General features: G+C 46.8%; 59 protein-coding genes (1 of these 59 running past the window's edge). 35 read left to right on the plus strand and 24 right to left on the minus strand.

The window, feature by feature from the left end; translation table 11 throughout:
- From B5D50_RS09015 to B5D50_RS09070, 12 genes are all read left to right on the plus strand, one after another.
- The coding region (locus B5D50_RS09015) for a transposase family protein (RefSeq protein ID WP_143594312.1) at positions 1 to 271 on the plus strand (271 nt) is incomplete at its 5' end.
- Positions 272 to 425: 154 nt separating this feature from the next.
- On the plus strand, positions 426 to 2,606 hold the full coding sequence (locus B5D50_RS09020) for an LPS-assembly protein LptD (RefSeq protein WP_078922277.1): 2,181 nt from the start codon (positions 426 to 428) through the stop codon (positions 2,604 to 2,606).
- Positions 2,593 to 3,930 (plus strand): peptidylprolyl isomerase, encoded by a 1,338-nt coding sequence (locus B5D50_RS09025; protein ID WP_078922278.1) that lies wholly within the window; start codon positions 2,593 to 2,595, stop codon positions 3,928 to 3,930. The genes B5D50_RS09020 and B5D50_RS09025 overlap by 14 nt, the downstream gene beginning before the upstream one ends.
- A 21-nt stretch (positions 3,931 to 3,951) precedes the next feature.
- Positions 3,952 to 4,962, plus strand: coding sequence for a 4-hydroxythreonine-4-phosphate dehydrogenase PdxA (gene pdxA / locus B5D50_RS09030; RefSeq protein WP_078922279.1), 1,011 nt, complete (start codon positions 3,952 to 3,954; stop codon positions 4,960 to 4,962).
- A gap of 242 nt (positions 4,963 to 5,204) precedes the next feature.
- The gene (gene rsxA, locus B5D50_RS09035) at positions 5,205 to 5,786 is read left to right on the plus strand and encodes an electron transport complex subunit RsxA (protein WP_078922280.1); all 582 of its coding nucleotides are present in this window, start codon (positions 5,205 to 5,207) and stop codon (positions 5,784 to 5,786) included.
- Complete coding sequence (rsxB, locus tag B5D50_RS09040) at positions 5,786 to 6,340, plus strand: electron transport complex subunit RsxB (RefSeq protein ID WP_078922281.1); 555 nt, start codon at positions 5,786 to 5,788, stop codon at positions 6,338 to 6,340. Before rsxA ends, rsxB begins: the two co-directional genes overlap by 1 nt.
- Positions 6,340 to 7,944: an electron transport complex subunit RsxC gene (gene rsxC, locus B5D50_RS09045; protein WP_078922282.1), complete on the plus strand. Its 1,605-nt coding sequence runs from the start codon at positions 6,340 to 6,342 to the stop codon at positions 7,942 to 7,944. Before rsxB ends, rsxC begins: the two co-directional genes overlap by 1 nt.
- Entirely contained in the window at positions 7,941 to 8,975 is a 1,035-nt protein-coding gene (rsxD, locus tag B5D50_RS09050; RefSeq protein ID WP_078922283.1) for an electron transport complex subunit RsxD, read from the plus strand. The genes rsxC and rsxD overlap by 4 nt, the downstream gene beginning before the upstream one ends.
- Entirely contained in the window at positions 8,972 to 9,625 is a 654-nt protein-coding gene (gene rsxG, locus B5D50_RS09055) for an electron transport complex subunit RsxG (RefSeq protein ID WP_234975840.1), read from the plus strand. The genes rsxD and rsxG overlap by 4 nt, the downstream gene beginning before the upstream one ends.
- 2 nt (positions 9,626 to 9,627) lie before the next feature.
- Positions 9,628 to 10,320: an electron transport complex subunit E gene (locus tag B5D50_RS09060; protein ID WP_078922284.1), complete on the plus strand. Its 693-nt coding sequence runs from the start codon at positions 9,628 to 9,630 to the stop codon at positions 10,318 to 10,320.
- Complete coding sequence (gene nth, locus B5D50_RS09065) at positions 10,317 to 10,952, plus strand: endonuclease III (protein WP_078922285.1); 636 nt, start codon at positions 10,317 to 10,319, stop codon at positions 10,950 to 10,952. The genes B5D50_RS09060 and nth overlap by 4 nt, the downstream gene beginning before the upstream one ends.
- Positions 10,949 to 11,371: a DUF1841 family protein gene (locus B5D50_RS09070; RefSeq protein WP_078922286.1), complete on the plus strand. Its 423-nt coding sequence runs from the start codon at positions 10,949 to 10,951 to the stop codon at positions 11,369 to 11,371. The genes nth and B5D50_RS09070 overlap by 4 nt, the downstream gene beginning before the upstream one ends.
- Here B5D50_RS09070 and B5D50_RS09075 read toward each other — a convergent pair.
- Both B5D50_RS09075 and zapE read right to left on the minus strand, forming a co-directional pair.
- Complete coding sequence (locus B5D50_RS09075; RefSeq protein WP_078922287.1) at positions 11,354 to 12,088, minus strand: UDP-2,3-diacylglucosamine diphosphatase; 735 nt, start codon at positions 12,086 to 12,088, stop codon at positions 11,354 to 11,356. The genes B5D50_RS09070 and B5D50_RS09075 overlap by 18 nt on opposite strands.
- Positions 12,089 to 12,109: 21 nt before the next feature.
- A complete protein-coding gene (gene zapE, locus B5D50_RS09080; protein ID WP_234975841.1) occupies positions 12,110 to 13,270 on the minus strand; it encodes a cell division protein ZapE in 1,161 nt (386 codons plus the stop codon).
- A gap of 170 nt (positions 13,271 to 13,440) precedes the next feature.
- Between zapE and def the strand changes: the two genes are divergently transcribed.
- A complete protein-coding gene (gene def, locus B5D50_RS09085) occupies positions 13,441 to 13,944 on the plus strand; it encodes a peptide deformylase (RefSeq protein ID WP_078922288.1) in 504 nt (167 codons plus the stop codon).
- Positions 13,945 to 14,078: 134 nt separating this feature from the next.
- Here the strand turns inward: def and B5D50_RS09090 are convergent, their stop codons facing one another.
- Both B5D50_RS09090 and B5D50_RS09095 read right to left on the minus strand, forming a co-directional pair.
- Complete coding sequence (locus tag B5D50_RS09090) at positions 14,079 to 14,273, minus strand: Alvin_2107 family globule sulfur oxidation protein (RefSeq protein ID WP_078922289.1); 195 nt, start codon at positions 14,271 to 14,273, stop codon at positions 14,079 to 14,081.
- Positions 14,274 to 14,350: 77 nt separating this feature from the next.
- A complete protein-coding gene (locus B5D50_RS09095; protein ID WP_143594313.1) occupies positions 14,351 to 15,451 on the minus strand; it encodes an anthranilate phosphoribosyltransferase in 1,101 nt (366 codons plus the stop codon).
- A 150-nt stretch (positions 15,452 to 15,601) separates the two neighbouring features.
- Here B5D50_RS09095 and B5D50_RS09100 point away from each other — a divergent pair, with 150 nt between their 5' ends.
- Positions 15,602 to 16,039, plus strand: a complete 438-nt coding sequence (locus tag B5D50_RS09100; RefSeq protein ID WP_078922291.1) for a tetratricopeptide repeat protein — start codon at positions 15,602 to 15,604, stop codon at positions 16,037 to 16,039.
- 357 nt (positions 16,040 to 16,396) lie between these two features.
- On the opposite strand, the gene rlmKL is transcribed toward B5D50_RS09100, so the two are convergent.
- On the minus strand, positions 16,397 to 18,541 hold the full coding sequence (gene rlmKL, locus B5D50_RS09105; RefSeq protein ID WP_078922292.1) for a bifunctional 23S rRNA (guanine(2069)-N(7))-methyltransferase RlmK/23S rRNA (guanine(2445)-N(2))-methyltransferase RlmL: 2,145 nt from the start codon (positions 18,539 to 18,541) through the stop codon (positions 16,397 to 16,399).
- A gap of 271 nt (positions 18,542 to 18,812) precedes the next feature.
- On the opposite strand from rlmKL, the gene sdhC reads away from it, so the two are divergent.
- From sdhC to B5D50_RS09150, 9 genes are all read left to right on the plus strand, one after another.
- Positions 18,813 to 19,190 (plus strand): succinate dehydrogenase, cytochrome b556 subunit, encoded by a 378-nt coding sequence (gene sdhC, locus B5D50_RS09110; protein ID WP_078922293.1) that lies wholly within the window; start codon positions 18,813 to 18,815, stop codon positions 19,188 to 19,190.
- An 18-nt stretch (positions 19,191 to 19,208) separates the two neighbouring features.
- On the plus strand, positions 19,209 to 19,589 hold the full coding sequence (gene sdhD / locus B5D50_RS09115; protein WP_078922294.1) for a succinate dehydrogenase, hydrophobic membrane anchor protein: 381 nt from the start codon (positions 19,209 to 19,211) through the stop codon (positions 19,587 to 19,589).
- A gap of 10 nt (positions 19,590 to 19,599) precedes the next feature.
- Positions 19,600 to 21,387, plus strand: a complete 1,788-nt coding sequence (gene sdhA / locus B5D50_RS09120) for a succinate dehydrogenase flavoprotein subunit (protein ID WP_078922295.1) — start codon at positions 19,600 to 19,602, stop codon at positions 21,385 to 21,387.
- A gap of 16 nt (positions 21,388 to 21,403) precedes the next feature.
- A complete protein-coding gene (locus B5D50_RS09125) occupies positions 21,404 to 22,186 on the plus strand; it encodes a succinate dehydrogenase iron-sulfur subunit (RefSeq protein WP_078922296.1) in 783 nt (260 codons plus the stop codon).
- A 76-nt stretch (positions 22,187 to 22,262) separates the two neighbouring features.
- Positions 22,263 to 22,496: an FAD assembly factor SdhE gene (locus B5D50_RS09130; RefSeq protein ID WP_078922297.1), complete on the plus strand. Its 234-nt coding sequence runs from the start codon at positions 22,263 to 22,265 to the stop codon at positions 22,494 to 22,496.
- Positions 22,496 to 22,765: an FAD assembly factor SdhE gene (locus B5D50_RS09135; RefSeq protein ID WP_078922298.1), complete on the plus strand. Its 270-nt coding sequence runs from the start codon at positions 22,496 to 22,498 to the stop codon at positions 22,763 to 22,765. Before B5D50_RS09130 ends, B5D50_RS09135 begins: the two co-directional genes overlap by 1 nt.
- A gap of 37 nt (positions 22,766 to 22,802) precedes the next feature.
- On the plus strand, positions 22,803 to 23,228 hold the full coding sequence (locus tag B5D50_RS09140) for a rhodanese-like domain-containing protein (protein ID WP_078922299.1): 426 nt from the start codon (positions 22,803 to 22,805) through the stop codon (positions 23,226 to 23,228).
- A gap of 163 nt (positions 23,229 to 23,391) precedes the next feature.
- Entirely contained in the window at positions 23,392 to 25,251 is a 1,860-nt protein-coding gene (locus tag B5D50_RS09145; RefSeq protein WP_078922300.1) for an OmpA family protein, read from the plus strand.
- 162 nt (positions 25,252 to 25,413) lie between these two features.
- On the plus strand, positions 25,414 to 26,148 hold the full coding sequence (locus B5D50_RS09150; protein WP_078922301.1) for a helix-hairpin-helix domain-containing protein: 735 nt from the start codon (positions 25,414 to 25,416) through the stop codon (positions 26,146 to 26,148).
- A gap of 60 nt (positions 26,149 to 26,208) precedes the next feature.
- Here B5D50_RS09150 and pgsA read toward each other — a convergent pair whose 3' ends face one another.
- A complete protein-coding gene (gene pgsA, locus B5D50_RS09155) occupies positions 26,209 to 26,763 on the minus strand; it encodes a CDP-diacylglycerol--glycerol-3-phosphate 3-phosphatidyltransferase (RefSeq protein WP_078922405.1) in 555 nt (184 codons plus the stop codon).
- Between the two features lie 9 nt (positions 26,764 to 26,772).
- On the minus strand, positions 26,773 to 28,599 hold the full coding sequence (gene uvrC, locus B5D50_RS09160; RefSeq protein WP_078922406.1) for an excinuclease ABC subunit UvrC: 1,827 nt from the start codon (positions 28,597 to 28,599) through the stop codon (positions 26,773 to 26,775).
- 122 nt (positions 28,600 to 28,721) lie between these two features.
- Here uvrC and B5D50_RS09165 point away from each other — a divergent pair, with 122 nt between their 5' ends.
- On the plus strand, positions 28,722 to 29,501 hold the full coding sequence (locus tag B5D50_RS09165; protein ID WP_078922302.1) for a PhzF family phenazine biosynthesis protein: 780 nt from the start codon (positions 28,722 to 28,724) through the stop codon (positions 29,499 to 29,501).
- Positions 29,502 to 29,511: 10 nt separating this feature from the next.
- On the opposite strand, the gene B5D50_RS09170 is transcribed toward B5D50_RS09165, so the two are convergent.
- A complete protein-coding gene (locus B5D50_RS09170) occupies positions 29,512 to 29,841 on the minus strand; it encodes a DMT family transporter (RefSeq protein WP_078922303.1) in 330 nt (109 codons plus the stop codon).
- Between the two features lie 10 nt (positions 29,842 to 29,851).
- Positions 29,852 to 31,054 carry an exo-beta-N-acetylmuramidase NamZ family protein gene (locus B5D50_RS09175; protein WP_078922304.1) on the minus strand — a complete coding sequence of 401 codons (1,203 nt, stop codon included), beginning with the start codon at positions 31,052 to 31,054 and terminating at the stop codon, positions 29,852 to 29,854.
- A 143-nt stretch (positions 31,055 to 31,197) separates the two neighbouring features.
- Here B5D50_RS09175 and yciA point away from each other — a divergent pair, with 143 nt between their 5' ends.
- Complete coding sequence (gene yciA / locus B5D50_RS09180) at positions 31,198 to 31,605, plus strand: acyl-CoA thioester hydrolase YciA (protein WP_078922305.1); 408 nt, start codon at positions 31,198 to 31,200, stop codon at positions 31,603 to 31,605.
- Positions 31,606 to 31,631: 26 nt separating this feature from the next.
- Here the strand turns inward: yciA and B5D50_RS09185 are convergent, their stop codons facing one another.
- Positions 31,632 to 32,570 carry a DMT family transporter gene (locus tag B5D50_RS09185; protein ID WP_078922306.1) on the minus strand — a complete coding sequence of 313 codons (939 nt, stop codon included), beginning with the start codon at positions 32,568 to 32,570 and terminating at the stop codon, positions 31,632 to 31,634.
- A 162-nt stretch (positions 32,571 to 32,732) separates the two neighbouring features.
- On the opposite strand from B5D50_RS09185, the gene recJ reads away from it, so the two are divergent.
- On the plus strand, positions 32,733 to 34,511 hold the full coding sequence (recJ, locus tag B5D50_RS09190) for a single-stranded-DNA-specific exonuclease RecJ (RefSeq protein WP_078922307.1): 1,779 nt from the start codon (positions 32,733 to 32,735) through the stop codon (positions 34,509 to 34,511).
- Here recJ and tsaB read toward each other — a convergent pair.
- The 4 genes from tsaB to mrcB are packed head-to-tail and all read right to left on the minus strand — an operon-like array spanning position 34,508 to position 40,489.
- Positions 34,508 to 35,206 (minus strand): tRNA (adenosine(37)-N6)-threonylcarbamoyltransferase complex dimerization subunit type 1 TsaB, encoded by a 699-nt coding sequence (tsaB, locus tag B5D50_RS09195; protein WP_078922308.1) that lies wholly within the window; start codon positions 35,204 to 35,206, stop codon positions 34,508 to 34,510. The genes recJ and tsaB overlap by 4 nt on opposite strands.
- The gene (locus B5D50_RS09200; RefSeq protein WP_234975842.1) at positions 35,187 to 37,178 is read right to left on the minus strand and encodes a DNA repair helicase YoaA; all 1,992 of its coding nucleotides are present in this window, start codon (positions 37,176 to 37,178) and stop codon (positions 35,187 to 35,189) included. The genes tsaB and B5D50_RS09200 overlap by 20 nt, the downstream gene beginning before the upstream one ends.
- Before the next feature lie 18 nt (positions 37,179 to 37,196).
- Positions 37,197 to 38,024, minus strand: coding sequence for a tetratricopeptide repeat protein (locus tag B5D50_RS09205; protein WP_078922309.1), 828 nt, complete (start codon positions 38,022 to 38,024; stop codon positions 37,197 to 37,199).
- Positions 38,024 to 40,489, minus strand: a complete 2,466-nt coding sequence (gene mrcB / locus B5D50_RS09210) for a penicillin-binding protein 1B (protein ID WP_078922310.1) — start codon at positions 40,487 to 40,489, stop codon at positions 38,024 to 38,026. The genes B5D50_RS09205 and mrcB overlap by 1 nt, the downstream gene beginning before the upstream one ends.
- Before the next feature lie 366 nt (positions 40,490 to 40,855).
- Here mrcB and B5D50_RS09215 point away from each other — a divergent pair, with 366 nt between their 5' ends.
- Entirely contained in the window at positions 40,856 to 41,458 is a 603-nt protein-coding gene (locus B5D50_RS09215; RefSeq protein ID WP_078922311.1) for a DedA family protein, read from the plus strand.
- 53 nt (positions 41,459 to 41,511) lie between these two features.
- Here the strand turns inward: B5D50_RS09215 and B5D50_RS09220 are convergent, their stop codons facing one another.
- Both B5D50_RS09220 and B5D50_RS09225 read right to left on the minus strand, forming a co-directional pair.
- Complete coding sequence (locus B5D50_RS09220) at positions 41,512 to 41,895, minus strand: metalloregulator ArsR/SmtB family transcription factor (RefSeq protein ID WP_078922312.1); 384 nt, start codon at positions 41,893 to 41,895, stop codon at positions 41,512 to 41,514.
- Entirely contained in the window at positions 41,892 to 42,509 is a 618-nt protein-coding gene (locus B5D50_RS09225; protein ID WP_078922313.1) for a LysE/ArgO family amino acid transporter, read from the minus strand. The genes B5D50_RS09220 and B5D50_RS09225 overlap by 4 nt, the downstream gene beginning before the upstream one ends.
- Positions 42,510 to 42,614: 105 nt before the next feature.
- Here B5D50_RS09225 and fsa point away from each other — a divergent pair, with 105 nt between their 5' ends.
- Positions 42,615 to 43,271 carry a fructose-6-phosphate aldolase gene (gene fsa / locus B5D50_RS09230; RefSeq protein ID WP_078922314.1) on the plus strand — a complete coding sequence of 219 codons (657 nt, stop codon included), beginning with the start codon at positions 42,615 to 42,617 and terminating at the stop codon, positions 43,269 to 43,271.
- Between the two features lie 2 nt (positions 43,272 to 43,273).
- Here the strand turns inward: fsa and B5D50_RS09235 are convergent, their stop codons facing one another.
- Both B5D50_RS09235 and B5D50_RS09240 read right to left on the minus strand, forming a co-directional pair.
- Positions 43,274 to 43,747, minus strand: a complete 474-nt coding sequence (locus B5D50_RS09235) for a LabA-like NYN domain-containing protein (RefSeq protein WP_078922315.1) — start codon at positions 43,745 to 43,747, stop codon at positions 43,274 to 43,276.
- 93 nt (positions 43,748 to 43,840) lie between these two features.
- Positions 43,841 to 44,227, minus strand: a complete 387-nt coding sequence (locus B5D50_RS09240; protein ID WP_078922316.1) for a hypothetical protein — start codon at positions 44,225 to 44,227, stop codon at positions 43,841 to 43,843.
- A gap of 327 nt (positions 44,228 to 44,554) precedes the next feature.
- On the opposite strand from B5D50_RS09240, the gene B5D50_RS09245 reads away from it, so the two are divergent.
- From B5D50_RS09245 to B5D50_RS09255, 3 genes are read left to right on the plus strand one after another with little or no spacing between them, the layout of a single operon-like run.
- Positions 44,555 to 45,148 carry a HupE/UreJ family protein gene (locus B5D50_RS09245; protein WP_078922317.1) on the plus strand — a complete coding sequence of 198 codons (594 nt, stop codon included), beginning with the start codon at positions 44,555 to 44,557 and terminating at the stop codon, positions 45,146 to 45,148.
- Complete coding sequence (locus B5D50_RS09250) at positions 45,145 to 45,690, plus strand: HupE/UreJ family protein (RefSeq protein WP_159448603.1); 546 nt, start codon at positions 45,145 to 45,147, stop codon at positions 45,688 to 45,690. The genes B5D50_RS09245 and B5D50_RS09250 overlap by 4 nt, the downstream gene beginning before the upstream one ends.
- A 22-nt stretch (positions 45,691 to 45,712) precedes the next feature.
- A complete protein-coding gene (locus B5D50_RS09255) occupies positions 45,713 to 46,342 on the plus strand; it encodes a DUF1007 family protein (protein WP_159448604.1) in 630 nt (209 codons plus the stop codon).
- 49 nt (positions 46,343 to 46,391) lie between these two features.
- On the opposite strand, the gene B5D50_RS09260 is transcribed toward B5D50_RS09255, so the two are convergent.
- Positions 46,392 to 46,883, minus strand: coding sequence for a hypothetical protein (locus B5D50_RS09260; protein ID WP_078922320.1), 492 nt, complete (start codon positions 46,881 to 46,883; stop codon positions 46,392 to 46,394).
- Between the two features lie 433 nt (positions 46,884 to 47,316).
- On the opposite strand from B5D50_RS09260, the gene B5D50_RS09265 reads away from it, so the two are divergent.
- On the plus strand, positions 47,317 to 47,586 hold the full coding sequence (locus B5D50_RS09265) for a hypothetical protein (RefSeq protein ID WP_078922321.1): 270 nt from the start codon (positions 47,317 to 47,319) through the stop codon (positions 47,584 to 47,586).
- Here the strand turns inward: B5D50_RS09265 and B5D50_RS09270 are convergent.
- The 4 genes from B5D50_RS09270 to uvrA form a co-directional block, all read right to left on the minus strand.
- Positions 47,583 to 48,224 carry a hypothetical protein gene (locus B5D50_RS09270; RefSeq protein ID WP_078922322.1) on the minus strand — a complete coding sequence of 214 codons (642 nt, stop codon included), beginning with the start codon at positions 48,222 to 48,224 and terminating at the stop codon, positions 47,583 to 47,585. The two genes, B5D50_RS09265 and B5D50_RS09270, sit on opposite strands and share 4 nt — an antisense overlap.
- 112 nt (positions 48,225 to 48,336) lie before the next feature.
- A complete protein-coding gene (locus tag B5D50_RS09275; protein WP_078922323.1) occupies positions 48,337 to 49,449 on the minus strand; it encodes a right-handed parallel beta-helix repeat-containing protein in 1,113 nt (370 codons plus the stop codon).
- Between the two features lie 11 nt (positions 49,450 to 49,460).
- Positions 49,461 to 50,261, minus strand: a complete 801-nt coding sequence (locus tag B5D50_RS09280; protein ID WP_078922324.1) for a Stf0 family sulfotransferase — start codon at positions 50,259 to 50,261, stop codon at positions 49,461 to 49,463.
- A 50-nt stretch (positions 50,262 to 50,311) separates the two neighbouring features.
- Positions 50,312 to 53,134, minus strand: coding sequence for an excinuclease ABC subunit UvrA (gene uvrA / locus B5D50_RS09285; protein ID WP_078922325.1), 2,823 nt, complete (start codon positions 53,132 to 53,134; stop codon positions 50,312 to 50,314).
- A 231-nt stretch (positions 53,135 to 53,365) separates the two neighbouring features.
- Here uvrA and B5D50_RS09290 point away from each other — a divergent pair, with 231 nt between their 5' ends.
- Positions 53,366 to 53,794, plus strand: a complete 429-nt coding sequence (locus B5D50_RS09290; protein WP_078922326.1) for a hypothetical protein — start codon at positions 53,366 to 53,368, stop codon at positions 53,792 to 53,794.
- Positions 53,795 to 53,862: 68 nt separating this feature from the next.
- Complete coding sequence (locus B5D50_RS09295; protein WP_078922327.1) at positions 53,863 to 55,215, plus strand: radical SAM/SPASM domain-containing protein; 1,353 nt, start codon at positions 53,863 to 53,865, stop codon at positions 55,213 to 55,215.
- A 31-nt stretch (positions 55,216 to 55,246) separates the two neighbouring features.
- Here B5D50_RS09295 and B5D50_RS09300 read toward each other — a convergent pair whose 3' ends face one another.
- Positions 55,247 to 55,717, minus strand: a complete 471-nt coding sequence (locus B5D50_RS09300) for a hypothetical protein (protein WP_078922328.1) — start codon at positions 55,715 to 55,717, stop codon at positions 55,247 to 55,249.
- 205 nt (positions 55,718 to 55,922) lie between these two features.
- Here B5D50_RS09300 and B5D50_RS09305 point away from each other — a divergent pair, with 205 nt between their 5' ends.
- Positions 55,923 to 56,402: the beginning of an argininosuccinate synthase gene (locus B5D50_RS09305; RefSeq protein WP_078922329.1), read on the plus strand. Its footprint extends 738 nt past the window's final position; only the first 480 of its 1,218 coding nucleotides appear in the window; the start codon lies at positions 55,923 to 55,925; its stop codon lies off the right edge, out of view.

Genomic DNA, 56,402 nt, shown 5'->3' on the forward strand with positions numbered 1-56,402 from the left:
CGTCTGTGCGGTGGATCTGGGCTATGTGGGGTTCAGGGTCGAGGGATGCTCTGTGGTCATGCCGTTCAAAAAGCCGCCGGGTCGAGACTTAGAGCCGGAGCAAATGGAGTTCAATCAGCGGTTGGCCAAGGTTCGGGTCAAGGTGGAGCATCGGATTCGCTCACTGAAAATTTTTCGGATTCTGAAGGGGGTTTACCGAGGACGGCGACGACGGTTTGAGCTACGCTTACGGTTGATCGCCGCTCTTGTTAATCGGATGATTGGGGGATAATTATTTTCGCAAGAGGTCTAATGATTAAATACCAGAAAATAGCTTAAAGCCAATATCATGCGATTGGGATACTCAGATTTGGTAAAGATTGTCTGTTCGTAAAGAGTATGCGATGTTATGAGTCTGAAACAGAACAGAAAAATCAAGGAATTCCATGTTGTTGTCATCTCAGACGAGATTATTGGTGTTGGGCTTGTCCTGTAGCCCAAGCTTACTGTATGCACAAACGGGTTGGGAGAAGGATGGTTGTGCCCATCCGCGCCCTCTTCCGAGTTACACTAAGACACTACGCCCCGCCGATTTGGATAAAATGGCGATTTACATTGAGGCTGATCAGGCTTTATTCCGTGAGCAGGGTGATTCAGAACTGACAGGCAAGGTTCACATCAGCCAAAACGATCAAGAGCTTAGTGCACAACAAGCCCTTTATAATCGACAAACTGGCAAGGTTTTAGCCAAAGGCCAAGTCAACTTCAAAGGTCCACAAGTGAATGTCACCAGCCAAGAGCTGGAATATAATTTAAACAGTGGTTTAGGCAAACTCACTGGAGTTGCTTATTTATTAAATGGCACAGACGGGCGTGGTGAAAGTAGTGAATTAATTCAAGAAAGCAGCCAAGTCACCCGCTTAAAAAACGCCAGCTACACTACCTGCCCTGTCGGGGTGAATAGCTGGAGCCTTAAAGCTGAAGACATTAAGCTTGATCGCAGCACGGAACAAGGTACGGCACGTCAAGTGACTTTAAACATCCGTGATCGCCCTTTACTCTATCTCCCTTATTTTTCCTTCCCACTCACCGATCAACGTAAATCAGGATTTTTAATTCCCAATTTTGGTACTGATGAAAAAAGTGGCCTGCGTATCAGTCTGCCCTATTATTGGAATCTTGCTCCCAACTATGACCTCACTTTAACCACTAATATGCTCAGCAAGCGTGGGCTACAAGTAGAAAACGAATTTCGCTATTTGACCGAATTACATCATGGGGTAATTCAATACGATGCTTTACCCAATGACCAAGAGCGGCAAAATACACTACGTTATCATTTTGATATTCAACACTTAAGCCAACTCGATGCGCATAACCAGCTCAAGCTACAAGCAGCAGGAGTTTCTGATAAAGACTATTTCGATGATTTAGGTAGCTCGCTCGCTGCCAGTACCATTGTCAATTTGGAGCGAACCCTCAGTTATACCAGTCAGCATACCGAGTGGGATTTTTCTGCCTTGGCACAAAGCTATCAAATCTTAGATAATAGTGCCGAAAACTACGCCCGCTTACCTCAACTCCAACTCACCTGGACACCCACAGTTACAAGCCCGCTGCCAAGCCTTAGTGCCAGTAGCGAATACACCTATTTTTCGCGCAGCCAAGGCGATAATGGGCATCGCTTAGCAACACAAATTACCCTCAAGCAGCGCTTTGAAAACGCAGCCGCGTATCTCGAACCCAAACTCAAATTCCAGCAGACTGATTATCAATTAGAACAAGCGAGCAATAAAAGTATTCATCGCAGCTTGCCCACTTTCGCGGTGGATGCAGGGCTGTTTTTTGAACGGGAATTAAAGGCTGGGAAACGCTTACAAACCCTAGAACCTCGTATTTACTACACCTATACCCCGTTTCGGGAGCAGGCAAATATCCCTATCTTTGACTCATCTGAACGTAGTTTAAGCTATAGCCAGCTGTTTAATGATAATGACTTCACGGGCAAGGATCGGATCGCTGATAATAATCGGCTATCGACCTCCATCACGACCCGTTTACAAGAACTTGACAAAGGTCGGGAAATTTTTCGTGCGAGCTTAGGGCAAATGTATTATTTTGCAGACCGCAAAGTCAGCTTGCCGGATGAGACAGCTAAAACCGGCTCACGCTCAGAAGTAGTGATGGAAATGGCGGGTGAGTTGAATGATGCTACCCGAATTTCAGGTACCGCTTTTGCGGATGTGAACAACAAAGAAATTTCAGCCGGGCAAGTACGAATTAATTATCAGGATCAAAAAGAGCGAATTTTGAATTTAGGGTATAGTCAGCGTAAGGGGGAGTATGAATCCGCCCAGATTGCCTTTGCAACGCCCGTCACCCAACAATGGACTTTAGTGGGTGCTCATGAGCAAGATTTAAAAAATGATCGCAGCTTAGAAACCTTAGCCGGGCTTGAGTATCAAAGCTGTTGTTGGAAGAGCCGTTTAGCGGCACGCAAGTATTTATTATCGGACAATGCCACTTATGATGATGCCTTGTTTGTGGAGCTTGAGTTAAAAGGCTTAGGTAGTTTTGGCAGTGGTACACGCAACTTGATGGAAAATCGAATTTATGGCTACAAATAGCATCCTGTCTTTCAGCACTCTTTGGCGCAAACTGTGGCCTGCTGCTTTTTTAATGGGCAGTTTAGCAATCAGTGCCAGCTCGGGCCTTCAAGCCGCTGCCTTGGATCAAATCGCGGTCGTCGTCAATAGTGAAGTTATTCTTTACAGTGAAGTGCAACAACGGGTACAGATGCTAAGAGCGAGCAAAGCAGGGCGAGGTCTTGGGCAAACCGAATTGTTGCGTGCCGCCGTCGATGAATTAGTCACTGAGCGCTTGCAAGCTCAATATGCCAAAGAAAACGGTATTCAGGTCGATGATGCGATGGTTGATCGGGCGATGGCCAGCATTGCCCGGCAAAACCGTATGGATATGCCAGCTTTCCAAGCCGCTTTGCAAAGAGAAGGGATTAGCATTCAAGCATTACGCGAACAAACTCGGCGTAAAATTACCGCTGATCTACTTCGCAAGCAGCAAGCGGGTGGCAAAGTGGCGGTTTCAGACCGTGAGGTCAATGATCTGATTGCCAGTCAAAGCCAAAAGATTACGGCGGGTGAGCGTTATCATTTACAGCATTTGTTAGTGGCAGCCCCCAATGGCGCAACCATTGAGCAAGTGAATGCCGCACGGACTAAAGCCGAACAGCTTAGAACCCGTATCGCTCAAGGTGAAGACTTTGCCACCGTTGCCAAACAATTTTCTGATAATAATGCCGCTGAACAAGGTGGCGATTTGGGTTGGCAAGCAGCGGATGCTTTACCCAGCTCATTTGTGCGGGCCTTAGCTTTAATGCAAGTCGGTGATATTTCTTCAGTAGTGCGTGACCAACATGGCTTTCATCTGCTCAAACTCTTAGAGCGGGAGGGTGGCAAACGGGCGAGTGCCGCTGAATCACGGGTTCGGCATATTTTAATTAGCACTCAGAAGAACTCACCCGCTGCTGCTAAACAAAAAATTGATGCCCTCTATGCCCAATTGCAAGCAGGGGGCGATTTTGCACAATTAGCCAAAGCACATTCAGATGACCCCGGTAGTGCCGCCCGTGGCGGTGAATTAGGTTGGGCTAAGGCGGGGCAAATGGTCGCTCCCTTTGAGCAAACCATGAATTCACAAGCGCTGAATACGCTTAGCCAACCTTTTCAGACACAATTTGGCTGGCATGTTTTAGAGGTATTGGAACGTAAACAAGCGGATCAAACCGCTGATCGGATTCGTGAGCAAGCCACTAACTATTTAGGTGGGCGTAAGGAAGAAGAGCAATACCAAGCTTGGTTGCAAAGCTTGCGTAACGGCGCTTATATTGATTACAGATTGCAAGGTGCTGCCCCTCGCTTACAATTAAAATAGAACCCCATCTCAAGGATTTTTATGCATAAGCGTTTACGACTGGCCTTAACCACTGGCGAGCCTGCAGGTATTGGCCCAGATTTAAGTTTAATCTTGGCCAGTCAAACTCATTGGGCAGCTGAAGTAATTGCCCTCGGTGACATCGAAATGCTACGTGCTCGAGCACGTTTATTGAAACTGCCCCTCCGGTTACGTGCTTACACCTCTGATCAAGAGCAAGCACCCTGCCAGCAAGGGGAATTACTCGTGCTGCATATCCCCTGCCGAGCAGATGTTACGCCGGGTAGCTTGGATAGTCGTAATTCCACTTATGTGTTAGAGCTGTTACAGCGTGCGACGCACGGTTGCCAAACCGGTGAGTTTGCTGCGATGATCACCGCCCCCTTGCATAAGGGGATTATTAATGAAGCAGGCATGGCTTTTACGGGGCATACCGAATATTTAGCTGAATTAACCGCGACCCCCATGCCAGTCATGATGTTAGCGACTCATCAGCTACGGGTCGCGTTAGCCACCACGCATTTACCTTTAAACAAAGTCAGTGCTGCCATCACGCCAGCGCTGTTACGGGCGGTACTCAAAATTCTTGATCAGGATTTGCGTACAAAATTTGGTTTAAAGCAACCACGAATTTTAGTCTGTGGTTTAAACCCTCATGCTGGCGAAGGGGGTTATTTGGGCATGGAAGAAATTGAGATCTTGATTCCAACTATTAAGCAACTGCAGCAACAAGGTTTACATTTGACAGGTCCGCTGCCTGCGGATACTTTGTTCACGCCCCGCCATTTACAGCAAGCCGATGCGGTATTGGCGATGTATCATGATCAGGGTTTACCGGTTTTGAAATATGCAGGCTTTGGCAAAGCTGTGAATATTACCTTGGGTTTGCCGATTATTCGTACTTCAGTGGATCATGGCACCGCCCTAGATTTGGCTGGGACGGGCAAAGCAGAAACCGGTAGTTTAAAAGCAGCGATTCAAATGGCGATTGGTTTAGGCCGTAGCCGCCAAGCCCCGACTAAATTGCATTAGAAGCATAAAAAAAGGGCATCTTAAGGATGCCCAACCGCTAGGAGGATATTGAAGCTTAAGTAGCTTCAGGATTGATAATAGTTCAAAATATCTTGCACCGCAACATTTTATCAGCCTATAAACTAATTCACTATTTTCTTTAATTCTTGCTTTCGGTTAAGGTTTGAAAAACTCACTGTGGCAAAATACGCCCAGTTTTTCCTCCACTCACCTGAATAGCGAGTGACTGATACAGATACACTATGACCGATTACTTACTCATCATTGTTGGCACTGTCTGGGTTAATAATCTAGTACTGTCCCAATTCTTAGGTCTCTGCCCTTTTATGGGCGTCTCGCGTAAGCTTGAAACTGCTATTGGCATGGGGTTAGCGACGACCTTTGTCTTGACACTTTCTTCGGTCAGTAGCTATCTGGTGGATACTTGGCTGTTAGCGCCTTTGGATTTGCAGTATTTGCGCACCCTCAGCTTTATTTTAGTGATTGCCGCTATTGTCGGTTTTACTGAAATGGTCGTGCGCAAAACCAGTCCTATCTTGCACAATGTTTTGGGGATTTATTTGCCCTTAATTACGACGAATTGCGCCGTTTTAGGGGTAGCCTTACTGAATATTCAACAACAGCATGGTTTTATTGAGTCGGCTCTGTATGGCATGGGCGGAGCTTTAGGCTTCACTTTAGTCATGGTGATGTTCGCAAGCCTGCGTGAGCGCTTAGTGGTGGCAGATATTCCTAGTGTATTTAAAGGCAATGCCATTGGTCTGATCACTGCGGGTTTGATGGCGCTCAGCTTTATGGGCTTTTCTGGCTTGGTGAAGCATTGATGTTAAGTGCTTTATTCGTCGTCGGTGGCTTAGCAGCTCTCTTTGGTTTATTACTCGGGTTTGCAGCAATTCGTTTTCGAGTGGAAGGTGACCCTTTAGCCGATAAAATTGATAAACTGCTCCCTCAAACTCAATGCGGCCAATGCACCTTTCCCGGTTGTCGTCCTTATGCTGAAGCGATTGCTAAGGGTGAGGCAGATATTAATCAATGCCCCCCCGGTGGCGAAGTGACGATTCAAGCCTTAGCGGGGTTACTAGGTGTCGAGCCTAAACCTTTGAATGCTGAACATGGCGAAGCCCCCGCTCAGGCTTTAGTCGCCTTGATCGACGAGCAAACCTGTATTGGCTGCACTCTTTGTATTCAAGCTTGCCCGGTCGATGCCATTGTGGGTGCAGCTAAGCACATGCATACCGTAATTGAAGCCGAATGTACTGGCTGCAAGCTCTGCTTACCACCTTGCCCGGTGGATTGTATTTTGATGGTAGCGGTGCAGCCTAGCCCTACGACTTGGAAATGGCCTTATCCCATTATTCCACTGAAGGAGGTGGCTTGATGCTAGCAAGGCTTCGTCAATGGTGGCAACACACGGGTGGCTTAGAGCTAAAGGATTATCATAAAACTGCCTCGACTCAACAGCCTGTCCGTAAACTCTCGGCGAGCACTGCGGAAGAAATCGTGATTCCTTTGCAACAGCATACCGGGCAACCGCCTAAACCTATCGTGCAAGCGGGTGATTTTGTTTATAAAGGTCAAGTGTTGGCTGTAGCTAATGGCAGGATTAGTGTGCCAGTGCATGCCAGCACCTCCGGTAGAATTCAAGCGCTGGAAACACGCCCGATAGCCCATCCGTCTGGTTTAAATGATCTTTGTGTCATTTTAATACCGGATGGTCAAGATCAGTGGGGTGATCAAGGCTTACCACCGATTACTGATTATCAAGCAGTCTCTGCTGAATGTTTACACCAACGGATTAGCGAGGCGGGGATTGTCGGCTTAGGGGGAGCAGTATTTCCGTCGGCCATTAAATTGCAACGCCCTGAATCTAGCCCTAGCCCCATCACCACCCTCGTGATCAATGGCGCTGAATGTGAACCTTATATCACTTGTGATGATATGTTGATGCGCGAGCAGGCAGCTGAAATCATCGGTGGATGCTTAATCATGTTGCAAGTCTTGCAGGAGTATACACCTGCTCAAGGCTTAAACTGTTTCATTGGCATTGAGGATAATAAACCCCAAGCCATTGCGGCAATGCAAACAGCGATTGATCAGGCTAATGATCCTCGACTTAAACTAATCCCTGTCCCAACTCAATATCCGACGGGCGGTGAGCGCCAACTGATTACTCTGTTAACAGGACGCGAAGTCCCCAGTGGCAGTCGCCCAACAGCGATTGGCGTGCTCTGCCATAATGTCGCAACGGCTCGGGCTATTTATCAAGCCGTCGTCTTAGGCCAACCACTGATTACTCGTTATGTCACAGTCACAGGCCAAGGCGTGGTGCGGCCACAAAACTTCGAAGTGCCGCTAGGGATGAGGATGCAAACCCTGATTGAAGCAGCGGGTGGGTATACCTCCAAAGCGCAACGTTTAATCATGGGTGGCTCGATGATGGGAGTAGCCTTACCAAGTGATCAACTCCCTGTTGTGAAAGCGACCAACTGCTTATGGGTCAGCGAACCAGCGGTCTCTAATCCTCCCCTGCCCTGTATTCGTTGTGGGCGCTGTGCTGAAGCCTGCCCAGTCAATCTATTACCACAGCAAATGTATTGGTATGCCCGCGCCCGCGATTTAGAAAAAGTCGAACAACAACATATTTTTGACTGCATTGAATGCGGCTGCTGTGCTTATGTTTGTCCAAGCCATCTCCCGCTGGTGGATTATTATCGCTATGCCAAAGCGGATATTTATGCTCAGCGTGAGGCACGTGCTAAAGCTGATTTAGCACGGGAACGTCATGACTTTCACCAAGAGCGGATTGAGCGTGCTAAGCGCGAAAAGGCCGAGAAGCTTGCCAAACATAAAGCAGCTGCCCAAAACAAAACTGCCGATACTGCAGATAAACAAGCTGCTATTCAAGCTGCTTTAGCCCGTGCTCAAGCGAAGAAAGCGCAACCTGCCCCACTGTCTACCGCAACTGAGGATAAACCTGCATGATTTTTGGCACTCAGACCTCGCCTTATCTGCACGCACAACTCAGCGTTGGGCAAGTGATGGCACAAGTGATTTATGCACTCGTCCCCGGTACTTTGGTGTTGCTAGGGTGGTTTGGCTGGGGCGTAGTCACTAATTTACTGTTGAGTTTGAGCTTGGCTCTCCTCCTAGAAGCCTTAATGCTGAAACTGCGTCAACGTCCTTTAGCTCTCTTTTTAACCGATTATAGTGCTCTGGTAACAGGCTGGTTATTAGCCGTAGCCCTCCCCCCTTATTCGCCTTGGTGGCTGATTTTAATTGCCTTGGTGTTTGCGCTAGTAATAGGCAAGCATCTGTATGGCGGTTTAGGGTATAACCCGTTTAATCCGGCGATGGTGGGTTATGCAGCGGTCTTAGTTTCATTTCCCATCGAAATGACCCGTTGGCCAAACCCCGAATTGACCAGTATGGCTCAGCTTAGTTTTGAGCAAACCCTACAACAGGTCTTTTTAGGCGGACTCAGCTATTGGGATGGACTTACCCAAGCCACTGCACTGGATACGATTAAAACCCATTTACGCCTTGGTGAAACCGTCAGTCAAATCAGCCAAGGTTCTCAATTTGGTTGGTTAGCAGGTCATGGCTGGGAATGGGTCAGTCTGGCTTGGTTGGCCGGTGGTTTATGGTTGCTGTATCAAAAAATCATTAGCTGGCATATTCCCTTGGCCTTAATTGGCAGCTTAACAGGCATGGCTTTAATTTTTTGGTTGTTGAATCCTGAGAGTTATAGTTCACCGTTGTTTCATCTACTCAGTGGTGCGACGCTCTTAGGGGCTTTTTTTATTGCAACTGATCCGGTGTCTGCCAGTACGACACCCTTAGGCAAACTCCTTTATGCAGGGGGGATTGGCTGTTTTACTTATATTATTCGAGTCTGGGGCAGTTACCCTGATGCCATTGCCTTCGCTGTTTTGATCATGAATATGGCAGTACCCTTACTCGATACTTACACTCAACCGCGTGTGTATGGTACTAAAGGACGGTTTGGCTCTTGAACCATTTAGCACGAGAAATCAGTAAACCCATGCTGTTATTAGCAGGCTTTGCCTTAGCAGGCACTTTATTACTAGCTGGCGTGCATCGTCTAACCGCACAGCCTATTGCAGACAGTGAAGCTCAAGCTTTGCTCACGCGGATTAATACGTTGGTCGCCGCTAATCGCTATGATAATAATCCCTTAACCGATACGATCCGCTTGCCACCTGCAGAGCTGCAGAGCGCTGAACCCGTCTTGGTCTATCGCTTACGCAAACAGCAGCAGCCGGTCGCGGCTATTTTTACGGTTACGACCCCGGAGGGGTATAGCGGTAATATTCGGCTGGCAGTCGGGGTAAATGTGGATCAAACTTTAGCCGGAGTTCGTGTATTAGCGCATAAAGAAACCCCCGGCTTAGGTGATTGGATAGAGCTAGAAAAGAGTGATTGGATGCTTGGTTTCTCCGGTAAATCCCTGCAAACCCCGCCAGAAACGGCTTGGGCGGTAAAAAAAGATGGTGGTGAATTTGATCAATTTACCGGTGCCACTATTACGCCACGAGCCGTAGTAGCGGCGGTCAAACAGGTTTTAATCTGGTCTAAACAGCATCCCACGAGCGTGTATGCACCTAGTACCCCTACCGAAGTACTGACAGGAGAAGGTAAGTAGCCATGAGCGCAGAACATCCTTATCGTGAGATCGCCTTCAATGGGCTTTGGCAAAATAATCCGGGACTCGTCCAACTCCTCGGTTTATGCCCCTTAATGGCCGTCACCACCAATGCAATTAATGGCTTAGGCTTAGGTATTGCTACCTTAATGACGTTAGCCATCACCAATTTATTAATTTCCTTACTGCGTCCTTTTATTCGTGAAGAAATTCGAATTCCGGCTTTCGTCTTGATTATTGCTTCAACCGTGACCGCGATTGAATTACTCATCCATGCTTATTTTTTCGAGCTGTATGCTGTCTTAGGTATTTTCATTCCCTTGATTGTCACCAATTGCATTATTATTGGCCGCGCTGAAGCCTATGCCGCCAAGCATCCCCCTCGTTATGCCTGGTTGGATGGAGCGATGATGGGTCTAGGTTTTGCCTTAGTATTAGTCGCTTTAGGTGCAATCCGTGAGCTATTGGCACAAGGTACGATACTATCTCAAGCTCAGCTGATGTTTGGTGAAGCGGCACGGGGTTTGACTTTGCAGCTGAGTGCAGATTTTAAAGGCTTGTTACTCGCCGCTTTGCCCCCCGGTGCTTTTATTAGTTTAGGTTTTTTGGTGGCGGGCAAAAATTATATTGATCAGCGACGTGCCAAACGCACTGAGTCTACTACCTTACTTAAATCCGTGAGTGCAACGGAATGAGTCCAGAGCAAGCCGCTGAATTCTTTCAGCGCTGGCAAACTGCTGATCCACACCCAACGACAGAACTCAACTATGCCTCCCCGTTTGAACTGTTAGTGGCGGTGATTTTATCGGCACAAGCCACCGATAAGAGTGTGAACAAAGCCACTGCTCAGCTCTTCCCCATCGCCAATACCCCTGCAACGATGCTAGCGTTGGGTGAAACAGGCCTGCGTGAGTACATTAAAACCATTGGGTTGTATAATGCCAAAGCCAAAAACATCATCGCGACTTGCCAGATTCTAATTGATCAGCATCATTCGCAAGTCCCTGATCAGCGCGCTGCCTTAGAAGCCCTCCCCGGTGTAGGACGTAAAACCGCAAATGTTATTTTGAATACGGCCTTTCAGCAGCCGACGATGGCTGTGGATACGCATATTTTTCGGCTTGGCAATCGCACGGGTTTAGCTCCGGGAAAAAATGTGCTCGCGGTTGAACAAGGCTTGCTCAAGCTGATTCCCGCTGAATATCTGCAAGATGCACATCACTGGCTGATTTTACATGGGCGCTATGTTTGTACCGCTCGCAAACCTAAATGCCCGAGCTGTCTCGTGGCAGATTTGTGTGAATATAAGGAAAAGACCCCAGCATGATCTCTGCACAACGCGAAAACTTACGCCGCTATTATTTAACTTGCTGGCAAAAGCAACAAGCGGGACAAGTCCTTGAAGGTCTTGAGAAACAAGTCGCTGCCGTGATTTTGGAGCATCCTGAATATCATGCGCTACTCACCGAGAGTGAGCGGGCTTTGCAGCAAGACTATGCCCCTGAACACGGTGCTAGCAATCCCTTTCTGCACATGGGCTTGCATTTAGGCTTACGTGAGCAAGTCGCGACAAATCGTCCGGTCGGGATTCGGGATATTTATGACAATCTAGCCGAACGCTATGGGCCACATGATACGGAGCATTTGATGATGGAATGCTTAGTCGCGAATCTTTGGCAAGCACAACAACAGCAACAGCCGCCGGATGAAACCACTTACTTAAATTGCTTAGTCAAACTTGGCTGACAACCGCAAGCCTTGCGCATCGACCCGTAAGAAACTCGCTTGTTGATACCAATCACCGAGCACAATGCGCTTAGCTGCCTGCCCATCTAACTCAAATTCATGAATCGCAGGGCGATGGGTATGCCCATGAATCAGCTGAGTGACTTGAGCTGCACGCATCGCTGCTTCAATGGCATTTTGATTTGCATCGAGAATATCTTCTGGTTTAGCTTGAGTGGTTTGCTGGCTTTGCCTACGCAAGCTTTGCGCATATTGCAAACGTTCAGGAATACTCAATGCCAAAATTTGCTGTTGCCACTGCGGACTACGGAATAAGAGCCGGGCTTGTTGATAATCTAGATCATCCGTGCACAATAAATCGCCGTGCATGATGAGAGTGGGAATACCGTATAAGTCAATCACCTGCTGCTCGGGCAATAATTGGCAAGCTGCTAACTCAGCAAACTGCTCAGCTAATAAAAAGTCCCGATTACCATGCTGGACATAAACGGGTATCCCCTTTTCCGTGACTGCTTTGATAGCTTGCAGAATCGGCAAGACCTGCTGCCCTAGTGGAGTTTGCAAGAAATCATCGCCAATCCAATATTCAAAAAGATCACCTAAGATATATAAAGCGTCCGCCTCACCCCCTAAGTGCTGCAAAAAGCTCAGCAATATCTGTGTACTTGCCGGGCGAGCCGGTTCTAAATGCAGATCCGAAATAAACCAAGTTGCCATTTAAACCCACTCCAAGCTCGGTTAAGCCGCTAAATAAGTCGGTGATTGCATTTCATTCAAGCGGCTAAAAGCCCGTGCAAATTCGAACTTGAGCAATTGGCCTTGATATAATTCTTTAATATTATAGCGTGTCGAAATAATCAGCTGCACTTTGCGATCATATAATTCATCAATCAAATTTAGAAAGCGCCGAGCCGCATTCTCACTGTCTTGATTCATCATCGGAATATCTGAAAGAATAATCGTGCCATAGCGAGCGGCTAATTCAATATAGTCACTGGTTGAACGTGGGCCATCACAAACCGTGTTGAAATCCAGCCAAATAATATTATCGGCCATTTTTTTCACAGGTAGACGCCGACTATTCAGTTCCATTTCCACATTTTCATAGACCTTGCCTTTAGCCTCTGCACGAAAACGTTGCTCTAACTCAGGATCAGAGTGGGTAATATTTTCGGTTTGCTCATCCAAGGGAAGCACATGGCGCATGCGGTAATCAATTCCATTATCCAGCTCGATCACTTGCAAATTCTTTTTAATTAGCTCAATCGCAGGCAAGAAACGGGCACGTTGCAAACCATTTTTATACAGGTCATCGGGTGGGCGATTCGAGGTGGTAACGATGGTCACATCATTATGCACTAAGCCTTGTAGCAATCCGGCGAGAATCATGGCATCGCCAATATCCAGCACATGGAATTCATCAATACACAGGAGTTCAGTATTAGCAGCAATTTTCTTGGCAACCAGCTCCAGTGGATCTTTCTGATGAGAACCTAATTTACGCAGTTCTTCATGCACCATCAGCATAAAATGATGGTAGTGGTAGCGATTTTTTTCAGCAATCGGCACTGCTTTAAAAAAATAATCCATTATCCATGTTTTGCCGCGCCCAACGCCCCCCCACAGATAAGCCCCTTTCACACTCACTTCGGTGCGTGGCTCAGGCTTAGCAAAGAAACGAAAGCCTTTCGCAGGTGGCTGAGGTTTAGGATTGACTAAACCCTCCATAATTCCTTGTAGAACTTGGATAGCACGTTCTTGCGCAGGATCTCGTTGAATATTGCCAGCAGCAATTTCTGAATTATAAAGAGCAAGCAAGGTCATTCGGTGGATATTCACTAATAGCCAATAAGCTTGGCTATTGTCGACAATAGCTTCTGTCTCTGTCAACCAATGCACGGATAAATCCGCCGATTTTGGTCTGGAATCCAGCCAACAATGTCGACATGTGCATTTGCACAATAACTGATCTGCGTTTTAGGTGTGGGGCAAGCATAGTTCACCTAGCTGCTTTTTAAAGGCAAACCTGCTAAAACTAAGGCTTCGACCACTCAAGCTAGGTTTGAACGATGTCAACAGTAGCAGATGCTCCTTCTCTGCCCATTGCCCAGCAAGGCGAAGCCATTTTAGCCCAATCAGCGGCCGTGGTGACTGACCCTTTGCATCCTGATATTCAAGCTCTGATTCGAAATATGCAGGCCACTATGTTAGCAGCCAATGGGGTAGGCATTGCTGCCCCGCAAGTATTTCGTTCACTCCGCCTTATTATCGTCGCCTCACGCCCCAATCCACGCTACCCCGATGCCCCACTTATGGAAGCCGTGGCGATGATTAACCCTGAAATTATCTGGCTATCCATTGAAACCTGTTTAGGTGAAGAAGGCTGTTTAAGCGTACCCGGGAGACGTGCACAAGTCGCCCGTGCTGAACGCCTAACCGTGCGCTATCTAAATCAACAAGGTGAAAGGGTCGAAGCTGCATACAGTGGCTTTGTCGCCCGCATTATTCAGCATGAAATGGATCATTTAAATGGAATTTTGTTTGTGGATCGAGTGGGAATAGGATCTGACTGACCCTCGCCGAAGCGCGCGTGAGAAACAAAGACTACTGGCAAATCTGCACTAAAATCTTCACGATTTGCTTTAAAACAGTAAGGCAGTTATGGAATAACTACCTTAGCATTTAGCTTTAAATTATATCTAGCGGACTAATTAACCCACTCTTTATAAGCCTCAAGATCACGGCTTTTGCCTGCTTCATAACCGGCTTCAAAAGCTTCATTTAAGCGTTGCTCTTCGCGCATCGGATTATGCAGATAGCCATTTTGCCAGCCTTGTACAAACTCACTGTCTGCACCCGCTTGTTCCATCGCCACGACGGCATCATAATATTGTTGATTCATTCGAAAGTCCTCTCAAACTATTAATCACTAAAACTACCTACCACTCACAATCATCGCTAGCTTCTAAAAATAAGCCACTAAAATGAGTGTTTGGCAGCTTCAAAAACGGTTAAGGCTTGCCCACTATCAAGTACGGTACGTACTGCAGTAGCAGCAGTTTGTAAATCAGGATAGCGCTTTAAATGACTAAGACAAATGGCACTAGCATAAACCAAACTGTCATAGGTTAAACCGCGCTCACCCGCTAAGGCCGCTTGACCTAACTGGGCTGCCTGAGCGGCTAAAGCATCACTATCAATTGGGGTATCTTCCGCAGGCACTAAAGCAGATGGCAAAGGTACAGCACGAGTAGCCGCGACGATACCTAGGTCTTGTGGCACTAGATCCACTTGATATTCTGCACCCTGCGCCTGATAAGCGAATAAACGCCCTGCTTGCTGAAGCGAAGGAATAATCCCACCTTCGACACCCCGCACAAACAAAGCACTGTGAAAACCTGCCTGCCGTGCTAAGGAAGCATAAATTGGTGGATATGCTTTATGCACATAGCCGCCCATACAATGCGTTTTTAAGCGTGCACGAATCGGTCCGAGCATCGTCTCGACTGTTGTCAACACTTGGCGCTTAATCATCCGTTGACGCAAGGGAATCAGGGCGTGTAAAGATGGCGCAAAACTGGCTTGATCAACATAAGTCCAGCCAATTTGCTCTAATTGCTGAGTAGCTTCGGCGGGGCTTAGTTGTACTTTAACACCCGCTGCTTGCAAAACTTTGTGGTGAGTTGCCCCGTATTTAGGGCCAACTTGTGCAACGCCATGTAACACCGCTGGCACACCCATAGCGGCTAGCACGGCAGGTACAAAGCTAGAAGCAGGTACACCCCGAATAAAGCCATCATAGGGATCAGAAATATCCACTAACTCATCGACAGCCGCCTGGCTGATCGTCGAGTTATCCATTAAAGCTTGCAAAGTCCCGCGATTTTCCTCATCCGTTTCACGCTTCATACGTAAGGCAATCAAATAAATCGCGGTCTGCACCGGATCAGCCTGCCCCGTCAGAATATGCTGCATGGCCTGATAGGCCTCGGTATAGGACAAATCTTTGCTGTACTCAGGACCCGTAGCAACTTTTTGAATTGCTTGCTTTAGGTGAAGAGCTAAATTAAGTTCAGACATAGTGACAGTTTCCATAGCAAAACAGTGTAGGAAGTGGATCAACGCATAGAAATACCCCCATCGGGGTAAGGCTTTGCATCAAGGCTTATTCTAACTTAGGCTAAGCACTCGGTAGCGAGCCTTGCTACGCACTTTATTGAGGAAAAACGAATGTCTAATTTTGAATTCACGGATGCCGACGCAGGCTTGGCTAGTGGTATGGCCGCCTTTGAGGCTAAACACTTTGCCCGTGCCATGCAACTACTTTACCCTTATGCTGAGCAAGGGCAACCACAAGCCCAATATCATATCGCTATTATGTATCAAAATGGCTTAGGCAATGCACAAAGCGATGTTGCCGCTTGGAAATGGATGCATGATGCTGCTCAACAAGGTTATGCCTTAGCTCAACATGGGTTAGGCTTTATGTATTTAGAAGGTGAATGCATTGATCAAGACCATGCTAAAGCAGCTGAATGGTTTAAAAAAGCGGCAGAACAAGGTTTGCCCGGCTCACTATTAGCGCTTGCAGGCCTTTATGAGCAAGGTCAAGGCGTTCCTCAAGATCAAGCAGAAGCACAGCGCTTATATAAACTCGCTGGCTTTTAAGCCTCGAATAAATCCCTTGCAAAATAACAGCAGGTATTCAGTCAAAATTCAGTACTCTTGCTTTAGTTTGCGTGTCTCTAGAATTAAGAAAACAATAAGAGCAAGGTAGAAAGCTGAGCCGATATAAATAGATAGTTTATTGACATCGGCTACACAGCTTGAGGATCAATCAATAGCAAGTCTGGGCTAGCTTGCTTAACCAGGGTCGCACTTGGTGTTTGATCTCGTTAACAATAACAATAATAGATATTAAGAGGAATCAGGTATTGACTGAATGCTGGTCACTACCTTGATTCCTCTTTATTTTTTACTGTAATTTTAAACAACTTGCAAGTGTTAGCTGATAAATGATGTTAATTAGTGTTTATGCCGGATGAGCCAACAACTATGAATTTTCATATCTCTTTGAAAATCTTCAGGTATTGATTGCAGGCGATAATCCTCTACTGCATAGCGCTCTTCGATTATTGGATCTAATTTAAACTTACGAAAATTATTCGAAAAAACCAGTACTCCATTCCTTTCAAGCACTTGCATCGCATTTTGTAAGAGTGAAACCTGATCACGTTGGACATCAAACACGGTCTGCATGCGTTTGGAATTACTAAAGGTCGGTGGATCAAGGAAAATTAAATCATAGCGCTGTTTGCAGTTGGCGAGCCATTCCACGGCATTCGCCCGAATAGTGCGATAGTTATAGGGGTTTAACTTCAGATGATTGAGTTGAAAATTATCCTCAGCCCACGCTAAATAGGTGGAAGATAAATCCACGCTATCGACACGACTCGCCCCACCAGCTGCAGCATGTACACTCACCGCCCCCGTGTAGCAAAATAGATTCAATACCGATTTGCCTTGCGCGTGTTGCTGCATCCACAGCCGCATAGGGCGATGATCTAAAAACAAACCCGTGTCTAAATAATCACTTAAATTCACCTTAAATCTTAGCCCATGCTCATGGACGACGAGGCTTTGCCCGACTTGAGCTTGACGCTCATATTGGTCAAAACCTTTTTGGCGTTTACGTTGTTTTAGCACTATTTTATTAGCCGGAACTTTTAGCACTTCGGCCAAAGTCATCAGCACTTGATCCAAACGCTGCTGTGCGGTTTTTTCATCAATAGTTGCGGGGGGAGCATATTCTTGCACATGCAGCCAATCTGCATAACGATCCACCGCGACGGCATATTCGGGAATATCGGCATCATAAATGCGATAAGCGTCGGTATGCCCACGTTGAATAAAGCCTTTGAGTTTACGCAAATTTTTTTCAATGCGATTAGCAAAATCCTCAGCAATCCAAAGTGTTGGCCTTGCTTTTTGAACGAGTTTATCTAAAGTCCACAGTTGATATTCATCCCGCCCATTGAGATAGCGATAGGTTTTGCTATAAAACAAATCAGTGAACGCTAACGGTGCAGCGGCAGGGGCAAACAAAGCTCCTCGGAACTGAGTCGATAAGCTAGAAATTGCTTGACCGAACTCACTATAAGCAGTGCGCCAAGTTAAGGCGTGTTGCTCTGCATTAAAGGGTAATTGACTTAATAATAAACCTTGATCTGCCTGAAAATTTGCAAACTCGATCTGTTTAGGCTCTTGATTAAGCCATTGAGCTGCAGGTAACCCCAAAGTAGCCCAATCCGATTTAGCCGTGGCTAATTTATCCTTATCCAGCTCACAGCCAATAAAATGGAAGCGCTCTGCTTTAGCTAAACCAACTTGCTGGCGCTCACGCGCTTCACTTAACAACTCGCCATACAGCTGAGCATCATGTTTTAACCAACGTTGGGCTACCGTTGCTCCGCGTAATAAACCGGGGGCTATATCTAAAGCCATTAAAGCGGCTTCTATTATAAACTCACCTGAGCCACAAATCGGATCTAGCAAACAAGTGACTGGCTGCTCAGCTTTAATTAATTCCGGCCAGCCTGCCCTGATTAAAACAGCAGCGGCTAAATTTTCATGCAAAGCATAATAGGCATCCAAATCACGGTAGCCACGTTGATGTAAACCCTTTTGGTTCAGATCAATACCGATACTCGCTTTGCCCTTATGCACATTTACTGAAACCACTAAATCGGGATTAGCACTAATCGAAGGTCTTTGCCCCTCTGGAGTACGAAGCAAGTCGACAATCTGATCTTTAACCCACTGCGCACCAAATTGGGTGTTACGAATATCATCCGTTAACCCAGAAAAACGCACTTTGAAACTACCATCAATCCGCAAATGCTCTGCCCAAGGAATCGTTTTAATCAGGGTACTTAATTCGGCTTGATCTTTGCCAAAACCATAGGCTAATTGCAAAGTCGCTCGAGAGGCTAAGCGACTCCAAATTAAGGCACGATAGGCAAATCTTAAATCACCCATCACTTGCACACCAGAATGACCAATTTTAGTCTGCTCCGCCCCTAGACCACTGAGTTCTTCAGCCAATAACGGCTCAACAAACTGTGGGCAGGCAAAAAACCATTCATACTTAACACTATTCTCAAATTGCATGGGGCTGACCAAGAAATCGACGGCTTATGATTTTAACATCAAATCAGGTGTTGTATGCTCTGTTATCTATCCGCTAGCTAGCAGTGTGATAGAGGTTTAGCCTGAATAAAAATAGGTTGATCGTGTTGGTTTTAGCTGTAATTATGTCAACAATGTTGCAGTTGCACACTTGGAAAAACCCGAAATTCCAGCTATTATTCAGCACTTGTCAGCACACATGTCGACAATCTGAAGGCTTAAGAAAACATGTTCCAACATAGGTTCCAAGCAAATGAAAACCACCAGTAACAGACCGCTTTCCCCCCATCTGCAAGTGTATAAGATGCCGCTCCCGGCGGTTTTATCCGTTCTCCACCGTGGCACTGGCATTGTGCTGTCCATCGGTAGCCTACTTGTCGTGTATTGGCTGACTGCATTAGCAGCAGGCCCTGAGGCCTATGCGACTGCGAGTGGAATTTTAGGCTCATTCCTTGGCAAATTAGTTTTATTTGGCTGGACTTGGGCTTTGTTTTATCACCTGTGCAATGGTGTGCGCCATTTGCTGTGGGACACAGGTTTTGGCTTTGATATTCCGACCACTTATTTGACGGGTAAAGTGGTATTAGGGGCTTCAGCCGTTCTAACCCTTCTATTGTGGCTCGTGGCCTAAGGTTTGCAGGAGATTATCATGAGTTTGGTAACACCTTTAAAGAAAGCACGCGGCTTAGGCTCAGCTAAAGCGGGTACTCATCATTTCTGGGTGCAACGGGTCACAGCGATTGCCTTAGTGCCTTTGACTTTATGGGTAGCCTTCACGGTCGCTGCTTTAAGCGATCAAGACTATGCCACCACTTTAACTTATTTTTCATCACCTTTTAGTGCTGCCATGTTCAGCCTGTTCATTTTCACTGCGTTTTATCACGCTGCTTTAGGCTTGCAAGTGGTCATCGAAGATTATGTTCACCATGAAGGCGTAAAAATCGGCGCTTTAATTGGCATGAAACTATTTTTGGCCTTAACTGGGGCCACCAGTATTATCGCCGTTTTGCTTGCGGCTTTCGGCAGCTGAGGAGCCTTGCATGTCTGAGTATAAAATTGAAAACCATACCTATGACGTGGTTGTCGTTGGGGCTGGTGGGGCCGGTTTGCGTGCTACTTTCGGTATGGCCGTAAAGGGTTTATCCACCGCGTGTATTACTAAAGTATTCCCGACCCGTAGCCATACAGTGGCAGCACAAGGGGGGATGTCAGCTGCCTTAGGCAATATGGGGCCGGATAAATGGCAGTGGCACATGTATGACACCGTGAAAGGTTCGGATTGGCTCGGTGATCAAGACGCGATTGAATATATGTGTCGTGAAGCTATCCCCGCTGTGATTGAATTAGAACATCAAGGTGTACCCTTCTCGCGGACTGAAGAAGGTCGAATTTATCAGCGCCCCTTTGGTGGTATGACCACTAACTATGGTGAGGGGATTGCCCAACGTACTTGCGCAGCCGCTGACCGGACTGGGCATGCGATTCTGCATACCTTGTATCAACAATCTCTACGGCATAATGCTGAATTTTATATTGAGCATTTTGCGACTGACTTGATCATGGACGACCAAGGTGTTTGCCGTGGTGTGCTCGCTTGGGATTTAGCGACGGGTGTCTTACGGATTTTCCGTGCGCAAACTGTGGTCTTGGCTACCGGCGGTTATGGTCGCGCTTATTTCTCTGCAACCTCAGCGCACACCTGTACAGGGGATGGCAATGGCATGGTGACTCGTGCGGGTTTGCCACTACAAGATATGGAATTCACTCAATTCCACCCCACCGGTATCTATGGCTCAGGCTGCTTGATCACCGAAGGGGTAAGGGGTGAAGGTGGTTATCTCACTAACTCACTCGGTGAGCGCTTTATGGAACGGTATGCACCGAATGCCAAAGATTTGGCTTCGCGTGATGTAGTGAGTCGCTCGATGACCATCGAGATTAACGAAGGTCGTGGGGTGGGTCCAAAGAAAGACCATATTCATATTCATCTTGAGCATTTAGGGGCTGAAGTCATTCACGAACGCTTACCGGGTATTGCGGAAAGTGCAAAGATTTTTGCGGGTGTAGATGTCACCAAAGAACCGATCCCTGTTCTGCCAACTGTTCACTACAATATGGGGGGTATCCCCACCAACTATCATGGTGAAGTGGTTACCTTGAAAGATGGCAATCCTGATAGCGTAATTCCGGGCTTGATGGCAATTGGCGAATGTGCTTGTGTCTCCGTCCACGGTGCAAATCGCTTAGGCTCTAACTCCTTATTAGACATCGTGGTCTTTGGGCGTGCAGCTGCGAATCGTTGTGCTGAAACCTTAAAAGCGGGTGCGAGCCAACCCGATTTACCGAAAGCAGGTGTCGATAAAGTGTTGGAACGCTTCAAACGCATTCATCATGCGAATGGCAGCACCACCACGGCAGAAATCCGCGACAATATGCAACACACTATGCAAAAGCATGCGGCGGTCTTCCGTACTGGCGACTCATTGCAAGAAGGTGTAGATAAAATGAACGCTATCTATGCGAGTTACCAAGATGTGAAAGTCAGTGATCGTGGCTTGATTTGGAACTCTGACTTGATGGAAACCTTCGAGCTAGCGAATCTATTGGATTGCGCGCAAGTATCTGTACAGTGCGCCTTGAACCGCAAGGAAAGTCGGGGCGCACATGCCCGTGAAGATTTCCCTGATCGTGATGATGCTAACTGGATGAAGCATTCTTTGGCTTGGTTAGATGAACAAGGCCAAGTCAACATTGACTATCGCCCAGTGCATACTTATACCCTGACGGATGATGTCGAATACATCCCGCCGAAAAAGCGCACCTACTAAGGGAGCATAACGAATTATGGCTGAATTTAAACTTCCCGCAAACTCGATCATTAAAGATGGCAAAACTTGGCCGACCCCAACCGGGGCTAGCCGTGTAAAGAACTTTAAGATCTATCGTTATGATCCTGATAGTGGGCAAAATCCACGCTGGGATACCTTCCCGATTGATCTCGATGACTGCGCACCGATGGTCCTGGATGCCCTCTTAAAGATCAAAAATGAGATCGACCCTACCCTAACCTTCCGCCGCTCTTGCCGTGAAGGGATTTGTGGTTCGTGTGCAATGAATATCGGTGGCTCAAATACACTAGCTTGCATTAAAGCCATCGAAGATATTCCGGGCGATATTACCATTAGCCCTTTGCCACACATGGAAGTTGTCAAAGATCTAGTCCCTGATCTGACTCATTTCTATGCGCAATATGCGTCGATTAAACCGTGGATGCAGACTTCAACCCCTGCCCCACAAGATCGTGAACGCTTACAGTCGCCAGAAGATCGTAAAAAGCTAGATGGCTTATATGAATGTATTCTATGTGCTAGCTGCTCAACCTCTTGCCCAAGCTATTGGTGGAATGGTGATCGTTATTTAGGCCCAGCCGTGCTGCTGCAAGCTTATCGTTGGGTCATTGATAGTCGGGATGAAGCCACGGGTGAGCGCTTAGATAATCTTGAAGATCCCTTCAAACTGTATCGTTGTCATACCATTATGAACTGCACCAATACTTGCCCGAAAGGCTTGAACCCAGCTCAAGCCATTGGTCAGCTGAAAAAAATGATGGTCGAGCGCCTATATTAAGCCCGATTAATTAGGCTCGTTCTAGCACCCTTCTCTCGTTGAGGGAAGGGTTTTGCAGATAGTAAAGGTGGACTGCATGAACGAACTCTCTCGCTACAAATTACGTTGTCGGCGTGGCATGAAGGAACTCGACTTCGTACTAGAACGCTATCTCAAGAATCACTTCCCCCAAGCTGATGCTGAAGAAATTCAGCGCTTTGATGAATTACTCGAATTACAAGACCCTAATCTGTTTGGTATTTTGTTCCAGACCGAAGCGACTCCTGAGCAATATCAGGCCTTGGCAGCAAAAATCCGTTCTCTCGCTTAATGGGCATACTCAAGCAAAACGAAGCGCAGTGGCAAGAGCGCTTAATCCGTTTGCGTTGGGCTTGTCATCGGACTCATAATGAACTCAATAAACCCCTATTAGGCTTTCTTGAAAATGTATATCCCTCTTTGGAGATGGGTGAGCAGTTTGCGTTTGAACGCTTGCTAAGTGCGGCTGATCACGATATTTTGCAATGGCTCAAGGGTAAACAGCTGCCAAATGATCAAGGTATTGTGACTATTCTTGCTTTGATCCAGCAAGCCAGTTAATTATCGAATATATTTATCATCGCTTAGAGGACCATTCATGGCTGAGTTGATCGACTTATCACCTGTGGCTGCTTATCAATATTTACAGGAAAATCCTGATAAAAGTGTACTGGTCGATATCCGTTCATCTATGGAATATTTGTTTGTAGGTCATCCCGTTGGCTCCGTTCATATCGCGTGGATTGATGAGCCTGATTGGGATGTTAATCCCAATTTCGTCAGCGATGTTGAGCGCTTACTCAGCGGACGCTGTAAAGGCTTGGATGCTAAAACTGAGGCTGCCGTTGTACTGTGCTGTCGCAGTGGTAAACGAACCAAGGATGCGGGGGCGGCTTTACTGGCAGCGGGTTTTCAACAGGTTCTACATGTTAATGAAGGCTTCGAAGGTGAACGTGATGAGCAACATCATCGCAGTACCCTAGGTGGCTGGCGTTTTCATGGCTTACCTTGGGAACAATGTTAGCTTTACAACTAGGCTTTTGGGCAATTCCGTCAAAATCATCTAAAATTACAGAGCTAAACGGTCACGCACGCTCAGGGACGGGCAATAATACGTGACTGGAGCTGAAGTTTATGACTATGATTGCCCACCCTAAGGAGTCTAGTAAAACAAAAAAGGAGTTATAATGAAAGCAAAGGCACTCGTTGTACTAGTAGTTGCTGTTGTTTGGGGATTAGGTAGTTGGTGGTGGTATGCCTGCAAAATCAAAGGATTCTGCGGTGCACCCGTGCATACTGAGCAGGCGACTCACTCAGCAGACTCACCTCCCACTGAGGCCAAGCAGCCAAACGCCGACACGCATACAACTGAAGTAGCCAAGCTGCCTGCAGCACCTTCTGAAGCGCAAGTTGCCGATCAGCCGACGCCAACGGATACTCAACTCACTGCACTCAACATGAATACACCGAGTATGCCTGAGCTCACCAAGGCAACCGAACCTACACAAGCCCCTCAGCCAGCGCTTAAATCAGAGCCAAGCTCGGTTGAGTCAGTCGCTCAAACCTCCGTTCCACCAGAGCCTGAATCAAAACCAACTCCGGTTGAGTCTAGCACGCCCACGGTTCAAGTACCTCAAGCACCCATACCACCAGAACCGCCATTGCCACCAACCGCTACTGTACCCGCCGAGCCTGCGATACCTGCCACAGCAGCGCCAGAGTCAACCGACAGCACTGAAACCGCTAGCATGATTGATCCCCCCCTACCTACTGAGCCTGTCACCCCGCTTGCGGAGGATAGCGATAAAGATGGTGTCCCCAATGAGTTGGAAAAAAAACTCGGCCTTGACCCTTACATGGCTGATTCAGATAAAGATGGTGTGAGTGATCAAGATGAACTTGGCTCTAGACCTGCGGAAGCCCCTCTAGATACCGATGATGATGGTATTATCAATGCGCTCGACTCTGATGATGACGGTGATGGTGACCCCACTGCTAATGAGGCCGTTGACCCCAACAAAGATGCTGTGATCACCGATGCGCGGGATAGTGACCAAGACGCTACCCCTGACTACTTGGATAAAGACAGTAGCTGGGCGACTTTGGATGATGATAACGATGGCCTTAGCAATGGTGAAGAAAAAGAAGCAGGTACTAACCCTAGCCTAACTGACTCTGATGGTGATGGGGTACCCGATAAGCTTGAATTAGTGGATAAAAAAGATACCGATCAAGATGGTATCCTTGATGCACTCGACACCGATGATGATAATGATGGCATCATGACAGCGATGGAGAATCCCGATTCAAATAATGACGGCAAACTAGATGATGCTGCTGATCATAATAACAACGGTGTACCTGATTATTTAGATGCTAATTCATCCGGTGAAACGGTCGCTTCCAATCAGAACACGAACACCAATGAGCCTAATCCCAAAGATCCCGATATGGCCACCGGCCAGCCAGTCACTGCAAGCGCTATGCCTGAACCTGAAGCAGAACCCGAATCCGAGCCTGAACCCGAATCCGAAGCAAAATCCAGCACTAGCCTCCTAGCCAGCAGTCAACTGACAGCTGCACAGCCTCAAACCTCAGAACCCGTACCCGCTGCTGAAAAAAAGCCGACACCAGCAACCCCACCTAAAACTGACGACACGAATAAGATTACTGTTGATTTAGATAAACCCGCTGCTGATAAGAAAAATGTCAGTTCGGCACGCTTATATTTTCCATTCCGCTCCACTAAACCCGAGCTTGCCGATAGCACTGCAGCCTACTTTGATGATTTAATCAGTTTTTTAAAAGCCAACCCCAAAGCTAAAGTCAAAGTGATTGGGCATACCGATAATGTAGGTGATGCTGAGATTAATGAGAAACTCGGTTTACAACGTGCTGAGCGCATTCGTATTCAGCTGATTAGACGGGGAGCACCTGCTGATCGCGTTGAAGCCAGCTCTAAAGGCGAGTCTGCGCCTTGGGTGACTAATAAAACTGAAGAAGGTCGGAATAAAAACCGTCGTGTTGAAGTCAAGCCTATTAAATAATTGGGCGACAGGAGTAGCGAATGATGTTCGAAAATATAACTAGCCGGGTTGATCTGACGGACGCTAGCCTAGAGCTGGCTATTATGCTAGGTGTTGCCTTTATCTTGGGCTTTCTTTTTTGTTATCTACGTAATAAATCCAATGATTAAAGGATCTTAAACTGTGAACGAAACCTCTAATCAGACCTATACCTTTGGTACTGCCAGCTTTGAAATTCTGCTATTGCTGGTAGCTGCTTTTTTAGTGGGCGCTTTAGTCTGCTATCTACTCAAGAAAATGGGCTTATGCTGTAAAAACAAGGCAGTAATCCCAACAACTTTATTGACTACAGAAGACACTCCCGAATTAATTGACCCAGTAGCACAAATGCGAGCACGGATTAACTCGACCGCGCCTACGGCCAGTTACCCGCCTCCGCTCCATTCGCAAATGCCTAAGATGGAACACGAAACTCTCTATGAAGCTGATTTGCGTAGCCTATTAAAAGGGCGTAGCAGTGAGGAAACAACTCCACCCTCCAATTCCCCCCCCGCGAATCGCCCAACGGTTTTCCCAAGTCGTGTTAGCCCAGCAGCTCCACCTAAAGCCACACAAACGACCGAAACGACGATTGCGCCCTTAGTCTTACCTGCTGAGGATCATGTGGATGATTTGAAAAAACTGGAAGGAATTGGCCCGAAAATTGAAAAACTACTGAATGAAGCGGGCATTAAAAGCTATGTTAAATTAGCAACGATGGATCGTGATACTTTAAAAGCGATCTTAGATGCAGGTGGCAGCCAGTTTAAACTGCATGAACCTAAATCTTGGCCCTATCAAGCAGAATTAGCCGCTAAACAAAACTGGCAGCGCTTAAAAGAATACCAAGACTTTCTGATCTCAGGGCGTAATTCCTAGTCCAACATGCTGGCAGCTCTTCAAGCATAACGAAGAGCTGCTGGTTGACTCATTAATGGCCTAGGCTGCTTTGATCCCATCAAAAGCCGTGCGTAAATACTGCAACATGGAGACTAAGGTCAAAATCGTTGCCAGTACTAAAGCCATGATCCCAAGCTCACGCATTGGCAAGATACCGAATAAATCTTGGTTATATAACAAAAAAATCAAGGCAATAATCTGAAAAGTCGTTTTCAGTTTACCCATAAAAGCAACGGCCACCTTACCTCTTAAACCGATCTGAGCCATCCATTCGCGTAAAGCTGAAATAACAATTTCACGACCAATAATAATCATACCCGCCAAGGTGAACCAGATATTCGCCTCACGCTCAACAATTAACAGCATCGCCACGGCTACAATCAATTTATCCGCGACCGGATCAAGGAAAGCACCAAAGCGTGATTCTTGCTGCCATTTACGCGCGAAATAGCCATCTGCCCAATCTGTTAATCCGGCTAAACCAAAAGTGAAGGCTGCGGCAAATGCAGCCCAAGGTCGATCTAAATAAAAAAATAGGATCAGTAAAGGAATAAAAGCAATCCGCACCCAAGTGAGTAGGATGGGTAGGTTCATCGTTTTCAACTACCGATCTCCATTAAATTTATCGTAAATTTTTTGTGCTAGTGCCAAGCTAATACTAGGCACTTTCGTCAACTCTTCGACACTAGCACGCTCAATCGCTCGTAAACCACCAAACTGCTTTAACAAAAGCTGGCGGCGCTTCGCACCTAAGCCGACTATTTCTTCCAACGCCGATTGGGTGCGCGCTTTCTGGCGGCGTGCACGATGACCCGTAATGGCAAAACGATGCGCCTCATCTCGAATCTGCTGTACTAAATGTAAAGCTGGCGAATGCTCTGGCAAATTTAACCGCTGCGTATTATTTTCAATAATCAAGGTCTCTAGCCCCGGCTTACGTCCCTCCCCTTTAGCCACCCCAACCACCGTTAGCTTGCTAATAGCTAGAGACTCCAAAACCTTCAGCGCTTGTGCAACTTGCCCACTACCGCCATCAATGAAAAGAATATCAGGCAGTTTACCCTCTTGCTCAGTCCCCCGACGAAAACGGCGCGTCAGGGCTTGATGCATCGCTGCATAATCATCGCCTGCTTGAATACCCTTAATATTATAGCGCCGATATTCTGCTTTGACCGGACCTTCCATTCCAAACACGACACATGATGCAACCGTTGCCTCCCCCATCGTATGACTAATATCAAAACATTCCATTCGTGCAGGTGGCGTGGCTAAACCCAAAGCAGCCTGTAAGGCGAATAAGCGCTGGCGCATCCCTGCTTTGGAAGCAAGCTGCATGTGTAAGGACTGCTCAGCATTTCGTGCGGCCATTTCCACCCATTTAGTTCGCTCCCCCCGCTGAGGCTGACGAATCACTACCTTCCGCTCTTGTTTGAGGGTCAGCATATCCTCGAGCACCGCCTGCTCCGCAGGTAGCTCGGAAACTAGCACCTCCCCCGGTACTTCATGATTCAAATAATATTGGGCAAGAAAACTGGCTAGAATCTCATCGGTTTTGATTTCATCATCGGGTAATTCTGGAAAGAAATTCCGATTCCCTAAATTATGTCCATGCCGGATGGTGAAAACTTGCACACTCGCCAAACCCGCCTCGGTAGCAATCGCCACCACATCGACATTGCCACTCGTACCAGTTACATATTGCTGCTGAGAAATATGCCGCAGGCTTTCAATTAAATCGCGCTGCTCAGCCGCTTTCTCAAAATTTAAGGCGGCAGCGGATTGCTCCATCTTCACAACTAACTCATCAATCGCAGTTTGAGTATGGCCTTGCAAAAACTGCACCGCATGGCGAATACTGTCGGCATATTCATCTTGCGCAATCAAGCCCACACAAGGCGCACTGCAGCGTTTAATTTGATACTCCAAACATGGGCGCGAGCGATTTGCAAAGTAACTGTCTTCACATTGACGGGCTTTGAATAAACGCTTCATTAAATACAAAGTTTGACTGACGGCCCCTGAACTCGGATAAGGGCCAAAATACTGCCCCGGCTCTTTACGCGAGCCACGATAAAATTGAATACGCGGATATTCGTGCTTAGAAATATAAATATAAGGATAACCTTTGCCATCTTTAAGGCGAATATTGTAATGCGGTGAATGCTGCTTAATCAGATTGCTTTCGAGTAGCAAAGCTTCTGCCTCCGTGCGAGTGATCGTCACCTCAACCCGCTGGATCTGCTGCACCATTGCATGAATACGTGCATTCGCCACTTTAGAACGAAAATAACTAGCAACCCGATTTTTCAGATCCTTCGCTTTGCCCACATAGAGAATTTCCTCGTTTTTGCCAAGCATACGATAGACTCCGGGCTTGTGAGGCACGGTGTTGAGGAAATCTTGGGGATCAAAAGCACTGGGGGTTTGCATGTGGCTATTTTGCCACAGATAGGCTAAAAATGGGAAAGAGTCTGGCTTGATGGTTTTTAGAAAATTAATCCTAGCTATACTTAACTCTAATTTAATCACCTACCTATCTTCCAGAGCCTGCCATGAGAATCAAACAATACCAAGTCGATGCTTTTGCAAACCGTGCCTTTGAAGGTAACCCTGCTGCAGTTTGTCCACTGGAGCATTGGCTGGATGATGCTCAATTACAAGCCATTGCTGAGGAAAACAACTTATCAGAGACAGCGTTTTTTGTTTCATCAGGCAACGGATTTAAGCTGCGCTGGTTTACGCCAGTTGAAGAAGTGGATCTGTGTGGACATGCAACCTTAGCTGCCGCACATGTCCTCTTTCAGATACTGGGTTATTCTGGCTCAAGCCTTCGCTTCGACACTCGTAGTGGTCCCTTATTCGTTAACAAGCAGGGCGACTTATTACAAATCGACCTCCCCGCCTCTCCACCCACTCATTGCGAAGCGCCTGCGGCGCTGATCAAGGGCTTAGGCGTGCAACCGATTGAGGTCTTGGCTGCTAGCGATTATCTGGTTGTTTTTGATAGTGAAACCACTATCCGTGCTATTCAACCAGACCCTCATCAGCTGTCACAGCTGGATTTGCAAGGCATCATTATTACTGCTCCGGGTGATGAGGTCGATTTTGTTAGCCGCTTCTTTGCACCTCAATTAGGCATACCTGAAGATCCCGTGACAGGCTCTGCCCATTGTGTATTGACACCTTATTGGGCTGATAAACTTAACAAAAACCTGTTATCCGCTAAACAAGTTTCTAAGCGAGGCGGCAGTCTCACCTGTGAGCTACAAGCTGACCGAGTATTATTATCGGGCAGTGCAGTCACTTTTATGGAAGCTGAAATTAATTTTTAAGCTATGCCGTTCAATGCACCACCATCTTCGAAAATAAATTAATCACTAACACGCCCGCAATGATCAGCCCCATTCCAATCACGGCGGGTAAATCCAAACGTTCGTGATAAAACAACACGCCTACCAAACTAATCAAAACAATCCCAAGCCCTGACCAGATCGCATAGGTAATCCCTAAAGGAATCGTGCGTAAAGCCAAAGTCATGAAATAAAACGCACTGCCATAGGCAATAATCATAATCACGGTTGGCCAAAGCTTAGTAAACTCAGCCGAGTTTCTTAAAGCACTGGTCGCGACTACTTCCGATAGAATGGCAATCGCCAAATAAAAATAAGCCATAAATCCCCGATTAATACAGTAGATAAGCTTGGCGTTGTTCTAACCATGCCTGCTCATCTGCGTTGGTTAAATGCTCTAAATCAGCCACTTGTGCAGCCGGATCATCCACCCACTCACGCAATAAAGGCGAGCCATTGATCACATCAATCGCCAGCTTATCCAGTTCATATTCATAAGGAAAATTCCGCCACAGCGGATAATCCGGTTGTAATAAGCGCAAAGCTTTAAACGCTAAAGCCTGCACCCGCCAAGGTTTAAAGCGCTGATGCTGATAGTCGGTATCTTCCACATGAATTTGCACACCTGCACAGAGCTTGCCAACATACTTATGGAAAGTCGGTTCAAACCAGCATTCGCGTAAACGGCAACCTTGTAGCCAGTCGGGTGCTAATTGATACATAAGCTTGAGGAGCGCCGTGGTATCAAGATCTGGTGCACCAAACAGCTCTAAAGGTCGAGTCGTACCCCGTCCCTCTGAAAGAGTCGTCCCCTCTAACATCACCGTGCCTGCATAACAGCGTGCCATACTGAGATTAGGCGCATTGGGGCTAGGATTGATCCAGGCGCGCTCCCCCAAAGGCCAACCAAAACCGGGGGCTAGCTCGGGTTGCCAAGCTTGCATAGTAATCACTTGATACTCGACATCCAGCTTGAATCTATCCACAAACCAGCGTCCTAATTCCCCCATCGTCATACCGTGGCGCATGGGCATCGGGGCTGCACCAACAAAACTTTCCCAACCTTGGCGCAGACTCAATCCTTCCACGGGGCGGCCAACTGGATTAGGTCGATCTAAGACCCAAACCGCTTTGCCTGTTTGTGCCGCCGCCTCTAGCACATAGGCTAAACTGGTAATAAAAGTATAAATCCGGCAACCTAAATCCTGTAAATCGACTAGCAAAACATCAAAAGTCTCCATCATCGCTGCACTGGGGCGGCGGACTTCACCATAAAGGCTAAACACAGGAATTTTATACTTAGGATCAATGAAATCTGGTGATTCCATCATATTATCTTGCTGATCACCTTTAATCCCATGCTGTGGACCAAAAGCAGCAGTGAGCTTTATATCGTTGAATTGCGCTAAAGCATCGACAGCATGGGTTAAATCAGCAGTGACTGAAGCAGGATGCGCTAATAAAGCGATTCGTCTACCCGCTAGGGCAGCTCTCAAGGTCGGGTCTGCTAGAAAACGATCAATTCCAAACTGCATGCTACTCTCTCAACTGGGCGCTCAAATCAGGCGCGTACTTTACAAGGATTAAGGCTTTAAGCCTAGCGAGCATTCAACGGGTATGCTTAGATAGCCGCATTCATTTTCAAAGTTTTTTAAACTTCAAGTATGAGGACTGTTCTATGACGATGGATGAAGCACAAGGTTTACAACCCAAAGGCCATTTATTATTACGTACTGTAGCCATGCCTGCTGATACCAATCCCAACGGGGATATTTTTGGCGGATGGATTATGGCACAGATGGATATTTCAGGTGGCATTATGGCAAAAGAACTCGCCCAAGGGCGGGTGGCCACGATTGCAGTGAATGCCATGAAATTTATACGCCCAGTCAAGGTCGGGGATGTAGTCGCCTGCTATGGGACTTTAGTTCGTACTGGCACGACCTCCTTGACCATTCACCTGCAAACTTGGGTCAAACCTGCTTGGCGTGACCCTGACTGTGGGCTATTTCAAGTCACAGAAGCCGATTTCGTCTATGTTGCGATTGATGAACAAGGCAAGAAGCGGCCGTTAGAAAAGCACTAATGCCACCGCGACCAAACGCTGAAAGTTTAAGATTGGCGCTGTGCTTGAGTGCGGCGCTGCCACCAACCCGCAAACCAGCCATAGCCACTGACAATCACCAAGCCCAGTAATACCAAGCTCGCACCCGCGATAAAATGCGGCTCTAAGGATTCATTGAGTAACAGCACCCCAAATAAAACCCCAAATAAAGGTGTTAGGAACGAAAAAATCCCTAATTGCGCCGCCATATAACGTCGCAGTAAAGCGAACCAAATCAAAAAGCTGGCAAAGGAGACTAAAACGCCCTGAAACGCTAAGCTTGCCCATACCACTGGTGTCGACCTAAACTCGGCTTGCCCTGTCACCAGCGCAATAATCAACAGCAGCACAAAAGTAGCCACCAGTTGGTATTGTAGCGTTTCGGTCGCAGGCGCATTAGCCAAACTCGAACCACGTACCACTAAGGTCGTCAAGCCCCAAGCTAAGCCACTTAACACCCCTAGAAAATCCCCCCATAGCATCTGGCTGCTGGCGGTTGTTGCTTGCCCATGCCCTAAAAAAGTGACCGCAATGCCCACAAAAGCCAACAAAACCCCCAGCCATTGCACGGCACTTAAACGCTCAGCCGGAAACAACCAATGCATCCCTAGCGCCACAAAAATCGGGGCGGTATAGACTAAGACGATCATGTGGGCAGCCGCCGTATAGCGTAGGCCTTCTGCCACAAATACAAACTCCACCGCAAATAACAAGCCAACCAACAAACCCGGCTTCCAATTTTGTGCAAGATGCATGCGCTCTTGCCGATAACGCATTAATAAGGCCACCAAAACTGCACTAATCCCCGAACGCAAAGCAATCAACAACATCGGGCTAATCTCATCCACAACCGCCTTTAAATGCGATTGTTGAACACCCCACAGCATACATAGCAGCACCATAATGCCCATCGCTCTACCATCAAGGGCTTGGCGGGTATTTGGCATAATAAAAATCCAGTGATTAATCAGGTGGTCGATTATCCCTTAGTTTAACAAGGCAAGCAGCAGAAATTCATCAAGCTACCGACCCTAAGGTCCACCGATTAAGCCAAGAACTTGCCTAGGCTGCATGCTAGACTTAAGCAGCTTTTCTAACTCAGACTCACTATGGCTTATTTTTCAGCAAAACAGATCCAAACTCGCCCGTGCACGGATAAAACCTTCCACGATGCCACCCATCGCTATCCGCCCTTGATTCAACGTATTCTGGCTGCACGCGGAATACATCATAGTGACGAGTTAAACTTCGCTTTAAAACAACTCCACCCCATCTCTAGCTTAAAAAATGTCAAAGCTGCCGCACAATTATTAGCTGAGGCCATTAGCCATCAGCAGAAGATCTTGATCGTAGGTGACTATGATGCTGATGGCGCAACTGCAACAGCTTTATGTATCCGGGCTTTACATTTATGCGGGCATCAAGCCGTCGATTTCTTAGTCCCTGACCGTTTTAAATATGGTTATGGTTTAACACCCGCCATTGTGGAATTAGCGCAACCCTATCAACCGTGGCTACTGATGACTGTGGATAACGGAGTATCTAGCATTGAAGGGGTGGAAGCTGCTCAGGCTTTAGGGATGAAAACCTTAATCACCGATCATCATCTCCCCGGGCAACAACTCCCTGCCAGTGATGTGATGGTCAATCCTAATCAACCCCACGATGACTTTCCGTCCAAAGCCTTGGCCGGAGTTGGGGTAGCTTTCTATGTGATGCTCGCTTTAAAACAAGAATTGATCGCTCAAGGTTATTTTGCTAAACACAGTTTGCCCGAGCCGAATCTCGTTAGCCTATTAGATTTAGTCGCACTTGGCACCGTCGCGGATGTCGTTCCTTTAGATGCGAACAATCGGATTTTAGTAGAACAAGGTTTACGGCGCATTCGTTCAGGTTCAGCCCATGCAGGTATTCATGCTTTGTTGACTATCGCCAAGAAAGATCCAAACCGAGTGGTAAGTAGTGATTTTGGCTTTGCGTGTGGGCCACGCTTAAATGCCGCCGGACGCTTAGCCGATATGGGGGTTGGCATTCGCTGCTTATTAACTGATGACCCCAAAGAAGCGACCCGCCTAGCCCTACAATTAGATAGCCTCAATCATGATCGCCGCCAAATTGAGGCCGACATGAAAGAAGATGCTGAACACATTATGCAAGCTTTAGGGTTTGAACGCCAAAGCAAGCTGCCACCCATTATGTGCTTGCATCAAGCGGATTGGCATGAAGGCGTGGTCGGGATTTTAGCCTCCCGTCTCAAAGACCGCTATCACCGCCCGGTGATTGTATTTGCAAATTCTGAGGGAGGTTGGCTGAAAGGCTCAGGGCGTTGTATTGAAGGCTTACATTTACGCGATTTAATTGATGAGGTCGCCACTCAACATCCGGGCATGATTCAACGCTTCGGTGGGCATGCGATGGCTGCTGGGCTGACGCTAGCGGCGGAGCATTTCCAACAATTTCAAACCAGTATCATCGCGGCGGTTAATCGTCAAACTCAACCTGACACCTTCCGCGAAACTATTTACACCGACGGTGGCCTCACTCCCTCGGAACTAAGTCTATCGACAGCAGAGCAATTGCAGGCTTTAGCCCCTTGGGGACAATGGTTTCCTGAACCACAATTTGAAGGTGAGTTTGAGATTAAACGCCTGCAAATCCTCAAAGATTTACATGTCAAGGCGACTCTGCTACCGATTGATGCCCAAGCCGGATACAGCTTAGTTTCAGCAGTCACGGCCTTGCAGTTTTTTGCCGACCTCGATCAATGGCCAACTGAAGGCGAGCGGGTGCGCATCATTTATAGGCTCAGTGTGAATGAATATCGCCATGAGCGCTCACTACAATTAATAGTCGCCTATCTTCTGCCGAACTCAGCCAAGGCTACTTAGTTAGCTTTTGAAGCTAAGCGCTCTTGAGTGGTCTGAGCAATCTTATTTCTTAAATAAATCGGCTGTGCTTGCTGAGCGGGTAAGGCCTTACCCGCTTGATAATCCTGCCAAGCCAATTGAGCGATAAACTCTGCCGATGGCAGCCAATCAGGATAACTAGTCGTTAACAGGGGCGCGGCACGCTCCGCTAACTCAGGATAGGCTGACCAACCATTGCCAACGGCCACCCAGTCAGCACTAGCAGGTAACTCAATAGCCGATGGACTTAAAACCTGCTCTTCACCGAGTAACTGTAGTTGTCCTGCGACCACAGCATACTTACCCCAATACACTTCACCCATCCGCGCATCTAAAGCGACTAAGAGTTTGCTGGCCTGAGTTTGCTGATAAGCCTGCTGAGCTAAAGCCGCTAAAGTCGAAATCGGCAAGACTGGTTTATCAGCGGCTAAAGCCAAACCTTGTGCCACTCCCGTCGCTATCCGCAGACCAGTAAATGCACCAGGACCACGCCCAAAAGCAATCGCATCTATATCCACCAGCCTTAAACTAGCCTGCTTCAATACTGATTCCACCATCGGCAGGATCAATTGGGTATGCGCCCGTGGTGTCATTTCAAACTCAGTAAAACAGGCTGTAATCGTCAACACGCTGGCAGAGCACGCATCACTGGAAGTATCAAGAGCTAAGATCGGCATGAGTATCGTTGGCTATCGGAGTAGTCGGAGTAGGTGGAGGTTTTAAGGGGCGTTCCTGAGAGAAAAAGCGTTCAACCACTTCAAGCTTTTGAGTGCGCGGCATGCGGGGCAAGCTCTCTAAAAATACCGAGCCATAACGACGAGTGCGTAAACGTGCATCACAAATCATCAATAAGCCGCGATCTTCTTGATCTCGAATTAACCGCCCGACCCCTTGTTTTAAGGCAATCACCGCTTGGGGTAATTGATAATCGGCAAAAGGATTACCGCCTTCACGGCGCAAGGTTTCAAGACGTGCTTCTAACACCGGATCATTCGGCGCAGCAAAGGGCAATTTATCAATAATCACACAGCTCAAAGCTTCACCACGGACATCGACACCTTCCCAGAAACTAGCCGTACCTAATAAAACAGCATTGCCGAACTCACGGAATTTATCAATCATTTCACGCTGCGGCGATTCACCTTGAATCAATAGCGGATACTCAAACTCACCCTCGAGTAATTCCGCCGCCTCATGCATCGCCCGATAACTGGTAAACAGCATAAACGTCCGCCCACCACATGCTTTAATCACTGGCAGTGCCGCAGAGACCATTTTTTCAATGAAATCGGGCTGCTGTGGCTCAGGTAAACCACTAGGCAAATACATTAGAGCATGATGCCAATAATCAAAGGGACTATCGAGCTTTAGTGTCGTGGCGTGGTCGATGCCTAAGCGCTTCGTAAAATGTTCAAACGAATCCCCTACCGCTAAAGTCGCAGAAGTCATCACCCAACGACAAGGCAAGGCCTCCATACAACGCTGCAAAGGCGCGGCAACATCTAAAGGGGTCGCGGTGAGGGTAAAACTACGAGTAAAGGTTTCAAACCACTGAATCACATCGGTTTGTGGTGTTTGCATGCGGGCTAGGCGCTGGCGTAGTTCAGCTAAACGCTCATGGCACAAGGCTAAACCCTTACTGCGCTCCACGACCTCTGCCAAATCGGTTTCTAGCGCTTGCATCGCGCTCAGCAGTGCATGCGTATGCTCAATAATACCCGGTCTATCGCGCATCATTAACCATGAAGAACGCTGCCCCGGTGCATCCATCACTAAACGTAAATCTAAAACCGACTTATCAAATACGGATAGCTTGTCACGTAGTGCTGGCATATCTTTAGCATTCACCAACAGCTCAGCGAGCAAATCACGCGACCACTCTTGTAATTGGCGGCTACTGACAGTTTCACTAAAAAAGGTAGACGCGATTTCAGGTAATTGATGCGCCTCATCTAAAACCACCACCTCAGCCGCTGGCAATAACTCACCAAAGCCCTCTTCTTTCAAAGCGAGATCCGCAAAAAATAAATGATGGTTAACAATGACTACATCGGCTTCTTGGGCTTTACGGCGTGCTTTGACTACAAAGCAATCACTGTAGTATTCACATTCTAAACCCGCGCAATTTTCTACGGTTGAAGTCACTTTAGGCCAGACTTCAGCATCATGGGGAATCGCGGTCATTTCTGCAATATCGCCCGTTTCAGTGAGTCGACTCCAGCTTTCCAAACGGCGTAACCAGCCAATCTCACGTCGATCCGTAAAACGTCCTTCCTCTAAAGTCAGATCTAAACGATTTAAGCACAGATAATTGGCTCGACCCTTTAACAAGGCGGCATGAATAGGTAACTTTAAAGCTTCACGTACAACGGGTAAGTCTTTGAAAAACAGTTGGTCTTGAAGGGTTTTACTCCCTGTGGAAAGGATAACGCGCTCACCAGAGGCTAAAGTGGGAATCAAATAAGCAAAGGTTTTGCCGACCCCCGTACCCGCCTCCACTACTAAAATCCCCTCGCTCGCTAATAACTCAGTAATTGCCTTAGCCATTGCTTGCTGCTGAGGGCGCGGCTGAAAACCGGGCAGGTTAGCGGATAAAGCCCCCCCTTCTTCAAGCCAAGCTAAAGCGGACTGCTGATCAGCTGGTTTCACAATCCGCTCTCACTGTCATTAGTTGGCTAAACGCTGTGCACGTAACCGGATCGCAGCATCATCCGGGGCTAAATCTAAGGCTTTTCTCGCCATTGAGGTGGCTTGTGATTTATTCCCCATTTGCTCATTCACTTCAGCTAAGCGTATCCATAAATGTGCATCATTCGGCGCAATCCGTAAAGCTCGCTCTAAAGTCGTTGCCGCTCGATCTGGCTTACCTACACTCAATTCATTATTGGCCTGCTTTAATAGTACAGTGACGACGGGTGAAGAACTGCTCGCCGCTTGAGACGTACTACTCGTCGTTGAGTCAGTCTGACCTGACCCAAGCTGAGTCGTACCTGTACCAGTTTGTGGAGGCACAACCGTACTGGTACTCGGTGGCGCAGTTTTTTCTGCAGGTAAATCTAATACTTCCACTTGCACCTTACTTTGGTCCCAAAAAGGTAGCTCTGCAGGTTTAGTCGGAGTCACAGTTTGTGTTTGGCGACTCGGTGTAGGTGGTTTTTCTGGAATATAAGTAACAGCGGGCCCGCTTGGTTTTTTAGTGGGGCGCGACTCAGGTAAAGGCTCAGCAACAATTTTCGGACGTGCTTCAATCGGTGTAACCGTCGGCGGTGGATCAAAACGACGAGGTTGCTGCACGGGAGGTGCTTGTACTTGAATGTGGGGAGGAACAGGCAGTGGCCTAGTCTCTAAAGGCATCGCTTGTGGTACAGGTGGCATGGGTGCTGAATACATCGGCTCTGGCACATAAGCAGGCGCACAAGCACTTAAACCCGCCGCAACTAAAGCGAAAGGCAGATAAGCGAGGATCATTTTTTTATGAGCGATCGGCATGTTCATCAGTTTCCCGGTTTGTTCATAAGATCATCTACCCAAGTACCATTAGCGGGCGCTGGAGCAGGTGCTGGGCGCGGAGCAGCCGGACGCGGAGCAGCTGGACGTGGTACGGGTGCTGGACGGGGCGTTGCTTGAGGCGCAGCAGTTGCAGGTCGAGCCTGTGCAGGCGCTGGGGCTGCAGCTGGTAGACCTGTTTCAGAAATCGGTGCTTCTGGCTGGGGTTCTGCACAATAACTGACCTTTTGCGGCTGCGTCCCACGGATAAATGGCATTTTTGTGGACTTACCACAGGCTGGATTAAATAATAAACCTGTACTGGCATCCACATCGACCCAGATTAAGCGTGAGGATTGCCCGACTTTAAGCGGCTGGGAAGGCATCACTTTCATCATATCAGCCCAGACTTTTAAGGCCCCTGTCCCTCCTGTCATATTGGTCGGTTTACTATCATCACGGCCAACCCAAACTGTCATCACATGCTGACCTGAGAAACCTGCAAACCAACTGTCTTTCTTATCATTGGTCGTCCCTGTTTTACCAGCCACCGCCTTCCAACTTGGTAAGACCCCTTGCAAGGCTTTTGCTGTACCATTAGTGGTAACTTGATGCATGCCAAAATTCAGCATTTCTACCGATTCTGGGCGGGCAACTTGCTGGACGGTGAGCGGATAACGAGTCAAGGTTTTGCCATTCGACACATTCATCACACTACGAATCGACTTTAAGGGCGAGTAAGAGCCATTTGCAGCCAAAGTTTGATACATTTGCTGTACATCAAAAGGCGCTAATTCTAAAGCACCTAATAAAATCGCCGGATACGCCGGAATGTCCTTCTTAATCCCCAAGTCACCAAGGGTTTTAATCACTTTATCTAAGCCGACTTCCACGCCTACCCGCACAGCGGGCGTATTGCGTGACATCATTAAGGCCTGCATCACCGTCATGGTGCCCGTAAAGCGCTGATCATAGTTACCCGGTTGCCAATACTTATTCCGACCGATTTTCACGGTCACTGCTGCATCGCTGACCCGATCCCCGAGCGAACCGTATTTGCCCTTGGCCTCAAAAGCCGCTAAATAAATGGCAGGCTTGACTAAAGAACCAATCTGGCGCTGTGCAATCAGAGCATGATTATAACCGGGATAACGCACATCTAAGCCTCCGACTAGGGCAATGACTTCGCCACCTTGTACGGTACTAATCACCATTGCCCCGCTTAATTTATTCTTCGGGATGCGATTCGCCCGCTCCAACTGCTGGACTCGCTTAATCACAATTTGCTCAGCCGTCAACTGGACAATTGGATCCATTGACGTAAAGATTAGCAAACCCTCCGAACGCAAATCCTCTTCACGGTAATCACGTTGTAATTGTAAGCGCACTAAATCCAAATAAGCGGGAAAAGGACTAGCCCCTGAAGGCCGATGCTCGCTGACCCCTAAGGGTCGACTGCGGGCTTCGCTCGCTTCGGCTGAAGTCAACACCCCTTCTTGCTCCATCACTGTCAGCACTAGATTGCGCCGCTCGAGGGCGCGCTCAGGAAAACGCCGTGGATTATAGAAGGCCGCCCCTTTGGCTAAACCAATCAATAAGGCAATTTGATCCGACTTAAGCTCACGAACCGGGCGGTTGAAATAGAATTGTGCCGCTAGACCAAAGCCATGAATAGCACGATCACCATCCTGTCCTAAATAAATTTCATTTAAATAGGCCTCAAGAATTTCTTGCTTGGTATAATGTAATTCGAGTAACAAAGCCATCAAGGCTTCTTTAAGCTTGCGCTCCCAACTACGTTCATTGGTCAGATAAAAGTTTTTCACCAATTGCTGGGTGATGGTACTGCCACCTTGCACGGTTTGTCCGGCTTTCAGGTTGGTCACCATCGCCCGTGCAATCGCTAGCGGATTGACACCTTGATGCTCGTAGAACTTTTTATCTTCTACCGCCAATAAGCCGTTAATTAACAAAGGTGAGACATCTTTAATTCGCACCAACACCCGATCTTCATTTTGACTGGGATAGAAATTCCCGATCAGGACTGGCTCAACCCGCATCAGGGGTAAAGGTTCTTGACCATTGGCTAATGCCAATGATTTTACTTTGCCACGCGCTAGACTCACCTTAATACTACGGGCAGGCTCCATATCTTCTGCAAACTGGAAGCCACGGGTGACAATTTCAAAATTCTCACCTTTACGGAAATATTGCCCGGTTTCGGTCGGGGTTTTATCCATTTCTGCGTAATTGAGCAATTTCAACTCTTGCTCTAAGTGATCAGCATACAGCTGCTGACCATTAAATAACTCTAAAGGCCGTGCAAAGACCCGCGCAGGCAAAGCCCAACGACGGCCTTCAAATTGCTTACGCACGATCTCATCGAGCTGCATGGAATACACCACCAGCGCTAATACACCTAACACGAGGCCAACAATTAAAACAATGCGGAAAACCCGCCCAAAAAGTCGCATAAAAAACCCGATTCCTTTCACGGGAAAAAGCCACCAAGCAGTCCGTGATTTTTCTATCACTGCGGGCGGATTCTGATTCGATTCCTGAGTCAACGTGCTGTCCTGCTGAATGTGCAACTATGCCAATATTGACCAACTTCATGTTGGCCTAGTTCAAGCCAGTGCTAACACTAGCGCAAACGCCTACGGATTTTACACAATAACCTTGCAGGAAACATTAACCTCCTGTGCAAGTTTAGTGGATAAGCCCGGAAATATGGATGCCTCGCAACAAAAATCAACCACTACAGCACTCAAAGCTTCTGGACATTTGCCTGCTGATAGTTTCTAGTAAACGCCATTTTCTGCTTAGATGGGTCGCTTGGCATGTTGCATGATTTAGTCAATTGGTTGCTCGAAACTGTAGGTGCTTGGGGTTATACAGGAATTTTTATCTTAATGGCGATGGAATCAACCGTCCTGCCAGTCCCGAGTGAACTGGTGTTAATTCCGGCGGGCTATCTAGCCCATCAAGGTGAAATGAGCTTTTCTTTAATTCTGTTAGCCTCCACTTTAGGTAGTTTAGCAGGCGCCTCACTCAACTATATCTTAGCTTTATGGCTAGGCCGCCCGTTTTTAAATAAATATGGCAAATACTTTTTCGTGCGCCCAGAGCTGCTACAAAAAACCGATGCGTTCTTCTTTAAACACGGGGCAATCTCTACCTTTACTGGACGCTTAATCTTGGGGATTCGGCATCTGATCTCTATTCCAGCCGGTTTAACACGAATGAACTTTGCTAAGTTTAGCTTTTATACCTGCCTAGGCGCAGCGGTTTGGTCATTAGTACTGATGCTGATGGGCTATTTCATTGGTGGCAATGAGCAGTTGATTAAAGATAACCTACCGGTGATGACTGCAGCAATTTTAGGCTCAGTGGCTTTAATTATTACGGTGTATTATTTCTGGCAAAAACGCCAAAAAGCTTAGGCAGCCAATGAACCATTAAAAACAAGTGATCAACTTAGCGGCTGGCGGCTTGACTATGAGCCTTGCCCTGTTAGGCTCATACTCGATTCAGAACAGATCATTTTTATTCGAGTTATTGCTTGCAAACGTCGGCTATCTTCTTGATAAATAGATTCATCTTGGCTAGCCAACTGCAACTGCTTGAGCATTGCTTGCGCCCAAGGGCTTAACTGAGGATGCAACTGATAATGCACCCACAAACCCAATTTACGATCTTGCAACACACTCGCCTCCCGCAAAATAGCGAGATGCCGCGAGATTTTTGGCTGAGCTAAACCGAGTGCTTCCGTCAACTCACAAACACACAACTCAGGGTATTGCACCAATAAACTTAAAATTCGCAAGCGGGTTTGATCCGCCAAGGCTTTAGTAAATACCTCTAAACTTAAACTTGTCATGGCTTTAAAATTAATCCCAGTGCAATCGCCCACATAATGACACCAATTAAAACATCTAGCCGCTGCCAACTTTTCGGGCTAGCAAACCAAGGGGCTAGTTTCTTGCCACCCCACGCCAATAAGCTAAACCAACACAAAGAAGCCAAACACGCACCTAAGGCAAACCACGCAGGCTCATCACCGGGTAATTGCCCACCAATGCTACCGAGCAAAATTACCGTATCCAGATAGACATGTGGATTGAGCAAACTGAGCGCCGCCACGGTTAGTAAAGCGGCTACTAAACTTTGTTGAGCTACGGTTTGCGTCTGTGCGAGTTGCAAACTGCTCGGCTGCCAAGCCCGTTTAAACGCCAACCCCCCATAAACAAACAAAAATAAGGCGCCTCCCCATAAAGCTAAGTTTAACAGGGCTGGATGCGCTTCAATCAGTGCACCTAAGCCCCAAACACCGGCTAGGATTAGAACGACATCAATCAAAATACAAGTAGCAGCGACTGCCACCACATGCTGATGACGCAAAGCACTGGTGAGCACGAAGGCATTTTGTGCGCCAATCGCAATAATCAAACTTGCCCCAATGCCAAAGCCTTGGAGTGCGGCCATTACAGACATAAATTATTCAGCCTTTTAAACAATAAGTTCTCATAATTCTTGCCCCTCTTTGTCGCATATTTCCTTATAATGTGTCGACAAAATTATTAAATGAGGCGTTTACGTATGAAGTTTTTTATTGATACGGGTGATATTAATGAAATCCGTGAGCTATGTGCCACTGGAATGGTTGATGGGGTGACCACTAACCCCTCTTTAGTCGCTAGCTCTGGGCGTGATTTTATTTCCTTAATTCGTGAAATTACTGAAATTACTCCCGGTCCTGTCAGTGCTGAAGTATTGGCCACCGATACTGTGACTATGCTAAAAGAAGCTGAGGTACTCAGCAAAATTGCCAGCAATGTTTGTATTAAATTGCCCCTGACTGTTGATGGCCTACGGGCTTGTAAACAGCTGTCTAGTCAAGGGATTAAAACCAATGTCACACTCTGCTTTAGCCCCCTACAAGCCCTGTTAGCCGCCAAAGCCGGAGCAACTTATGTCTCTCCCTTTGTCGGGCGCTTGGATGATATTGGCGAATTAGGTTCTGACTTAATCCGTCATATCATTAATGTCTATGACAACTATCCTGAATTACAAACCCAAGTCCTGGCTGCTTCCATTCGTAGCCCACAACATGTATTAGAAGCCGCCTATGCAGGCGCACATGTCGCCACCATTCCACCCAAAATTTTAAAACAGATGTATAACCATCCGTTAACTGATAAGGGTTTAGCCAATTTTATGGCTGACTGGGCTAAAACGGGGCAAAAGCTGCTGTAAGTTTACAAGAGCAAATCGTCTTTAATCGGTATGTAACGAGTTGCACTATTGATTAAGGCATTCGAAGTCAAAATCGGCACGCCATAGACTTCAGTTTCGACTCGATATCGCTGCTGTATACGTTGCAGCAGCAAATCGAAATCGCCATCACCGGACGCTAGCAAAATCACATCCGTATGCGCGGCGGCTTCCATGACATCTAAAGTAATTCCCACATCCCAATCGCCTTTTGAAGAGCCATCTCGACGTTGAATATAGGGTTTCAGCTTGACCTGAAAGCCGATCCCTCTAAGAATATTTTGAAATTGCTGCTGTTTTTGATCACCTCGGTCAATCGCATAGGCATAAGCACTTACCACGATGCGATCATGGGTAACTTGCTGCCAAAACTTGTTGTAATCGAAATTACGGTTATAGGCATGCCGAGTGGTATAGTAGATATTTTGTACATCTACAAACAGACTAAGTTTCTTCATGTAGCTATCTTACAACACTGTCGTGAATTTGCATGCCTTAAATCCTTAGTTAATGAAACTTTGCTAACTATTTGATGCATCTACAGTTAGGCTTTAAAGTTTACACTCAGTTAACTGCGCATCAGGTAGATTTTTCAACAAACCAAAACCTTGTGCCTGCACTTTTGCTAAACCGTCACGGGTAATAGTAAAAATATTGATTTTGCCATCCGGTGCACCACAAACCGCCGGATACATCATGCCATCGACACCACAGTTCGCCTTTTTGACTTTTACGCCAACTTTGATCAATTGTCGCCGCATTTGACTAACAGACTCGCCCCCACCTTGGCATTGCAAAGACCCTTGAGATTTGTAAATTTTCACTAAATAAGCGGATGCAGGCGGTGGTGCAGGTCGAGCCGCCAGCTGTGCAGGCAGGAAAACAAAACCGGCAGCACTCAGTATTAAAGCCACCGTGGGTATAAAGCGTTTGAACATAATGCTCTCCTGAGAGTTGAACGTATTATCTGCGTTTATTCAATTATTTGCAGTCACCATCAAGACTAGTAGGCAGATTTTTTAATGACGCTATACTCACTGAGTTTCTTTTTTCTGCCTCAACCTTGCTTAGTTCTGCTTAGGAAGTCCGTTCTATTGGCAAAGACCTCACCGATTAGACCCTATAAACCCTGCAAGGTTTGCTTTGACCGTGGTACTTAATGTGACAAGTTGCTAATCGGAGCTTGACCTCGCCTGTACATCAATCTATTTTTACGCGCAAGCTTCAAGACCTTAATTTTAACTTAGTGCACAAGGAGTCTGGCTGTGCCAAATAGCCATAAACCATTAGGATGGGTAGTCGCTCTTTTATTACTCACTCCATCTACTGCATGGGCACATACAGCAACCGGCACGGTAGATGGTTTTTTGAGTGGTTTCACCCATCCTCTGTATGGCTGGGATCATGTAGCAGCGATGATCGCAGTCGGTATTTTGGGTGCTTTCTTGGGTCGCCCCGCTATTTGGGTATTACCGATGGTCTTCCCCTTAGTAATGGCACTTGGGGGAGTACTCGGCATTTTAGGTGTGCCGCTGCCCGGCATTGAACCCGGCATTGCGCTCTCGTCGATTGTCTTGGGCAGTCTCATCGTTTTAGCCATCCGCCCACCCTTATGGGTAGCTGTGATCTTAGTCGCAATGTTTGCCATTTTCCACGGGTATGCACATGGTGCAGAGCTACCAAATGCGGCTAACCCCTTGGCTTATTCGGTGGGCTTTGTGCTGTCAACAGGTATGTTACATTTATTCGGGATTGCGATTGGTGAATTGATTCGCTGGCCTTGGGGCAAAGTTGTCGCCCGGGCAACAGGCGGGCTGATTGCTTTAACCGGTGTGGGCTTTTTAACAGGCGTCCTGTGATCAGCTTTTTTTGGCAAGGCTGCTTACATCCTTTAAGCGTGCCCGGGCATTTACTAGTGTTGCTGGCTTTAGGCTTATTACTCGGTCAGCAAGATAAATTCAGCCTACGCTCGAGCTTAGGTCTATTTGTGCTTAGTTTAGTACTGGCTTTGGTCTTAACACCTTTGCTGCCGCCTCTTCAATACAATGAGTTTATCCTACTGCTGTTAGCCTTCATCTTAAGTTTGCTAGTGATCATTAAATTACCTCTGCCTTTAGGCTTAGTACTCTGCTTAAGTGTCAGTACTGCACTCCTGCTTGGCCTAGATTCCAGAGCACCTAGGCTTCCGGGCTTAGCGGTCAGTAAACTTTATCTGCATGCTTTAGGTACTAGCCTTAGCGCTAGCCTGATTTTAACCTTACTCGCTAGCTTAAGTTTTTATTTGAATAAACTATTAGCAGGGATTGCCGTTCGTGTCATTGGCGCCTGGATAGCGGCAAGCTCTTTAATGGTATTAGCCTTGCTGATTCAGCACTCACTGCCCTTACTTACAGCATCTTAACTTAATCACAGGAAGATTCAGAGTGATCAGAATACCCACCGCCTATTCACGTTATTTACATCCTTTCGTCCGTTTGGCCACTTGCACTGCACTGCTCAGCTTAACGCATTCCGTGCAGGCGGATGGTTTTCATTATCAAATTCAAGCAGCGACTCAATTTGTCGCCAATCCTGCCGGTGAATTGACCGCCTTGAAAATGGCTTGGACTTATGACCCTGAGCTTGCGGCTATTTTATTGGAAGATGAGGATCTCTCCGAGGCAAATAAAGCAGCCACGCTCAAGCAGCGTGCTAGCGATATTTTAGCGGATCTAGCTAAACTAGGTTATTTCACGCAATTAGCTGTCGATGGCCAAGCCGTTGCTACCGCTCCGGTACAAGACTACCAGATGAGCTTAACCAACGATCAAAGCCTGCTCTTAAGCTTTCAACTGCCCTTAAAGACAGCCATTCCGGTGGTAGGGAAAAAACTGAGTTTACGCTTAGCTGACCCGGATGGCGTGGGTGCTTTGTCTTATAAAGATCCGCAACAAGTCAGTTTAGATGAGGCCTTAAGTAAGCGCTGTACCTCGCCTCGCTTAAGTCAGGAAACCCTAGATTTACCGAATGATCACAAACTGAGCGTACCGATCGTACAGCTTGAATGTCAGTGAGGAAAACCAAAGCGGTTAACGGCTAACCGCTTTGCTGACTAGCAGTTCATTAATGACGGTCGCTATTCCAACCCCCATGAGGGGGACGATGGTGATAGCCACGCCGTTCATTATCATGGCGTTCACGCCAAATATTACGGCTGGCTTGTTCAAGGCGAGCAATCAAATCATTGCGCTCATTGGCTGTTAAACAACCGTCCTGACGCATCCGCCGCTCCATACCTGCAATTCGCTCTTGCTGCGCCCAAAGCATATCAGCCTCTGAACGGGTCAGATCACCGTCTTGACGGCCTGCATGTATCCGACTCGCTTGTTCGGCTTGTAACTGATCGACCCGATTGCCCGGTAAGCAACGCACAGGTTGATAATGGGGTGGTGGTACGAGGCGAGGTGGTGGTACAACATGAATACTAAAATTCCCACCGGGATTACCATGATACCCCGGTCCATTCCAGTGCCGTCCATCATCGGTTGCATTCGCTAAACCACTTAACAAGCAGCCTGTTGCAGTCAACATAAGCAATACAGTTTTCTTAAACATCATAATCTCCTGACTCAGCCAATGAATAGCCAATGAAGAGGGCGAGGCTCTTGATTAAAAAAATCTAAAATTTAATTTTAACCTTTAAAAGCTAGCTCGCTCTTACTATTTATCAACTAAGGATTGAATACACTTTTTCTTGGTTGATGAACCTAGTATGAAAATCTATCCTTTGTTATGCCATAACAAGCTGTTCATTATTCAATACTAGCCTTGGTCTTTTTATTTGAAACTTAATAACATTTATCTATTAAACTAACTAAGAGCTGTTGTGTTTAACAGAAAAATATTTTTAACTAATTGATTTAAAACAATTTTTTATCTTGTTATAAGCTAACAAACCGAAGTCATTGAATAATGATGGCTATCTTGACCTGCTTGGGTTTAAATCAATACGCTATAACAGAATATGGGCGAATAATGGAGAGCTATAATGAAAAAATTAATCTATGTGGCATTAATATCAATACTTATTGCTGGGCAGGCTAATGCTTATGCTTTAAGTTGTGAGGTCGATTTCAGGGCAAAACGTGACGTGAATGAAACACATTGGTATGGCAAAATTGAACGTCCTGAATTTAGATCAGGGACTGTCTCCGGTCAGGGTGCAAATAAACGGGATTGTGAGCGCGATGCTTTATCGGAGATCAAAGCCGAAGGCTGGCAAATTACCTTTCAACGTACTCGTGTCACAAGCAACTAAGACGGCTCAGTGTCCTCAGTCAGTAGACGGATATGGCTTGGATCCATATCCAACCAATAGCCTTTGCCTCGTCGATTTTGAATCAAACTTTTTTCTAACCAACGTGCACCTAACTCTTCACGTAAGCGTTTAATCAGTTGCGTACCATTATCCCCCGGTAACTCAGCCGGATGCAGTGGCAAATCGGCTTGTCGCTTGGTCACTAATTCGCGTAAGGTCTGCATTTGCGCTCGATTTAGCTCTAACTCCAGATTATTTAAGCGTAACCGGTCACCTGCTAAGAACTCTAAACGCTCAACCACTAAGCCACTCTCACGCCATAAGGCTAAACGGCGCTTATCTTGACTCCAACTGTACATTTGTACACCAAATAGAATCAGCGTCAGCACTAAGGCTGCAATCAGAACACCAATTAAAGTCGTCATAAACTCAAAGGTCAAGGATACGAGGCGCACATACTCCTCAAAACTTTGCTCTTCAGTAATTGCACTGCCCGCAGGATAGAGCGGTGCTGCTGAGAAGTTAAACATCGAAAAGACGGCCAACCCAACAAGAGCAATGATCGACACGAGTAAGATCAATGCAATCACTAGCGAGAAATAGGAATGTCGGAAAACTCGGATGAATGCTTGTTTCATAGCGGCCTGCTTATTAATATCGCTGTGCTAGGTTTGGATTGAGGCGACAGCGATAGGTTCATTACCGCCCCTTGAAAAATAGTGCAACAGCTTAACAACTTAAACCGCAGGCCTAGGGGCTTACCTTATTATTCACTAAATCATCGCCCTTTAAGCGCCGAACCAAGCTATCCACTTCAACTGTTTGTGCATTAGCCACCAGCGTATTATTATCGGTACGAACATTAATCACACCATTGCCACGATTGGCTTCGACACGGTTATGACCCGAATTATCCCAATAGTATTTGAAGGTCAAAAAGCTAGCATACACTGGCTTAGCACAGTCCCAATCCTCTAAATTCCAATCGACTCGCTTACCAATTTCCACCGCACCACCTGCACCATTGTTTTGAATCCGATTATTCCGAATCAAATTCCCTTTAGCTTCAAAAATACGTGGCACATAATTCGGGTCACTGTGTACCTTTTCACCACAATTGGCATACAAATGTACACCCCCCCGCGCATTCGCTGTTAAGGTATTGCGTGCAATCCGATTATTATAACTGCCATCAATCGCAATCGCTTCGCGCAGACCGCGCCCTTGCTTAGGTTTGCCTTGTGGATCGAGGAAACCACTGTGAGTAATCACATTATCCACAATCACATTAGCAAACGAACCGGTATCTAAATAAACAGCAGGGCCTTGGGCAGCGGTAATTTTGCTATTTTTTAAAGTTACTTTGCTATTCCCCACCCACACATACACAGCAGTCCCCCGTGGGTTCAGAAACTGCAGATTATCAATCATCACATTGCGAGTTGCTGTTTGCTGAATATAAGGATAATAACCTTGTGGATTGCGCACTAGATTTTGCAAATCCGAGGGGCTTAAATGGCGATGTACATAGAGCGCGGTACCATAACCTTTAATCCTGCCATTTTTTACACTCAAATTCCGGCTAGGACGTTGAGGATCAGTGGTCGTAAAGCGAATCGCATCCATCAGCTTGTCACTGACTAAAGTCGAGCCATTCAAATCTAAGCTGACATTTTGTACATTTTCAAACACAAACCGTGTATCTCTTAACGTACAAGCAGCGGGTAGCACCATATTAGCTTTGACTTGCACAGTTTGGCCATTGAGTGCTGCACAAGCCGAGTTTGCTTGAAGATTATCCCTAGCCCAAGATAAATCTGCCCATAATAGTGGACTTAATAAAAGAATATAGACCTTACGCATGGTAATTACCCTTAAATCATACAGTGCCGAGTTTGCAAATCTTGCCTAAATAACTGTGACCACTCATCATTAACTTCGTTCGCTAATTTTAATAAAGAGCTATTCACAGGCTTATGCGGCAAATGAATATTGAGTTTTCCTGCAAGATCCAGCAGATAAGCTTTTGCAGTAACAATACGCTCATAGCTTAAAGAAAACGGATTAATTTTATAAGCAGAAAAAAACTCTTGCCATAATTGTTCTTCCCGCTTAATCGCCTGCACATGCTTGAAAATACTGTCAAAGTCATAGTGGGTCTGTAGATTATAATCAATCAACTCACTACCTTCTAAACAGTGGCCATGCTTAGCCCCTAAACCCGCTTTAGAAGCCCCGTTTGGCACAGCATGGCAAATATTAGTTTGCCTTGCCATCTCACGGGAAACGGCTTGAGCAATCAAATCTTGACGCTGCAAATAAACCCAGAGTGCATCTTTATAAAAATCATATAAACTTTGTGCATTTCGCTCGACCTTAGGTTTATTAAATATTTTCTTAGATATATCTGAAACTAAATGCGTACTAAACTCACTATGGGCTTTTTCCACTAAATGCCATTGATCCTGCATCAATTTGACAGCAAAAACTCCATTTTCAGTCGTCCCTGCCGAAGTCATCATAGCAATAAAATCATTTGCCTCAGCTTTCGATGAAAGCGTAGCTGCCTTAAGATAAAACTCTTTCGGCCTACCTAAAACCCCAGTAGCCTCTAACTCCTTACATAATAAAGTAGAGCCAGAACGCTGAGTTGCACAAATAATAATTTTTTTCATCGCTATATCTTATCTAAACCTGCCTTGACTGATGAGATTAACTGCTTAATTTACAAAATCCGCTTTAAAAACTCTCCCGTAAACGAGCCTTGGGTTTGTGCTATCTGTTCGGGGGTTCCCATTGCAATAATTTTCCCACCCCGACTACCACCTTCAGGGCCTAAATCAATCACCCAGTCGGCGGTTTTAATCACATCTAAATTATGTTCAATAACGACCACAGTATTACCCCCATCCCGCAAGCGATGCAAAACCTTTAATAGCTGATCGACATCATGAAAATGCAAGCCCGTCGTTGGTTCATCGAGAATATAGATGGTTTTCCCTGTCCCTCGTTTTGATAACTCTTTCGCCAATTTTACTCGTTGTGCCTCACCACCTGATAAAGTAGTGGCATTTTGCCCCAGCGTAACATACGACAAGCCCACATCCATGAGGGTTTGTAATTTGCCATAAATCGCCGGAACAGCCGCAAAAAACACGGCGGCATCTTCCACCGTCATCGCCAAAACCTCACTAATATTTTTGCCCTTAAAGCGCACATCGAGGGTTTCACGGTTATAGCGTTTACCTTGGCAAACCTCACAGGTTACATAGACATCTGGCAGAAAATGCATTTCAACTTTAATCACCCCATCTCCCGCACAAGCCTCACAACGCCCCCCTTTCACATTGAATGAAAAGCGCCCGGGTTGATAACCGCGTGAACGCGACTCCTGAGTCGCTGCAAAAATATCCCGAATCGCAGTGAATACCCCCGTATAAGTGGCTGGATTAGAGCGGGGAGTACGCCCAATCGGGCTTTGGTCAATATCAATAATCTTGTCAATTTGCTCGACCCCCTGCACGGCTTTTACGGCTGCGACCTCCACACTACTATCATGCAAATAGCGTGCTAAATAAGGATACAGTGTCCGATTAATCAGGGTTGATTTCCCCGAGCCAGAAACTCCCGTCACACAAGTTAATAAACCTAGGGGAAGATCTAAACTCACCTTCTGTAGATTATTCCCACTAGCCTCCACCAGTTTAATCACGCGCTCAGGGTTAAATGGAGTACGTTGCTTGGGAATTTCAATTCGGCGTTGCCCACATAAGAATTGCCCAGTAATTGATGCAGGTACTTCAGCCACCTCCAAAGGCTTGCCCTGAGCAATAATCTGCCCACCGTGTACACCCGCACCAGGGCCAATATCCAAGACAAAATCAGCACTGCGAATTGCATCCTCATCATGCTCAACCACAATCACGGTATTGCCTAAATCACGTAAGCGGAATAAAGTCCGCAAAAGACGATCATTATCGCGTTGATGCAAACCAATCGACGGTTCATCCAGCACATACATTACCCCAACTAAACCTGCCCCGATTTGTGAAGCCAAGCGAATCCGTTGCGCTTCCCCGCCGGATAAAGTTTCAGCACTGCGACTGAGGGTTAGATAGTCTAAACCGACATTCACTAAAAACTCTAAACGTAAACTAAGCTCACGAATAATCTTTTCGGCAATTTTACCTTGCGTACCAGGGAGAATTAAATCACGGAAAAAAGCATGCGCCTCACCAATTGGCAATAAACTTAAAGTCGGTAAATTTTTTTCGGCGACTAAAACATTGCGTGCCTGCTCATTCAAACGTGTCCCTTTACAATCTGGACAAGGGCGACTGGATAAATACTTAGCTAATTCTTCGCGCACCATATTCGAATCGGTATCCCGATAACGGCGCTCTAGATTATTAATCACCCCTTCAAACTCATGGCTGCGCTGATAAATCTGCCCTTTCTGCCCCACATAAGTAAATTCAACTTTATCCTGACCACTGCCATACAGAATAATTTTGCGCGTGGTATCCGTTAGATCTTTCCACGGTGCGCTTACATCAAAGCCGTAATAATCCGCCAGTGAGGTTATCATCTGAAAATAATAAGCATTGCGCTGATCCCAACCCCGCACTGCGCCCTCAGCGAGACTTAATTTATCATTTTGAATGACACGCTCAGGATCAAAATACTGTTTCACTCCCAAACCATCGCAAGTCGGACAAGCCCCTTGTGGTGCATTGAAAGAAAATAAACGCGGCTCTAATTCTGGCAGTGACCAACCACAATGCGGGCAAGCATAATTCGCAGAAAAAGTCAGCGATGAGCCTTCGCCTGCCTCCATCGGCGCCACCACGGCGACCCCCTCAGCCAGCTTTAATGCCGTTTCAAACGATTCGGCTAAGCGTAGCTGTAAATCCTCACGCACTTTAAACCGATCCACGACCACTTCGATGGTATGCTTTTTGCGCAACTCTAATTGGGGGAGTTCTTCTAAATCATAGACTTGCCCATCCACCCGCACACGCAAAAATCCCTGTGAACGCAAAGACTCAAACAGCTGTACATGCTCACCTTTACGTTCTCTGACCACCGGAGCTAACAGCATTAAGCGAGTATCTGCAGGCAATGCCAGCACTTGATCCACCATCTGACTAACGGTCTGAACTTGTAAATCGACTTGATGAATTGGGCAACGTGGCACACCCGCACGCGCAAACAAAAGGCGCAAATAATCGTGGATTTCAGTAATCGTCCCCACTGTTGAGCGGGGATTATGGGAAGTCGTTTTCTGTTCAATCGAAATCGCTGGGGATAAACCTTCAATATGATCCAGATCCGGCTTGTCCATCATCGACAAAAATTGGCGTGCATAAGCGGACAGCGACTCGACATAGCGCCGTTGACCTTCCGCAAAAATAGTATCGAACGCTAAAGAGGATTTCCCTGACCCCGACAAACCAGTGATCACAATCAATTGATCTCGAGGCAGGTCAACATCAATATTTTTCAGGTTATGAGTACGCGCTCCACGCACGCGAATGAACTTGTCCATGGGGTCTGCAAGCCTAAAACCAAACAAAAAACGAATCTTAGCAGGTTTAGCCTGTCCCTGGCATTACCTGTTTAAAACTTATTGGTTTAGCTGAGGCTAGCTACACCTATTATCCGCTAAGTCTCGCCTTTAAACAGATGCCTAGACCTACGGCCAACCCAGTCTGCTTATACTAGGCGAATATGAAAACTTGCTAGTGATTAGTCAGTTAGCCATCAAACGAGGTAAGAAATGGATATTCAAACACGACGCGGGCAAAATACTATCCTCCCCCGTCAACCCGATACACAAAGCCAAACCGTACAGGCTCGGCAGCGTTTAGATCAATTCAATGGCTGCAACCCAAACCTTGGTGGTCAGTCAGCCCAGTCTTTAATCCTACAATTGCTGATGCAATTATTAGCGCAATTGAAAGACAATAACAGTAAGCCTACACCTAAACCTGAGCCAATCCCTGATCCTATTATTCAACCCGTCTATGGTGTAGTGATTGACCCCGATCCGGGTATGGTCCAGCCGGTCTATGGTGCGATTATTGATCCTGACCTGATTGATGATCCGATTGTCCAGCCAGTCTATGGCGTGGTGATTGAACCCGATCCGTGGCAGGGTGGTGGCGCTCAACCCGTCTATGGTTCAGTGCTAGAGTCTAGTCAATAGACTAGCCTGAAGTATCTAACCTGATACACTGAATCCAGCACAATAACTAACAATAACTGAGAATCCTCATGGAAACCGCACTGTCTTCTTCACAATCTTATCGGCCACGCCAACGCAAATGCTATGCCGTTTGGGAGATTACCTTAAAATGTAATCTTGCCTGTACCCATTGTGGTTCACGCGCAGGAGAGGCGCGCACGAATGAATTGAGTACGGCTGAGGCTTTCGATTTAGTGCATCAGATGGCAGAGGCAGGGATCACCGAAGTGACACTGATCGGCGGGGAGGCTTATCTACGCAAAGATTGGCTAGAGCTAGCCCGCGAGATTGTGCAAGCAGGTATGATTTGCTCGATGACGACCGGCGGTTATGGGATTAGCCTAACCACAGCCGAACGCATGCAAGCGGCTGGCATTAACCAGCTTTCAGTCTCTATCGACGGCATGAAAGCTACTCATGATAAATTGCGTGGCAAACTCGATTCATGGCGGCAAGCCTTTACGACTATGCAGCATTTGCGCACAGTCGGCCTGCCGTTTGGGGCAAATACTCAAGTCAATCGCCTGTCTGCCCCTGAATTTCCATTAATTTACGAAGCTTTGCTGCAAGCAGGTGCTCAAGCTTGGCAAATTCAAATGACCGTACCGATGGGGAATGCAGCGGATAATTCGGCAATCCTCCTACAACCTGCGGAACTACTCAGCTTTCACCCCCTACTCGCTTATCTGGCTCAACGGGGTCATCATGAAGGTTTAATCGTTCAGCCGGGGAATAATTTTGGTTATTACGGACCGTATGATCGTTTATTGCGCAGTTTTGGCCGTGAAAATAATGAATGGGCTTTTTGGCGCGGCTGTTCTGCGGGTTTAGCGACGATTGGAATTGAGGCGGATGGGGTTATCAAAGCCTGTCCGTCCTTACCGACCTCAGCGTATTCGGGCGGTAATATTCGGGATCATGCTTTGGCCAAAATTCTCACCGAGCGTGAGGAACTGACATTTAATCTCAGTGCAGGCACATCAGCAGCTACCGACCATTTGTGGGGCTTTTGTAAAACCTGTGATTTTGCAGAATTATGCCGTGGCGCTTGCAATTGGACAGCTCATGTCTTTTTTGACAAGCGCGGTAATAATCCCTATTGCCATCATCGCTCGTTGGTTAAAGCCGCTCATGGCGTGCGTGAGCATCTGACTATGAAACGCCAAGCCAGCGGCCTACCGTTTGACAATGGCGAGTTTACCATTCATGAGCTAGCGCTGGACGAATCTTGGGGAGAAGATCCTTGGCATTTCACTTTGGATCAAGTTCAATGGCCATCCGCTTGGCAAGCTGATGTTCCTAAGATACTTGAGCGGCTCAACAATGAAATTCACCATAATATTGCTAATACACGCACGGCTTTAGCACTTGCTTCGGGCTAGCCATATTAACAATGAAAATGAAAATGTTAGCTTAGCGTGACCAAGTACAATCCGGGTTATCCGCAGGGCAGTTCGCATATAATTTTAAAACGGTACCATGCTGTGCAACGCCCCATGCATTAATCGCCAGATTAGAATCTCGCTTACTTAAAATCCGCCCATCCGAGCTAAAAGTCCAAGTGCAGTCAGGGTTACTAGGCGTACACGCATTATGCAAGCGTAGGGCTGTTCCATTTTTAGCCCCACCCCATGCATTTAAAGCCAACTGAGGGTCACGCGCACTCAAGATCATCCCATTACGATAAATCCACATGCAATCTGGATTATCGACTTGACAACCTTGATGTAAGCGCACAATCGTTCCATGCTTAGCACTACCCCAAGCATTGATAGACAAGGCAGCATCACGATCACTGATAATCATAAAACTACTGGCATTCGCGGTAGATACAGCTAAAGCTGCTAACACACCGCATAAACTTCTGGCTACAACAGATTTCATGGGATACCTCGCTTAAAATTAAATACCAATAAATACCCAATATAGCAAAATTTTGGGTAAATAAAAATACCAATCTACCCAATATAGGGCTAGGATTTAGAGCTTATGACCAGTTAACGACCTCAACTTACCTGCTGACTAGATTCCCATCCCTCCTCAACCCGCCTATAATGCGCGTTTTCACAAGATTGTAGGGAACACAGACATGGCATCCGTCAAGAAAGTTGTCCTCGCCTATTCTGGCGGTTTGGACACCTCCATCATCGTTAAATGGCTACAAGAAAATTATCAATGTGAAGTCGTCACCTTTACTGCCGATATTGGCCAAGGCGAAGAAGTTGAGCCAGCACGAGCGAAAGCTTTAGCGATGGGGATTAAGCCAGAAAACATTTATATCAATGATTTACGTGAAGAGTTTGTGCGCGATTTTGTGTTCCCGATGTTCCGCGCTAATACGGTTTATGAAGGCGAATACTTGCTAGGCACTTCGATTGCCCGCCCACTGATCGCCAAACGCTTAGTGGAAATTGCCAATGAAGCCGGTGCAGACGCGATTTCGCATGGTGCAACAGGCAAGGGCAATGACCAAGTGCGTTTTGAATTAGGTGCTTATGCCTTAAAACCCGGTGTAAAAGTCATCGCTCCGTGGCGTGAATGGACGATGGGTTCACGTGACTCCTTAATG

It is taken from the genome of Thiothrix eikelboomii (assembly GCF_900167255.1).
In the GTDB taxonomy this organism is placed as follows: Bacteria; Pseudomonadota; Gammaproteobacteria; order Thiotrichales; family Thiotrichaceae; genus Thiolinea; species Thiolinea eikelboomii.

What these genes read in the sequence shown, in the direction of transcription:
- B5D50_RS09020 (WP_078922277.1), top strand. Translation starts at nt 426, where the DNA reads ATGTTGTTGTCATCTCAGACGAGATTATTGGTGTTGGGCTTGTCCTGT.
- B5D50_RS09025 (WP_078922278.1), top strand. Translation starts at nt 2,593, where the DNA reads ATGGCTACAAATAGCATCCTGTCTTTCAGCACTCTTTGGCGCAAACTG.
- pdxA (WP_078922279.1), top strand. Translation starts at nt 3,952, where the DNA reads ATGCATAAGCGTTTACGACTGGCCTTAACCACTGGCGAGCCTGCAGGT.
- rsxA (WP_078922280.1), top strand. Translation starts at nt 5,205, where the DNA reads ATGACCGATTACTTACTCATCATTGTTGGCACTGTCTGGGTTAATAAT.
- rsxB (WP_078922281.1), top strand. Translation starts at nt 5,786, where the DNA reads ATGTTAAGTGCTTTATTCGTCGTCGGTGGCTTAGCAGCTCTCTTTGGT.
- rsxC (WP_078922282.1), top strand. Translation starts at nt 6,340, where the DNA reads ATGCTAGCAAGGCTTCGTCAATGGTGGCAACACACGGGTGGCTTAGAG.
- rsxD (WP_078922283.1), top strand. Translation starts at nt 7,941, where the DNA reads ATGATTTTTGGCACTCAGACCTCGCCTTATCTGCACGCACAACTCAGC.
- B5D50_RS09060 (WP_078922284.1), top strand. Translation starts at nt 9,628, where the DNA reads ATGAGCGCAGAACATCCTTATCGTGAGATCGCCTTCAATGGGCTTTGG.
- nth (WP_078922285.1), top strand. Translation starts at nt 10,317, where the DNA reads ATGAGTCCAGAGCAAGCCGCTGAATTCTTTCAGCGCTGGCAAACTGCT.
- B5D50_RS09070 (WP_078922286.1), top strand. Translation starts at nt 10,949, where the DNA reads ATGATCTCTGCACAACGCGAAAACTTACGCCGCTATTATTTAACTTGC.
- B5D50_RS09075 (WP_078922287.1), bottom strand. Translation starts at nt 12,088, where the DNA reads ATGGCAACTTGGTTTATTTCGGATCTGCATTTAGAACCGGCTCGCCCG.
- def (WP_078922288.1), top strand. Translation starts at nt 13,441, where the DNA reads ATGTCAACAGTAGCAGATGCTCCTTCTCTGCCCATTGCCCAGCAAGGC.
- B5D50_RS09090 (WP_078922289.1), bottom strand. Translation starts at nt 14,273, where the DNA reads ATGAATCAACAATATTATGATGCCGTCGTGGCGATGGAACAAGCGGGT.
- B5D50_RS09095 (WP_143594313.1), bottom strand. Translation starts at nt 15,451, where the DNA reads ATGTCTGAACTTAATTTAGCTCTTCACCTAAAGCAAGCAATTCAAAAA.
- B5D50_RS09100 (WP_078922291.1), top strand. Translation starts at nt 15,602, where the DNA reads ATGTCTAATTTTGAATTCACGGATGCCGACGCAGGCTTGGCTAGTGGT.
- rlmKL (WP_078922292.1), bottom strand. Translation starts at nt 18,541, where the DNA reads ATGCAATTTGAGAATAGTGTTAAGTATGAATGGTTTTTTGCCTGCCCA.
- sdhC (WP_078922293.1), top strand. Translation starts at nt 18,813, where the DNA reads ATGAAAACCACCAGTAACAGACCGCTTTCCCCCCATCTGCAAGTGTAT.
- sdhD (WP_078922294.1), top strand. Translation starts at nt 19,209, where the DNA reads ATGAGTTTGGTAACACCTTTAAAGAAAGCACGCGGCTTAGGCTCAGCT.
- sdhA (WP_078922295.1), top strand. Translation starts at nt 19,600, where the DNA reads ATGTCTGAGTATAAAATTGAAAACCATACCTATGACGTGGTTGTCGTT.
- B5D50_RS09125 (WP_078922296.1), top strand. Translation starts at nt 21,404, where the DNA reads ATGGCTGAATTTAAACTTCCCGCAAACTCGATCATTAAAGATGGCAAA.
- B5D50_RS09130 (WP_078922297.1), top strand. Translation starts at nt 22,263, where the DNA reads ATGAACGAACTCTCTCGCTACAAATTACGTTGTCGGCGTGGCATGAAG.
- B5D50_RS09135 (WP_078922298.1), top strand. Translation starts at nt 22,496, where the DNA reads ATGGGCATACTCAAGCAAAACGAAGCGCAGTGGCAAGAGCGCTTAATC.
- B5D50_RS09140 (WP_078922299.1), top strand. Translation starts at nt 22,803, where the DNA reads ATGGCTGAGTTGATCGACTTATCACCTGTGGCTGCTTATCAATATTTA.
- B5D50_RS09145 (WP_078922300.1), top strand. Translation starts at nt 23,392, where the DNA reads ATGAAAGCAAAGGCACTCGTTGTACTAGTAGTTGCTGTTGTTTGGGGA.
- pgsA (WP_078922405.1), bottom strand. Translation starts at nt 26,763, where the DNA reads ATGAACCTACCCATCCTACTCACTTGGGTGCGGATTGCTTTTATTCCT.
- uvrC (WP_078922406.1), bottom strand. Translation starts at nt 28,599, where the DNA reads ATGCAAACCCCCAGTGCTTTTGATCCCCAAGATTTCCTCAACACCGTG.
- B5D50_RS09165 (WP_078922302.1), top strand. Translation starts at nt 28,722, where the DNA reads ATGAGAATCAAACAATACCAAGTCGATGCTTTTGCAAACCGTGCCTTT.
- B5D50_RS09170 (WP_078922303.1), bottom strand. Translation starts at nt 29,841, where the DNA reads ATGGCTTATTTTTATTTGGCGATTGCCATTCTATCGGAAGTAGTCGCG.
- B5D50_RS09175 (WP_078922304.1), bottom strand. Translation starts at nt 31,054, where the DNA reads ATGCAGTTTGGAATTGATCGTTTTCTAGCAGACCCGACCTTGAGAGCT.
- yciA (WP_078922305.1), top strand. Translation starts at nt 31,198, where the DNA reads ATGACGATGGATGAAGCACAAGGTTTACAACCCAAAGGCCATTTATTA.
- B5D50_RS09185 (WP_078922306.1), bottom strand. Translation starts at nt 32,570, where the DNA reads ATGCCAAATACCCGCCAAGCCCTTGATGGTAGAGCGATGGGCATTATG.
- recJ (WP_078922307.1), top strand. Translation starts at nt 32,733, where the DNA reads ATGGCTTATTTTTCAGCAAAACAGATCCAAACTCGCCCGTGCACGGAT.
- tsaB (WP_078922308.1), bottom strand. Translation starts at nt 35,206, where the DNA reads ATGCCGATCTTAGCTCTTGATACTTCCAGTGATGCGTGCTCTGCCAGC.
- B5D50_RS09205 (WP_078922309.1), bottom strand. Translation starts at nt 38,024, where the DNA reads ATGAACATGCCGATCGCTCATAAAAAAATGATCCTCGCTTATCTGCCT.
- mrcB (WP_078922310.1), bottom strand. Translation starts at nt 40,489, where the DNA reads ATGCGACTTTTTGGGCGGGTTTTCCGCATTGTTTTAATTGTTGGCCTC.
- B5D50_RS09215 (WP_078922311.1), top strand. Translation starts at nt 40,856, where the DNA reads ATGTTGCATGATTTAGTCAATTGGTTGCTCGAAACTGTAGGTGCTTGG.
- B5D50_RS09220 (WP_078922312.1), bottom strand. Translation starts at nt 41,895, where the DNA reads ATGACAAGTTTAAGTTTAGAGGTATTTACTAAAGCCTTGGCGGATCAA.
- B5D50_RS09225 (WP_078922313.1), bottom strand. Translation starts at nt 42,509, where the DNA reads ATGTCTGTAATGGCCGCACTCCAAGGCTTTGGCATTGGGGCAAGTTTG.
- fsa (WP_078922314.1), top strand. Translation starts at nt 42,615, where the DNA reads ATGAAGTTTTTTATTGATACGGGTGATATTAATGAAATCCGTGAGCTA.
- B5D50_RS09235 (WP_078922315.1), bottom strand. Translation starts at nt 43,747, where the DNA reads ATGAAGAAACTTAGTCTGTTTGTAGATGTACAAAATATCTACTATACC.
- B5D50_RS09240 (WP_078922316.1), bottom strand. Translation starts at nt 44,227, where the DNA reads ATGTTCAAACGCTTTATACCCACGGTGGCTTTAATACTGAGTGCTGCC.
- B5D50_RS09260 (WP_078922320.1), bottom strand. Translation starts at nt 46,883, where the DNA reads ATGTTTAAGAAAACTGTATTGCTTATGTTGACTGCAACAGGCTGCTTG.
- B5D50_RS09265 (WP_078922321.1), top strand. Translation starts at nt 47,317, where the DNA reads ATGAAAAAATTAATCTATGTGGCATTAATATCAATACTTATTGCTGGG.
- B5D50_RS09270 (WP_078922322.1), bottom strand. Translation starts at nt 48,224, where the DNA reads ATGAAACAAGCATTCATCCGAGTTTTCCGACATTCCTATTTCTCGCTA.
- B5D50_RS09275 (WP_078922323.1), bottom strand. Translation starts at nt 49,449, where the DNA reads ATGCGTAAGGTCTATATTCTTTTATTAAGTCCACTATTATGGGCAGAT.
- B5D50_RS09280 (WP_078922324.1), bottom strand. Translation starts at nt 50,261, where the DNA reads ATGAAAAAAATTATTATTTGTGCAACTCAGCGTTCTGGCTCTACTTTA.
- uvrA (WP_078922325.1), bottom strand. Translation starts at nt 53,134, where the DNA reads ATGGACAAGTTCATTCGCGTGCGTGGAGCGCGTACTCATAACCTGAAA.
- B5D50_RS09290 (WP_078922326.1), top strand. Translation starts at nt 53,366, where the DNA reads ATGGATATTCAAACACGACGCGGGCAAAATACTATCCTCCCCCGTCAA.
- B5D50_RS09295 (WP_078922327.1), top strand. Translation starts at nt 53,863, where the DNA reads ATGGAAACCGCACTGTCTTCTTCACAATCTTATCGGCCACGCCAACGC.
- B5D50_RS09300 (WP_078922328.1), bottom strand. Translation starts at nt 55,717, where the DNA reads ATGAAATCTGTTGTAGCCAGAAGTTTATGCGGTGTGTTAGCAGCTTTA.